The sequence below is a fragment of the Streptomyces sp. NPDC046557 genome, from assembly GCF_040645975.1.
Lineage (GTDB): Bacteria > Actinomycetota > Actinomycetes > Streptomycetales > Streptomycetaceae > Streptomyces.
In genome coordinates this window covers 1-55,089 of sequence record NZ_JBEYZH010000017.1, presented here as the reverse complement: position 1 = coordinate 55,089, position 55,089 = coordinate 1, and the positions used below count along the sequence as shown (strand labels likewise).

Sequence of the window (55,089 nt, the reverse complement as noted above, 5' to 3'; positions counted from 1 at the left end):
CCTCGATCCGAGCCAGAGGAGAACTGAACGACCGCCGGCTCGTCGTGCTCGCCGGCCGTCTCTGGATCAATCCCTGCGCTGACCAGGTGACCACTGTGCTCTCCGAGGTCGAGTGGTTGCCCACCGACCCGTCATTGATCCATCTCGCCTTGCGCAGGATGTCATTCGTACGGGTGCGGATGTACGGCCCTGAGGATCCATTCCAAGCGATGGACTCCTACACCGGCGACGTTTCCCGCATCGGCGAGACGGTGCTGGAACTCGGCACGGGGGAGTGGGATACCTTCTTCGAAGGAGGACTGGCCCATCCGGTCGGAGACCTACTGGTCATGGACCGAGTCACCCTGGAACCCGCGCGGCGCGGCTTCGGACTGGGCCCGGTCCTGGCGGGCGCGGCCATCCGTGGCCTGTCGCAGAACTGCGTCGCGGTCGCCTGCGAACCCGGCTCGGCCGACGGCCGCGACCTGACCGAAGTCCAGCACCGCGAGGCCGCAGCCAAGCTCGCGGGCACCTGGTCACGCATCGGCTTCGAGCCCTTCGCCGACGGCGTGCACGTTCTGGACCATCACCTGCAACGGCCCCACGACCTTCTGGCCGCGCGACAGCGCGACTTCAGCGCTCTGTGCCGGGCCTGGCGCGCCCACCACCGTTCGTAAGCAGGAGCCCGACCGGGAACGGTGTGAATGTTGGTCAGCGTGATTGCTGTTCTGGAGTCTGAGGGCGAGGAGGGCGAACCCGCGGTGCAGTCGCGGGCGTGGGCGCCCGGTGTGCCCGGCGTGTACCCGTGAGCGGTTCCGGCGCAGAAGGCGAGGAGAAACAACTCCTGATGGTGCCACGCTGCGGGCGGCGGTGCGTCACCTCTGTGTGGTGTCGTCATCCGCCTGCCCGGTGCCCTCGGCTGCAAGGCATGGGAACTCTCTGAGCCAAGGCGGCCGTCGGACGCAGCACCGACATCGCCGATGGCGGCTATCGGGGCACCGGCCCCGTCATCCCGCACCGCCGCGAACGCGGCCAGGCAGAACTCCCCACCTGGAAAGAGGAGCACAACACCTCCCACCACAAAGTCCGCGCACGGGTCGAGCACGCCTTCGCCCGGATGAAGAGCTGGAAGATCCTCCGCGACTGCCGCCTCAAAGGCCATGGTGTCCACCACGCCATGTTCCGCATCGCCCGACTGCACAACCTCACGCTCGCCGGATAAGGGGAGCGACCGGGCCGTCCCGCACGCCAAAGATCATTTATGGCGCCCTTGAACAACGGCACGACACCACGACTTCAACCTCAGTAATGTCTGCAAGCCCTTAGAGCTCGTAACACGATCATGAGTCGGGCTTGTTGAGGCGCCGCCAGCAGATGAGGCTGCAGGCGAGGGAGACGAAGGCGTCGTGGAGTTCGGTGCGGCGTTCCCATCGGACGGCGAGGCGTTTGAACTGGTGGAGCAGGGCGAAGGTCTGCTCGACGACGTAGCGGAGCTTGCCCATGTCCTTGATGTTCGGGGCGCCCTTGCGGGAGATGACCGGCAGGATCCGGCGTTTACGCAGCTCATACCGGTTTGGGTTGGAGTCGTAGCCCTTGTCGCCGAGCAGGGCTTCCGGACGCCTTCGGGGTCGGCCGGGGCGGCCCGCGACGGGCGGGATGCCGTCGACCAGAGCGAGGGTCTGGGTGACGTCGTTGACGTTGGCCGCGGTCGTGATGACCTTCAGCGGGGTGCCGCGTCCGTCGCAGATCAGATGGTGTTTGCTGCCTGTCTTCCGCCGGTCGACCGGCGACGGACCGGTGTCGGCGCCCCCTTTTTCGCGCGGATGTGGGAACCATCCACGCAGGCCCTTGACCAGTCGAGCCGGCCGGCCGCGTTCAGCTCGGCGAGCAGGACACGGTGCAACTGGTCGAAGACCCCGGCTTTCTGCCAGCGCTCCAGCCGTCGCCAGCACGTCTGTCCGGAGCCGAACCCGAGCTCCGCTGGCAGGAGTTGCCAGGCGATGTCGTTGTAGAGGACGTACAGGATGCCTTGCAGACACAGCCGGTCCGGCACCGGCCGCGGCCCCGGAGACCGCTCAGGCCAAGGCGGCAACAGCGGCTCGATCAGCGCCCACAAGTCGTCATCAACGGTCCACGGCCGAGTAGTCACACCGTCCCGAACGGTCGAATCGTCACACCGGTTACGCCCAACCAGGGCATCTCACCAAGATCGTGTTACGAGCTCTTAGTCGCGGACTTCCCTGACGTCGAGCCGCATTTTGCGCCATCCGCTCGGCCTGGCCGGAATCCTACTTTCCTCTTCCGTCGCTCAGGTCTTACTTACATCGCCCTCTTTATTCACGCACAGTGAGCGCGGCCGTCGGCCGGATGCGACGATGTGACACTCGTCACCGGGGAGCCTTGCAGTGATGGACAAACTGGCGCAGACATGGCGCAAACGGATGGCATGGATCGCCGGAATGGGATATTCCTGGCTGCGAACTGTCCGGCCCCGTCGCCCGGTTCGCTTCCGTGCGCGTTCCGAGAACAGTGATAGCAGCAGGTCATCCCGGCGTGGTCGATATTCCACATCAACCTCCGGGCGGGCGGAATTGCGCACCTACGCGCCCTACATTTTTGGAAACGTTGACAGGCGCCAGTTCCGGACTGTTGTATGGCTGTCGTCACGGGGGCGGGATGGCAAATGGGGGCCGGCCGGGGGTTCAGCACCGGCGCACGCATCGTATTGACCCGTTGCCATCTCCGAGTTTGGGGGAGACGCAATGAGCAAGATCAGATACACGCTTCCGATCGCTGCCGCAGCCATTGTCTTCACGGCTGGCAGCATCGCCGGTCCCGGCTTCATCCGGAGCGAGTCGGCGGCCGCGAGTACGTCAACCGTCGCAGAGGCCCCGGCGCCCACGGAAGATCCGGCGACCACGGAGGCTCCGTGGGAGATCCCGGGTACGCGGACAGTCGCGAAAACCCCCGCTCAGTTGCTACAGCTCCTGGGCGAGAGAATCAAGGCCAAGGACATCGACGGAATCATTGCTCTGCAGGAGCCCGAAGCGGCGATCGTCAATTACGACGGGTCGATCATCCGGGGCCACAAGGACATCCGGGCGTTCTATATCGACTGGTTCAAGTCCAATCCGACGCTCACGGTGAACCCTCGCCAGACTGTGCCGGCGGGAGGGCGGCGCGGGTGGGACGGCAAGGTACACAGCCGCACGGCGGCCATCATGGGCGATTACAGCTTGGAGCAGGACGCCGCGGACGGTACCCGCACCAGCTTCACCGGCAATTTCTGCGACACCGTGCAGGAACAGCCGGACGGTACGTGGCTGTACGTGCAGGACAACCCGTACCCGCCCCACGGTACGCCGGCGCCGGCGGCCGCCCACCACTGATCCGACCACCTCGGAGATCCGGCTCCTTTCTGCTCATCCGGCCGTCGTCGAACCGGCCGTGCAAAAGGGAGTTTCGATCCGGCGCGCGGAAAATCGGGAATTTCGAGGAATTCCTGCCGCCCAATGACATTCGCCATCGGGCCTGGATGGTCGACAGCGGTCACCCCAACGCGCGCGGACAGTGATGTGCCGAGACGTCGGAGGTTTGGAGCGAACGTGGACGTCAGCTTGCCCGCAGGCTTATCAGCCCCGGTTGCGCAGCAGCAGCCTCAGTGGGGAGACCCGGCGCAGGTCGAACAGGTCCGGAACGTACTGGCGACCCTCCCCCCGCTCGTGGAGACCCAATCGCTGGGCGGGCTCCGCGGCCTGCTCGCCGAAGTCGTCGCCGGGCGCGCGCAGGTGCTGCAGGCCGGTGACTGTGCGGAGGACCCCGCGGAATGCACCGCAGGCGACGTGGAGCGGAAGATGCGACTCCTCGACGTGCTCGCCGGCGTCATGGACGCGATCACCGACCGGCCGGTGGTGCGGGTGGGCCGGATCGCAGGCCAGTACGCCAAGCCCCGGTCGGCGCACACCGAGTGGGTCGGCGGCGTAGAGATCCCGGTGTACCGAGGGCACATGGTGAACGGTCCGGAGCCGGACCCGGAGGCACGACGGCCCGATCCCCGGCGCCTGCTGGCGGGCTACCGGGCGGCGAACCGGGTCATGGCCAACCTCTGTCCGACGTCGCAGGCGCGCATCGCCCCGGCTGTGTGGACCAGCCACGAGGCTCTGCTGCTCGACTACGAGATCCCGATGCTGCGTCGGGACCGGGCGGGCCGGATCGCGCTCAGTTCCACGCATTGGCCGTGGATCGGCGAGCGAACCCGCCGGCTCGACGGGGCCCATGTCGCGCTGTTGGCGGATGTGGTGAACCCGGTCGCATGCAAGGTCGGGCCGCGTATGACGGCCGCCGAACTGCTCGCGTTGTGCGAGCGCCTTGACCCCGAGAAGGAACCGGGCCGGCTGACCTTGATCGCCCGAATGGGGGCCGACGCGACCACGCATCTGCTGCCGCCGTTGGTCCGGGCCGTGCGCGCCGCCGGCCACCCGGTGATCTGGTTGGTCGACCCGATGCACGGCAACACCGTGACCACCGCCGAGGGACGCAAAATCCGAGTCGTGGAGACGATCATCAGGGAGGTCACGGCCTTCCAGGCCGCCGTCCGCGCAGCCGGCGGAACACCGGGCGGGATCCACCTGGAGACCACCCCTGACGCGGTGACCGAATGCGCCGACGTCCCCCACGACACCGACCGGATCGGTGAGAAGTACACGACGTTGTGCGACCCGCGACTCAATCCTCGCCAGGCGATAGCGGTGGTTTCGGCCTGGCAGCCGCAGAAGACGACGAACAGAGCGGAGGGAGAACCGTGCCCGGCATAGCCCCAATCCCCGCCTACCCCCTGCCGACGGCGGTGGAACTTCCCATTGGCAAGGCCCAGTGGAAACCCGACTCACGCCGGGCGGCACTGCTCGTGCACGATATGCAGCGCTACTTCCTCGCGCCGTTTGCGCCGGCGGTGCGCGACCCGCTGGTGCGCCATTGCGCGCTGCTTCGGGAGCGCTGTGCCGCGCTCGGGGTCCCGGTCTTCTACACCGCGCAACCCGGTGGAATGACGGACGAGGAACGCGGCCTGCTCAAGGACTTCTGGGGTCCGGGCATGAGGGTGGACCCCGCCGATCGTCAGATCGTCACGGAACTCGCGCCCCGGCCGACGGACCAGGTGCTCACCAAGTGGCGTTACAGCGCGTTCTTCCGCTCGGACCTGCTGGCGCGGATGCGCGCCCAAGGCCGAGATCAGCTGATCGTCTGCGGGGTGTACGCGCACGTCGGGGTACTCGCGACGGCCCTCGACGCGTTCACCAACGACATCCAGCCGTTCCTGGTCGCCGACGCAGTCGGCGATTTCTCCGCCGAGTACCACCGGCTGGCCCTCGACTACGCGGCCGCCCGCTGCTCCGTGGTCACCACCACCGAGGAGGTCTTCCGATGAACTCGACGCAGTTGCTCGAACATGTGTCGGGCCCCAATCCGGGTGCCTTCGCCCTCCTGCACCGCCCCGAGACCTTGGGCCCGGACCGCGTGGAGATCCTGCTGGGCCAGGTCGGCACCCCGGCCCGCCTCGCCGACATCCCCTCGGCCGACCAGAGCGGGCGGCCCGATGAAGCCCGGCACGAGACCTTGGTCCTGGTACCCCACCAGCAGATCGCCGAGCGAGGCTTCGCCGCCGCCGCGGACGGCTCACCGCTGCTCGCGATGTCGATAACCGACCAAAGCCAGATCACCATGTCCGAGGCGCTGGAATCCCTGCCCGACGAGCCCATCGCCCTCACCGGTGGGCGTTTCGACGCCGATGATGCGACATACGCCGACACGGTCCGCGCCGTGCTCGACAACGAGATAGGCGCCGGAGAGGGCTCGAACTTCGTCATCAAGCGCTCGTTCGTCACCACCATCACCGGGTATTCGACGCGCAGCGCACTGAGCCTGTTCCGCCGGTTGCTCACCCGGGAAAACGGCGCCTACTGGACTTTCCTCGTGCACACCGGCACCCGGACCTTCGTCGGCGCCACACCGGAGCGGCACGTCAGCCTGCGGGACGGCGTGGCGGCGATGACCCCGATCAGCGGCACCTACCGCTACCCACCCGCCGGGCCTGTCCTGTCGGAAGTCATGGAGTTCCTCACCGACGGCAAGGAGACCGACGAGCTCTACATGGTCCTGGACGAGGAACTGAAAATGATGGCAAGGGTCTGCCGCGGCGGCGGCCGGGTGAAGGGGCCGTTCCTGCGGGAGATGGCTCGGCTCGCGCACACGGAGTACGTCATCGAGGGGCGCAGCGACCTCGATCCCCGGGACATCCTGCGGGAAACGATGTTCGCCCCCACCGTGACCGGCAGCCCGCTCGAAAACGCCTGCCGGGTGATAGCACGCCACGAGCCGCGGGGCCGCGGGTACTACGGCGGCATCGCGGCTCTCATCGGCCGCGACGCCGGCGGCGCACGCAACCTGGACTCGGCCATCCTCATCCGTACCGCCGACATCCATACCTCGGATGTCGGCGACAGCGGGCACGTCGAGGTCGGGGTGGGCGCGACCCTGGTCCGGCACTCCGACCCCGACACCGAGGTCGCCGAGACCCGCACCAAGGCCGCGGGCCTGCTCTCGGCGCTGGGAGCCAAGGAGCGGCTCGACGAACACCCGCTGATCCAGCAGGCTCTGCGGAGGCGCAACGAGACGCTCGCACGCTTTTGGCTCAGCGACACCGAGTCGCGCGCCCGACCACATCCGGTGCTGGACGGCCGCCGGGCCCTGATCGTTGATGCGGAAGACACCTTCAGCTCGATGCTGGCGCACCAACTGCGCTCCATCGGGCTGACCGTGGAACTCGGCAGCTTCGACGCGTCCCACCGCTTCGACGACCACGATCTCGTCGTCATGGGCCCCGGACCCGGTGACCCGCGGGATATCGACGACCCCAGACTGACCCGCCTCACCTCGGCGATCGAGCAGTTGCTGTCCCGGCGCGTCCCCTTCCTGGCCGTGTGCCTGAGCCATCAGTTGCTGTGCCGGCACCTCGGGCTCGAACTGAAGCGCCGGGAGGTGCCGAACCAGGGCACCCAACGGGAGATCGACCTGTTCGGCTCACGGGAGCGGGTGGGCTTCTACAACTCCTACGTGGCACGCGCCCGAGCCCAGCGGTTGGAGTGCCCCGGCGTCGGCGAGGTGGAGGTCAGTCTCGACGCCGGCACGAGCGAGGTGCACGCCCTGCGCGGCCCGCACTTCGGCTCGGTGCAGTTCCACCTCGAATCCGTGCTCACCCAGGACAGCGAGCGTGTCCTGGCCGATCTGCTCGTACCGCTGATGGAGACCGCGGAGGTACTGAACGTATGAAAGCCACCCTCTCCTGGTGGGACCTGTCCGGGTCCGACCAGACCATCGACTCCTTACGCGTCTACCTGCGCGACGAGGGCGTGGATCCGTGGGCGGAGATTCACGGACTGCGGCTGAAGTTCTGGATCTCCGACCGGCAGACCAACCGCTGGGGCGCGGTGATGCTGTGGGACTTCGCCGCCGACCTGGCGGCGCCGATGCCGCCGAACCGGGCCACCGAGCTCATCGGGTACCCGCCGACCGACCGGATGGTGACCGACATCGAGGCCATCGTCGAGGGTGTCCACTCCGGCCGGCTGGTCGATCGCGGCTTGGCCTTCGAATCGATCGGGAAGCCGTCGTGAGCGGATCGCCCCCACCTGGGGTGGCCACGGAGTTCTCCACCCCGCCTGCCGAACCGATGGACCTGCTCCGGGCATGGTTCGACACCGCCGTCGCGAACGCCGTCCGCGAGCCGGGCGCACTGGCGTTGGCCACCGCCAACGCCCGCGGTCACGCCTCCAACCGGATCGTGCAGGTGCTCACGATTCGCGATACGGGTCTGGTGTTCGCCAGCCACGCCGACAGCCGCAAGGGCCGGGAGCTGGCCGAGACAGGGTGGGCATCAGGGGTGTTTCACTGGCGCGAGGCAGGCCGCCAGGTGAGCGTGAGCGGCCCGACTCGTCCGTTGCCCGACGAGGAGTCCGACGCCCTGTGGGCCGCCCGGCCGGTCGGCACGCACCCGATGTCGGTGGCGTCGCACCAGAGCGCGCCGCTGCTGGACGAGGACGCGTTGCGGGAACGGGCCCGGGAACTGGGTCGGGGCGGCGTGACCCTGCCACGCCCGGTCCGTTGGCTGGGCTATCTGCTGGAGCCGGCGTCGGTCGAGTTCTGGCAGGCCGACCAGTTTGACCGGTTGCACCGGCGGCTGCGCTACGAGCGCGACGGTCGCGGCTGGCGTACGGGCCGACTCCAACCCTGACTGTGCACCGGACCGTGGACTACAGAGGAAGAAGGGCAAGCCGATGTGTGGAATTACGGGCTGGGTCTCGTTCGACCGGGATCTGACTCAGCAGCGCGTGCGACTCGACGCGATGACGGAGACCATGGCCTGCCGAGGGCCGGACGCCGCAGGCGTCTGGCTCGACCGGCACGCGGCCCTCGGTCATCGGAGGCTGGCGGTCATCGACCTCGAAGGCGGCACCCAGCCGATGACGGTGCACACCGACGACGGCCCGGTGGCGATCACCTACAGCGGTGAGGTCTACAACTACACCGAGCTCAGGAGCGAGCTGCTCCGTCGGGGTCATCGCTTTGAGACCCGCAGCGACACCGAGGTGGTGCTCCACGGCTACGTGGAGTGGGGCGAAGCGGTCGCCGAACGGCTCAACGGCATGTTCGCGTTCGCCGTCTGGGATTCCCGGGTCGAGAGGCTCGTGATGATCCGCGACCGGATGGGCGTCAAGCCGCTCTACTTCTCCAATACCGATGACGGGGTGCTGTTCGGCTCGGAGGCGAAGGCGATTCTCGCCAACCCGCTGGCGGACCGCGCGGTCGACCTCGCCGGACTGCGGGAGTTGGCCAGCTTCACCCAGACGCCCGGGAGTGCGGTGTGGTGTGGGATGCGCGAGGTGGTCCCGGGCGGCGTGGTCACCGTCGACCGCTCCGGCCTGCGTGAGCGCCGTTACTGGACGCTGCCCACCCGTCCGCACACCGACGACCGGAAGACCACCGTCGCCACAGTGCGCGAACTGCTCGAGGACATCGTCAGCCGACAGATGGTCTCCGACGTCCCGCGCTGCACCCTGCTCTCCGGCGGCCTGGACTCCAGCGCGATCACCGCGCTGGCTGCCGCCAAGCTCGGTCGAGCCGGGGAGCACGGCGAGGCCGGCGAAAAGGTGCGCAGCTTCGCGGTGGACTTCGTCGGACGGGAGGACGACTTCGTCGCCGATGATCTGCGTGCCACGACGGATGCCCCGTACGCGCTCGAGGTGGCCGCACACGTCGGCTCGCAGCACGAGTCCATAGTGCTCGACCACGCCGCGATCGCCGACCCGGCGGTACGCCGAGCCGTCATCACAGCGCGGGACAGTCCCCTCAGCCTCGGTGACATGGATGCCTCGCTCTACCTGCTGTTCCAGGCCATCCGCCGGCAGTCCACGGTCGCCCTGTCCGGCGAGTCCGCCGACGAGGTCTTCGGCGGGTACCGTTGGTTCCACCAGCCGGAGGTCCAGGCCGCGGACACCTTCCCATGGATGGCCGTCTTCGTCAGCGGCGCGCGGGCCCAGGTGTCGGACCGGTTCAACGCCGACATCACCGCCGCTCTCGACCTGCCGACCTACATCCGCGACCGCTACTCCGAGGCGGTCGGCGAGGTCGAGCGGGCGGAGGGCGAGAGCGACCACGAGATGCGGATGCGGGTGATGTGCCACCTGCACCTGACGCGCTTCGTCCGGATGCTCCTGGAGCGCAAGGACCGGATCAGCATGGCCGTCGGGCTGGAGGTCCGGGTCCCCTTCTGCGACCACCGGCTCGTGGAGTACGTCTACAACACCCCGTGGTCGTTGAAGACCTTCGACGGCAGGGAGAAGAGCCTGCTTCGCGCCGCGACCGCCGACCTGCTGCCCAAGTCGGTGCTGAACCGGGTGAAGGCTCCCTACCCCGCCACCCTGGACCCGGCGTACACCAGTGCGCTGCTGCAGCAGTCCAAGGAACTGCTGACGACAGACGACCCGGTCTTCGACCTGGTCGACCGCAGCTGGCTGCAGGACATCACGCGGCAGGACTCGGCCACCATGCCGATCGATGTCCGCAACGGCATGGAGCGCGTGCTCGACCTGAGCACCTGGCTGGACGTCTACCGCCCCGAACTCCGGCTCTGACGGCCGAAGTCCCGATCGCACTCACCGCGTCAACATCCACGCCCGTACTGGATTGAGAGATACGAGATGGGAACGGAAAACGCCCAGCCTGAGGGGTTCGAAACCGACCTCGACCTGCGCGCCCGGCACCGTGCCGTCGTCGCGGACTACATGAGCCGCAAGGGCGAGAACCGGCTGACGCGCTACCAGCTCTTCGCCGAGGACGGCAGCGCCGGCCTGTGGACCAGCGACACCGGACAGCCGATCACCTCCCAGGGGCACGAGAAGCTCAAGGCGCACGGCGAGTGGTCGCTGCGCATGTTCCCCGACTGGGAGTGGAAGAACGTGGAGATCTTCGAGACACAGGACCCCAACAGGTTCTGGGTCGAGTGTGACGGAGAGGGCCAGATCCTCTACCCGGACTACCCGCCGGGCTACTACAAGAACCACTTCATCCACTCGTTTCTGCTCGAAGACGGAAAGATCAAGCAGAACCGCGAGTTCATGAATCCGTTCCAGCAGCTGCGCGCGCTCGGCATCGAGGTGCCGAAGGTCAACCGCGGCGGAATCCCCACCTAGGGGCCAGGGGACCTCCCTCCGCATTCCACGAACCGGATGCGACGGGCCCCGGAAGGTCCACCGGTGCCCGTCGCCCGCTCACATCGTCCGCACATACAGCTAGGAGCATCAGGTGGGATCTCAGCTCAACCCGTACATCGCCTTCGACGGGGACGCCCGGCAGGCGATGGAGTTCTACCACGAAGTCCTCGGCGGCAAGTTGGAGCTGGGTACCTTCGCCGACTTCGGCTCGACGGAGATGCCCGACGCCGACAAGATCATGCACGCCACGCTCACCACCTCGGACGCCTTCACCGTGATGGCGTGGGACGTTCCGGAGCGGGTTCCCTTCAACCCGGGCACCAACGTCGCCCTCTACCTCGGCGGGGACGACGCCGGTCTCCGCGGGTACTTCGAGAAGCTGTCCGCCGGCGGCACCGTGGCGATGCCCCTCAAGCAGCAGATCTGGGGCGACGAGGCCGGGACGCTCGTGGACAAGTTCGGGATCACCTGGATGTTCAACATCACCTGCCAGCAGTCCTGATCGTGAAGCAGTACGCACCGCTTTGTGTCGCGGGGGATGTGAGGTCTCAATGACAGTCGACGTGCAGGCAACTCGAGACGTGGTCGACATCATCACCGGAGGATGGAGGGCGCAGGCGCTGCACACCGCCGTCAAACTCGGGCTGCCCGACCACATCGAGGCCGGCCGGGCCACCGACGCCGAGCTCGCCAAGGCGACCGGGGCGAACGAGCAGGGCATCCACCGCCTGATGCGCCTTCTGGTGGCCATGGGCATATTCGAGGGCAGCGAGTCCGCCGGCTACCGCGGTACCCGCGTGAGCGCTGCCCTGCTGGAGGGACCTCAGTCGCTGCGCGACATGTGCCTGCTCTACGGCGAGGAGTTCTACGCGGCGTGGGGTCACGCCCACCACGCCATCAGCACGGAGAGCTCGGGATTCGAGGTCGCCTACGGCCGGTCCTTCTACGAATACCTGGGCCAGGACGCGGCCACCGCCAAGCGGTTCCAGCTCACCATGAACGCCGCGAGCATGTTCTTCCACCAGGTGCCCGAGGTCTTCGACTTCTCCGGCAAGACGGTCGTCGACGTGGGCGGCGGCGGCGGGCACCTGCTCGCCACCATCCTCGGCGCCACTCCGGACGCCAGGGGAACGCTCTTCGACCGTGAGCACATGATGCCGAAGGCGCGTGAGCACCTGTCCGCCACCGTCGGCCTGGACCGCGCCGAGCTGGTCGGCGGCGACATGTTCCAGGGCGTCCCGCAGGGCGGGGACGTCTACATCCTCTGCCGCGTGCTGGCCGGCTGGGACGACGAAGCCGTCGTCGGCGTCTTCGAGAACTGCCGCCGCGCCATGGCGGACTCCTCCTCGCGCCTGCTGATCCTCGACCGTTTCGTCGAGGACGAGAACTCCACCGTGCTCCCCGCCCTGTGGGACTTGCACCTCCTGGTGACGACGGGCGGCGAACACCGCACCCTCGAAAGGATCACGCGGCTGCTGAACCGGGCCGGGCTGGACATCGCCGGGACCGCGGAGCTGCCCATGGAGACGACCGCCCTGATCGCCGCGCCGCGCATCCCGTAGCGGCAGCAGGGGTACGCACGGAATCCGCCCCGCACGGGCATCAGCGCGAAGAGGAGGTCCCCGGTGGTCACCTTGGCAACGATCGGCGTCTACGGCTTCGACGGCGATTCCTTCCTGGAACGACTACGACAGGCGAACGTGCGCCTGCTGATCGACGTACGTCAGCGCCGCGGTGTCCGCGGACCGGACTACGCCTGGGCGAACTCGCGCCGGCTGCAGGCGGCCCTCGCCGGGGCCGGGATCGCCTACGAGCACCACCGGGACCTCGCCCCGACCCCGGAGTTGCGTCACCTCCAGTACGCCGAGGACGACCGCCAAGGGGTCGGCAAGCGCTCCCGCCGCGAGCTCGCCGCCGAGTACACCCGCCGCTACACCGCCGAGATCCTCGACCCGGCCGATCTCGAGCCGATCGTGTCGGCGCTGCCGAGCAGCGGCATCGCGGCGCTGTTCTGCGTCGAGCGCGACCCCGAGGCCTGCCACCGGTCGTTGGTCGCCCAGCGGCTGGCCGAGCAGCACCCCATCACGATCGAACATCTGAGGCCGCTGTAATGGACGACATTCCTCCGGGCGGCGCACCGCGTCCGCGGATCGCGGTGTTCGCCGGACCGACGGCGACGATCCTGAACACACCGGACCTGGTCACCTCGAACAAGGCACGCGCACGCCACGGCCTGCCGCCGCGCCCTTCCCACTTCGACGTCCTGCGTCCCCAGCGGCTCGCGGCTCCTGTGACGCTGTACGTCGAGGCGTTCAGTGCGCATCCGCTCGAACGAGACGCGGCCGGCCTGTACGCCCCGCCGGACGGCTGGCTCGACGAGGACGGCACGGTCCACGCTGAGCGGCCTTTCGACGACGCTACACCGGTGTACGTCGTCGAACTGGACCCCGCCGACGGTCTCTATCCGCTCCCTTACATGGGCAGACAGGCGGACGGATCCGCGTGGGAGGAGACCTCGACGGCACCGTTCGCACCACCGGGAGCCGCTCGGCAGACGTTCTACCCCGACGCCCGCCGACTCTACGAGGAGATCGAGCGGTTCGGCCTCGGCGACCACGGCACCCCCGTCGAGCTGTGGTCGATCGCCGACTTCGAGTTCTTCCGCGCAGCTCCGTCGGGCGGATACACCACAGGTCCCGACTCCGAGCGCCTCGGGCAGGACTTCTTCGTCTACTACCCCTACCACCTCCAGAGCGAGCCCGGCCTGGCGAACCTCGCCCAGGCGACCAACCAGGTCCAGGCCGTCCTCGCAAATGGAGAGTACGCCGGCGTCCAATGGCTCGAAGGGAGTCCGACCGTCGACGAGACCCTCTACTGGCTCGGACTTGTGGTCGACACGAAGGTGCCGCTCGTCGGACACGCGGCTCAGCGCCGCCACCAGTCCCTGAGCGCGGACGGCGACCGCAACGTGGTTGACGGCGTGAAGTTCATAGCCTCGGGCGTCGCCTTGGACGAACGGGGCGAGGACCGCGTCGGTGCCTGCGTGATCGTCGACGAACTCGTCTACTCGGCCCGGGACGTGACCAAGGTCGACGCCCGACCGGGCGGTTACGAAGTCACCGGCGGTCATGGGGGTGTGGTCGCCGACCTGGGTGGTTACGGCTCCCCACAGCTCACCTACCTCCCCGCCCGCAGGCACACCCATCGCTCGGAGCTGCGCCTTACGATCCTCCCCGAGCGGGTGGACGGTGTCACCGGGAGCCTGGACACGGGCGTGTCTTCGGTCGACGTCGAAACGAAGGACCCCGACGGACTCATACCCGCCGCCATGCCGCACGTCTCGATCACCAAATACAGCCGGTACGCGGCGACGGCTACCGGCATCGACAACCCGCCCGTCGCCGACGAGGAAGTCGAGATCCTCGCACGGATCGACGCCAACCTCGCCAACGCGCCACTGTCCGGGTTCGTATGCGAAGGCATGTCGCCGTTCGGGATGGCCGACCCGACGAGGAACGCGGCGCTGAGCGTCGCCATCTTCGCCGGTATGCCGGTGGTCCGCACGGGTCGCGGCAACACCGGAGGCATGGCGTACCGGACCGACCCGACCTTCATCTCGGGCAACAACCTCACGGCCACCAAGGCGCGCATGCTCCTCATGGCCGCGCTGCTCAAGTTCGGTGCCCTGCCCCCGGCTGCGGATCCCTTCAGTCCGACCTTCGACGAGCGTGCGGCCACGGAAAAGGCGGTCGCTCAGTACCAGGCCCTGTTCGACACCCATTGACCCGAGACACGGCGTGTCGGCGGCGAGGTCGAAGCGACCCTCGCCCGGGAGTCCGACGGACGAGCCCCGATGCCCCCTACGAGAACGGAAGCCATGGGTACGTACAAGTACGTGGTAGCCGACGTCTTCACGGACGTCCCGCTGGAAGGAAACCCGACCGCGGTCTTCCTGGATTCCACCGGCCTTTCCCCCGAGCGCATGCAGCGAATCGCGCAGGAGATGCACCTGTCGGAGACCGTCTTCGTCCTCCCCGCGGAAGAGGACGGTGACGTGCGGGTGCGCATCTTCACCCCGGTGAACGAGCTGCCGTTCGCCGGACATCCCACCCTGGGTACGGCCGTGGTGCTCGGCGAGTCGCACCCGGCGAAGGAGCTCCGGATGGAGACCACCATGGGCATCGTGGAGTTCGAACTCGAGCGTGACGACGACGGCCGGGCCGTCGCGGCCGGCATGTGGCAGCCCCTCCCGACGTGGGAGCCCTACGATCGTGCGGACGAACTGCTCGCCGGCCTCGACTTGGTGGCCACCGGCAGCACCCTGCCGATCGAGGTCTACAACAACGGGCCGCGGCACGTGTTCGTCGGTCTGGACAGCGTCGCCGCACTCTCCGACGTGGAGCCGGACCAGAGGATCCTCGCGAGGCTGCCCGACATGGCCGCCAACTGCTTCGCGGGCTCGGAGACTCAGTGGAGGTTGCGCATGTTCTCCCCCGCCTACGGCGTGGTGGAGGACGCGGCCACCGGCTCGGCCGCCGGTTCGCTCGCGGTACACTTGGCCCGGCACGCCCTGATCCCCTTCGGGGAGTGGATCGAGATCCGTCAGGGGGTCGAGATCGGCCGTCCTTCGACGATGCGTGCTCGGGCCATGGGGACGCCGGAACGGATCGAGTCGGTCCAGGTGGCGGGGTCTGCCGTGGCCGTCGCCCGGGGGACGCTGTACGCGTAGTCGCCGAGAACGTATGAGTGACCAACCCACAGGTGAGAGGCCGTCGCGCGTGTCCAGCAGAGCATCTTCCCTCGATCGTCACGTGGCGCGGCCGACCATTCGGACTGCGGCAAGCCGAGGCGACCGAGGTCTTCGGACGGACGATCGGCGCCGGCACCCAGGCGTGCTCTGTGTCGAGGGATGGATGGAGTGATGGCCGCCCAGGACGACGGGCTGTTCGCGTTGACGACGTCGGACGACACTCCGCCCGCCGAGCCCGTGCGCGCCACGGCGCCACTGGCGGTGCGGATGCGGCCGCGTACACTCGCCGAGGTCGTCGGCCAGGCGCACTTGCTGCGTCCCGGCGCGCCACTGCGACGGCTGGTGGAGGGCGGGGAGGCGGCGTCGGTGTTGCTCTACGGGCCGCCCGGCACCGGAAAGACCACGATCGCGCGCCTGCTCGCCACCGTCGCCACCCGGCACTTCGTCGCCCTCTCGGCGCTGTCCAGCGGAGTCAAAGAACTGCGCGACGTGATGAACGACGCGCGTCGTCGCCATGACCGCCAGAACCGGCAGACCGTGCTGTTCATCGACGAGGTGCACCGCTTCTCAAAGACCCAGCAGGACGCGCTGCTCGGGGCTGTCGAGGACAGGCTCGTCCTGCTCGTCGCCGCCACCACGGAGAACCCTTCGTTCTCCGTGGTGGCGCCGCTGCTCTCACGGATGTTGGTGCTGCAACTCCAGTCTCTGACCGAAGACGAGGTCCGCGAGCTGCTACGGCGCGCGGTGAAGGAAGAGCGCGGCCTCGACGGTGCCGTCTCGCTGTCTCCCGCGGCCGAGGACGCCCTGGTGCGCCTCGCGGCCGGCGACGCCCGTAGCGCGCTGACCGCGCTGGAGGCGAGTGCCGACGGGGTGACCGACACCGGCGCCACGGAGATCGACGTGCCGGCCGTGGAGCGGGCTGTCGCCGAGGCCACCGTGCGCTACGACCGGCAGGGCGACCAGCACCACGACGTCGTCAGCGCGTTCATCAAGTCGATCCGTGGTTCGGACCCCGACGCCGCGCTGCACTACCTGGCCCGCATGCTCGTGGCCGGGGAGGACCCGCGTTTTGTCGCGCGGCGGCTGGTGGTGCTCGCCAGTGAGGACGTCGGGCTGGCCGACCCCACGGCACTGCAGGCCGCCGTCGCCGCAGCGCAGACTGTCCAGCTGATCGGAATGCCCGAGACCCGCCTCGCCCTGGCGCAGGCCACCGTGCATCTGGCCATGGCGCCGAAGTCGAACACGGTGATCCTCGGGATCGACGAGGCCATGGCCGACGTCCGGGCGGGCGCCGTCGGCGAGGTCCCCGCACACCTGCGGTACGGCCGCTACACAGGCGCCAGGGAACTGGGCAACGCGATCGGCTACCGCTACCCCCACCGCACGTCCGAAGGAGTTCTGGAGCAGCAGTACCCGCCGGACGAACTCGTGGGGAAGGACTACTACCGCCCCACGCAGCACGGCGGGGAACGCATCCTGCACGAGCGCCTCGTGAAGCTTCGCCGTGCCGTCCGCGGCGAGTAGAGGCAGTGTCACCGGAGTGGCCCGCGGCCTGCGTCCCGAAGCGCCGACAACATCGGTACGAGGTCGGCGCGGTCGAGGATCTCGGTGGTGTAGCTGTAGCTGTAGCGGCAGGAGGACTCGGCGGTGAGCACACGCTGAGTTCGGTGTGGTGCCGGCGCAGCCGGAGACGCGAACGCCGCCACCACGAGCGGCGGAATTCCCCCACTTGCCCGCTGCCCGCTGCCCGTGCCGGTTTGACGGGCACGGGCACGGGCCGAGGTCACATCACGCGACGGCGGTGCCCTCGAGCTCGACCATCTGGCCGGGAATCGCCAGACGCGTCACTCCGAGCATCGTGGTGGTCGGCGCGACCTGGGCGGCGCCCAGCCGTCCAGCCAGCACGCCGTAGTGCCGGAAGAGCAGGTCGACATCGGTCGTGTAGACGTTGAGCCGGACGAGGTTTGCGAGAGACATGCCGGCCTCGGCGAGCACGGCCTCGATGTTGTCGATGCTCAGAGTCAGCTGCGCCGCCATGTCACCGTCATGCTCGGGCTTGCCTTCGCTGGTCATCGCGGTTTGCCCCGAGATGTACAGGGTGCGCGAGTGCCCGGAGACGACCTCACCCTGGTTGAAGCCCATCTCTACTGACCACGAAACCGGGTTGACCGCATTACGTTCCATTGCCGCACTAGCTCCATTCGGTTCACTGACAGTACGTACGTCCATCGGCTCGGCAGCCGCCAAGCTTTGACGTCGTGTGAAGGAGCCTGCCAACAAAACATGACACCTTCAGTCATGTATCTCGATAAAGTTCTTACATGCGCGCTGACCGGTTGGTCTCACTGGTGTTACTGCTGCGCCGGCGCGGTCGGCTGACCGCAGACACTCTGGCCCGCGAGCTGGGGGTATCCACCCGCACAGTGTTGCGCGATATAGAGGCACTGTCCGCAGCCGGCGTCCCGGTCTACGCCGAACGCGGCCGGCACGGAGGGTTCGCGTTGTTGCCCGATTTCCAGACAGCGCTCACCGGACTGAACCACGACGAGGCGCTCGCGCTGCTGGTCGCCGGATCACGGCGCGGCGCGCAGCTGTTCGGCCTCGGCTCGGCGCTCGCCTCGGCCATGCTCAAGGTGGTCGACGGACTGCCCGATGGCCTTCGGGACACGGCGGCCGACGCGGTGCAGCGATTACTCATCGACCCGGAGACCGACCTCCTGTCGCGCCGCGTGGCCGCCGAGGAGGTGTCCGACACCATAGTGGCCGAGGTCCGGCACGCGGTGTTCGCCGGACGCAAGCTGCGCATCCAGTACGCGGCTGTGGATCAGACCCCCAAGTGGCGCACGGTGGACCCGATCGGCTTGGTCACCGTACGCGAGCAGGGCTACCTTCTGGCCACGAGGGGTGGCGCGGACCGCACCTACCGGCTGGCCCGGGTGCTGGCCGCCGAGGCACTCGACGAACCCGCGCAGCGACCGGACACCGTGGATCTGGACCGGGCTTGGCAGGAACGCAACGCGCAGTTTCGGACCGGAGGCGACCAAGTAACCGTCCTGGTACGGGTGGACCCGGCGCGTCGGGAGCACCTGGTGGCCACCGTGCTGGCCGTCTGCGCAGAAGAAGCCGACGCGGACGGCAGCCTGCGCTTGAACGTGACCTTCCAAGATTCGCGACACGCCGAATGGGCGCTGTGGCAGCACGCCACGCACGCGGAAGTCCTGGCCCCGCAGTGGCTGCGCACATCCCTGCATGACCGTGCCACCGCGATCGCCACGCGCTATGGAGCGCGGGTGGGCCAGAGGATCACGTAAGGAGACAATCAGTCCAAGGTCGAACCACAGAGCACCGAGACGTCCGTTGAGCGAGCCTGATGCGCCGTCGACTGCCATGAACAGGAGGGGGAAGTCCGCGGCCACTTCGGCGGCGCGCATCGCCGCCGCGGTGCGCGGGGCTCGCGCACTTTCCCGGCCAGGCCGCCCGGGCCATCGCTTCCGTCGCCTCCGACTGCGCGCCGGCGGCCCGCGCCCGGGCCGTCACCTCGTTGCGAGCGGCGGCCGAGCAGCGGGTCCTACCCGCGGCGAAGGCCCTGCACGACCTCGACGGCGAGCTCCCGCCCCTGCTGCACTGCCTCGAACAAGACCTCGGGCGTGGCGCCGGCCAGCTCAGGGAGGCCGCCAGGATGGCCAGCTCGCTCGGTCCCCGAGGAGCGTCGCTTGCGCCCGCCCTGCGTGCGGTGCTCAGTGGCCAGGACGGCAACCCCACGCACGCGCTGGACACGGACACGGCCCTCGCCGAGGCTCTGTGGCGTGTCACGGGGGACGCGGACGGTGTGGTCGCCATGCTGGACTCGGTCTTCGCACGCGCCGAAGAGAGCCCCTGGTCCCGGTGGTCGGTGGTGCGGGCCGCCCGCACGACGGTCCTCCTGGGCCCCGCGGGACGGCCGCTCGCCGCCCGTCTGGAAGCCGCCCGCGACGATCCGGCACAGGCACCGGCCGCGCCGGTCCGTGTCACCTCGGTAGCCAGGTCATCGTCGAAGCCGGTCAGCATCTCCAGCTCGGCCACGGTCTCGTCGGCCGCCTCGATAGCTCGCAGCGTATGCGGCATCGAACGGGCCGCGTCCGCGATGACATAAGCATCGCGGGCATCGGTCTTGGCCTCGCCAGGGTAGAGAGCGGCGATCCGTCGCATCGTCAGGCCCGGCGCATAGGCGACGACACGGCAGCCCGCGTCACGAGCCACGGCCAGAGGCAGTGCACCTATGGAAGCGGGCTGGTCGACCACCACCAGGACAGTGCCGTGCTTGGCCTGGAGCTTGGCAAAGACCTCACGGAGCTTCGGCTCGGTGTCGGGCAGCCGCTTGTCGAAGACTTTCTTGCCCTCCGGGGTCAGCGCCGTCGCGTGGTGTTCGCCCTTGCCGACGTCCAGACCCAGATAGACGTCGATGCCACCTTCACCGATCACGTGCCTGCTCCCCATAAGCGCGTTCTTCCCGGCCTCACCTGCGGCATCAGCGTGCCGGCATCCACGTTACGAAGAGACTGCTTCTCCCATCCGGGATCAACGCTCGTGCCCCTAATCAGCGGTCTGCCAATGCCTTCGATCCCGGTGACACCACTTTTTCGATCCTGATCGACAAGGGGGCTCAGTCATGCCGGGCCCCGAAGGCCGGGAGCCCTGTTGCGGGGCCATGAAGAAGGTAACGGGGGCGCCGACACCGGTCCGTCGCCGGTCGACCGGCGGAAGACAGGCAGCAAACACCATCTGATCTGCGACGGACGCGGCGCCCCGGCTGAAGGTCATCACGACCGCTGAAAACGTCAATGACGTCACCCAGACCCTCGTCTTGGTCGACGGCATCCCGCCCGTCGCGGGCCCCCCGGGCCGGCCCCGCAGACGCCTGGACGCCCTGCTCGGCGACAAGGGCTACGACTCCAACCCCAACCGTGGCCAGCTGTACAAACGCCGGATCCTGCCCGTCATCTCCCGCAACGGATCCCCGAACATCAAGGGGCGTAGGCAAGCTCCGCTACCGAGACGACACCGTGCGCAACGCCACCGGGAACTGGACCGCCTTTGGTGAACGGCGCCGGATCAAATGGCCCACGCCGGCGAACCTGCGCTACCGGCGGGCCATCGAACGCCTGGAGCGCACCTTCCACACGTTCCTGGCCGGGCGCTGTGGCCCTGGTCTCGTGGCCGGGCATGAACATGTTCAGCGCCTCGTCGCGGACCTGTTTGGCGGTGAGCGGGGTGCCGTCCTCGGCGGCGCACTCCAGGAGCAGCGTCAGCCAGTCGTCGGGTTTGTCGGCCATGGTGCGGCGCTACTGTAAGACCCCGCTATCCGCCGCGGCAGAGTCCACCGAGGCCGACGGGTACACCGTCACCGTCAAGGGCAAGCCGATGGCAGGCACGGAGGGACCGCTGATCGTCACCATCTCCAGGGACGGCACGCCCGTCACCGACCTCCAGCCCTATCTGGACACCTACGCCCACCTGACCGCCTTTTACGAGGGCAACAGCGAGTTCGCCCACCTCCACCCCACGACGAAGGTCAACGGCGACCACGGCGGCCCTCCTTCCACGCTGAACTGCCCACTGCCGGGAACTGGCGGCTGTTTCTGCAGTTCCGGACCGGCGGGAAGCTCCACACCGCACCCTGACCCTGAACGTCGGCTGACACACGTCGGGGCGCCGCCTGGCAAGGCGGCGCCCCGACGCCTCTCCACCACAGGGCGCCGGCACGTAGCCGGGTGTCGGTGGGCTCCACGTCGCGCTCCGGGAGGAAGGCTTCAGGGATGATCCACGCCGTACTGCACGCACTGTCGATCGCCGGTTCCATGACCTGGGAGATCACCTGGGCCCTGATCCTGGGCTTCGCCCTGTCCGCCGTGGTCCAGGCGGTCGCACGCAAGTCCACCGTTGTCTCGCTGCTGGGCGACGACCGCCCCCGTACTCTCGCCATCGCCGCCGGCCTCGGGGCCGCCTCCTCGTCCTGCTCCTACGCCGCAGTGGCGCTGGCCCGCTCGCTGTTCCGAAAGGGCGCGAACTTCACCGCCGCGATGGCCTTCGAGATCGCCTCCACGAACCTGGTCGTCGAGCTCGGGGTGATCCTGGCCCTGCTGATGGGCTGGCAGTTCACCGCGGCGGAGTTCGTCGGCGGTCCCATCATGATCGTCGTGCTGGCGGTGCTGTTCCGGCCGTTCCTGCGCGACACGCTCTTGCGCCGGGCACGGGAGCAGGCCGAACGCGGGCTGGCCGGCTCGATGGAGGGTCACGCGGCGATGGACATGTCCGTGCAGCGGGAGGGGTCTTTCGCCCGACGCCTGCTGTCGCGTGAGGGCTTCACGTCCACGAGCCACGTCTTCGTCATGGAGTGGGCGGCGATCCTGCGCGACCTCGTGATCGGCCTGCTCATCGCCGGTGCCATCGCCGCCTGGGTGCCCGACTCGTTCTGGCGCACATTCTTCTTCGAGGGGCATCCCCTGGCGTCCAAGCTGTGGGGGCCCATCATCGGCCCCCTGGTCGCGATCGCCTCGTTCGTCTGCTCGATCGGCAACGTGCCCCTCGCGGTGGTGCTGTGGAAGGGCGGCATCAGCTTCGGCGGCGTCGTCGCGTTCATCTTCGCCGACCTGCTGATCCTGCCGATCCTGAACATCTACCGGAAGTACTACGGCGCGAAGATGGCCCTCTTCCTGCTCGGCACCTTCTACGTCGCTACCGTCATCGCCGGGTACATGGTGGAGTTCACCTTCGGAGGACTCGGTCTCATCCCCGACCAGGCCGACGCCAAAATCCCCATGGAAGGGATCACCTGGAACTACACCACCTGGCTCAACATCGCCTTCCTCGTCCTTGCTGGCACTCTCCTCATCCCGTTCTTCCGGACCGGCGGAATGGACATGCTCCGCACGATGGGCGGCGCACCCGGCGACAGCCACGACCATGCAGGACACCACGCCGAGCCGGACCAGGAGCCCGCGACAGGAGAGCGGGACGAGGGCCCTCACGACTGACCAACCACCGTCTCTACGCCCAGGGGTGTAGTCGGCCCTCCATCCACGGGCCGATCCATGCGCGGCCGCCGCACTGCTGGCCAAGCTGGGCGAGACCCGCACACGGGCCCGGAGCGGTGACGAAGACCTGGTGCTCTTCGCCAGCCTCGACGACAACAACTTCTGGAAGTGGGTGGCGGCACCGTCTCGCAGCTGTGGAAACCCTGACCCGCGCGTACGCTCCGCCGGGACCTCGGAGCTTGAAGCCGTCGGGTCGCCGTTCCCGCAAGACTGACCACCATGGGCACAGAGGCAAGGGCGAACTTCTCGGTTGCGCTGGACGAGCTCGCCGACCTGACCACCGCCGATCATGCACAGCGCCGTGTCTCAAGGAATACGCGCGATCCGCCCGACGATCTACGCCGCGAAGTACCTGTCCGATCCCACCAACCGCAGGAAGATCGCCCGTCAGCTGAACAACGGCGAGTCCCTCCACGCGCTGCGCCGCCGGCTCCACTACGCCCGCGAAGGCAGGGCCACCCGGCGTCAGCCTGAGCAGCAGAACGAGCAGGCGTGGTGCCTGACCGTCGTGACGAACGCGGTGGTCTGCCGGCACACGAGTACCTCGCCCTGGCTGTGGACGAACTGCGCGGCGCCGGCAGCGAGGTGGACGCTGAGGTGCCGTCGCATATCTCCCCGGCCCGCAGCCAGGTGGTCAACTACTACGGCTCCCTCACCGTCGACTACGAACGCGAACTCGCCGAGCGAGCGGGGACACCGGCCGCTGCGGACCGCGGCCGTGGACGAGCCCGGAGCCGGGCTGTAGTGGCCGGCTGGTGTCCGGGCTGATGCTTGCCTGGCGCCTTGTTGTCCGACTGTGTGGTGATCGGCTCGGGAACGTCGGAACCCGTGGTGGCCGGGGTGTGTTGCTGCTATCAGTGGGGGCCGTCAGTTTCTGGCGGTGGCTGGTTCCGGGAGGGGTGGGTCGTGTCGCGGGGTTGGAAGATCACGGTCGTGGTGGTGGCGGTGGCGGGCATCGTCTCGACACCGTTGTTCTGGCTTCTGAACAGCCCGGACACCGGGCAACTGGTGGGGGCCTCGGTGCAGGCGGCGGTGGCCATCGCCGCCCTGGTCTGGGCGCTGTTCCAGCAGCCGCCCACCGGGCAGGCACCGGGTCCGGTGGATGTGGCCGTCTCGACGGGGAAGGCCGAGGCCACCGGCGGAGGCAGTGCCGGCACCGGGGTGCGGCGCCCAGCGGGGGAGGGCAGCGGGTCGGCGACGGCGGAGCGGACCGGGGACGCGAGTGCGGACGGCGCTGGCAGCAGCGCCAGTACCGGCATCGACTACAGCTGAAGCACGCCACACAAAGGAGGAAGGACAGGGCTGTTCATGAAGGAAGTACGGGCCGTCACGCCGACGCCAGAGCCGGACCCGGAGCCCGAGCCGACGGTGGTGGTGACGGACACGGGGGGTGACCGCGCCACGGGGGAGGGCACGGCGGTGACCGGATACCGGGCCCCGGCCCCCCGGGTCCCGCTCCCGGGAGCGGGCGCCTCGACACGGGTTTCGGGAACCGGGGACGCCACCGCGTCCGGGGGCGGCATCGCCAACTCGGGCATCTTCACGTACATACAGCCGCGCCGGGAGCCGGTGACGTTCCCGCACCAGGTCGGCGTGCTGCCCACGAAGTTGGGCTACTTCCAGGACCGGGCCGCCGTGTCGGCACTGAGGGAAGCGGTGGCGGGCCGGGGCACCGCGGTGGTGTGCCAGGATGCGGCCGGGGCGGCCGCCCCGTTGATCACCCGGGCCCACCTCGCCGCCATGCGGGGGGAGGCGGGGGATGCGGCCGGAGCGGCCGCCGACTACGAGCAGGTACTGGAGCACATGCTCCGGGTGCTGGGCCCGGACCACCTCCACACACTGGCCGCTTGGGCCCACCTCGCCGGCATGCGGGGGCGGGCCGGGGATGTGGCGGGGATGGTGGCCGCGACCGAAGAGTTGCTGGAGCACATGCTTCGGGTGCTGGGCCCGGACCACGTCCACACCCTGACCGCTCGGGCCCACCTCGCCGCCATGCGCGGGAGGGCCGGGAACGGTAACGATCGTTCGTGATACACGGAGATCAACGTGACGTTCCCACAGGTCGCGGCGGTAACGCTTTCCGTGTACGCGACTATGTAACGCCCCCTCCCCGCAAGCAGGCGGTTCGGTGGCTCGAGCGCTGACGGCACTCGGCCGCGGCCTGGGCGGCCCGCGCCCTCCTCCCCGAGATTGGACTGGCCACCCTCGCATTGAGGGATGCCGATCGGAGTGGGGAACTGGGCCTGGCGAAGGCCAGATGCAGGGCTACGCGGGAAGGGCGAGCCCTGCCTGCGTGGGACGCTCCCGCCACCTGCTGACTGTCTGGGGCACCAACCGTGTCTCGCGGCTGATGCCCCAGACAGGTACACGTTGTTGTCAGGCCTACCAGGAGGGCAACCGAATACGCCCGAAACAGGCAACGGGCCAAGGAGTGACGCAGACGGCCCGTCAGCGCTTCCGTCGGGCAGCCGGATCCCGCGCCGCGACGTGGGCGGCGACTGCGTCCACTGCGGGGCGTTCCAGGGAGCGGACGGAGGCGTGCCGGGAGCGGGTGAGCAGCATGGGGGTGGAGGTGCCACGGCGTCGTGGGTAAGCGCGCTGTGGCGGAGGCGGTGCCGCCGTCAGCCGATGGCCTGGCCTCGGCCTACCGGGACGCGCCCGTTGCAAGCCGGTCAAGCTTGGCCAGTTTCCATAACACCTGCAAGTTCAGGGGCGGCGGGTCACGGCCCGACAGAGGTTCAGCATCCCTGCTTGCAGACGACGGTGGGGAAGGTCGCGGCGAGCTGATTATGCAAGGCTGTCTTTTACGTCGAGCGCTTGCGCCTGGGCCGGCGCGACGCCCCTGACGCAGACTCGGCCGCCGCCGGGGCGTTGGGGATTGCGGCACCTGTATCTGGCGCCGCGGTCCTCTGTCAGAGGAACCTGGCTGTTGCCCGCCGCCCGGGCGGCCTGACCGCTCAGCCTCGCGACGCTGCGTGTTTGGCGAGTTCGAGGAGGGCTTCCAGGTCGTGGGCGGCTTCGGCGGCGCACAGGCCGCTCGCCAGCAGGAGTCCCGCGAGTACTAGGACGGTCAGGGTGTGACTGTGTGGGGGTGGGGCGAGGAGGGCGGCGACCCGTCGGGGTATGGGGCCCGGTCCGGCGGGGGCGAGGCGGCCGAGGATGCCGAGGGCGCCGGCGGGGATCCATGCGCGGCCTGTGGTGCGTTTCGCGGCCAGGGCGGCCTTGCCGACGGTGTGGGCGACGCGCCTTCGGTCGCCGGTGTGGGTGGCGGCGCTTTCGTCGGCCCACCGCTCGACGGTGTACGCGACGGTGGCTGCAACGGGCCGCAGCAGCGGGTTGGCGGCGGCGGCCAGATGGGCGGAGGCGACGAACAGGTAGTGGTGGTGCGCGAGGTGGGCGCGTTCGTGGGCGAGCAGGACCTCGTGTTCGGCGGGGTTCAGGGCGGTGAGCATGCCGGTGGAGATCACGATGCGACCCGGGCGGCCGGGCAGGGCGTAGGCGTCGGCGGCGGGATCGTCCACGACGACGAGTTGGTCGTGGCCCGGCAGGCAGGCGGCCTCGGTGGCGGCGTGCATCAGGGCGCGGGTGCGGCGCCACGCCATGCGGGCGGCCATCGCACCGGCGGCAGCCAGCAGGACACCCGCGAGCAGGGCCACGGACAGCGAGGCCGGGTCGTGCTGCTGGGCCGCCTGCGCCGACCAGTGCCCGTGAGCCAGGCGGGCGAGCAGGGGGAAGCGTAGTAGGCCAGTGGTGGTGAGCATGGCCAGGACAGCGGTGCTCGCGGCGGCCAGCACCAGGGCGCCGGCGCTCAGCATCCAGGTGGCCAGCCGCGGTGGCAGGCGCTCGCCCAGCGGCCGGGCGGCCAGGGCTGCCAGGAGCGGGAAGAGGAGCGGCAGGTAGACGGCGTAGCGCATGGGGCGGCGCCTACTGTCCGGGGGCGAGCAGCTTGCGCAGCAGCTCTTCGTCGTCGTCGGAGAGGTCGTCGACGAACCGGCTGAGGACGGCTTCGCGGTCGGTGCGGGCGTCCAGGACCTGGCGCATCTGTCGGGCGGCCAGGCCGGATTCGTCGGCGATGGGGAGGTAGGCGAAGGCGCGGCCCCGGGTGCTGCGGGTCAGCAGGTTTTTGGCGTAGAGACGGGACAGGGCTGTGACCACTGTGCTGTACGAGAGGCCGCCGCCGAGGCGGTCCTTGACGTCGCCCGGTGTCAGGGCCTGGGGTGAGGCGTGGTGCAGTGCCGCGAGGACCTCGGCCTCCAGTTCGCCCTTGGCCCGGCCCTTGGGTGCGGCGGCTTCGGGTGCGTCCACGGTGCGGTTCCTCCTGCGCTATCTTCTACGATCACGTAGAACTTCTACGATCTCGTAGAAGTTACTCGCATGCCCCGAGTGTGCCACGCCCGCGCACCGGCACGCAGCGAGCCGGCGCACCCAGAGCCCCCAGGAGGACGTGCGTGAGCACAGCAACAACGGCCAACGAGGCCCCGCAGACGGGCCAACGCACGGTGGCAGCCCGGGCTGCGGGCCTGACCAAGGCCTACGGCTCCGGCGAGACCCGCGTGGTGGCGCTGGATGCGGTCGACGTGTCCGTGACGCGCGGCGAGTACGTCGCGATCATGGGCCCGTCCGGGTCGGGCAAGTCGACGCTGATGCACTGCATGGCGGGCCTGGACACCGTCTCCGCGGGGCAGACCTGGATCGGCGAAAGCGAACTCACCGCCCTCAAGGACAAGCACCTGACCCGGCTGCGCCGGGACAAGATCGGCTTCATCTTCCAGGCGTTCAACCTGCTGCCGACGCTCTCGGCACTGGAGAACATCACCCTGCCGATGGACATCGCCGGCACCAAGGCGGACCGGGCGTGGCTGGACCAGGTGATCGACACCGTTGGCCTGCGGGGACGTCTCTCCCACCGGCCCGGCGAGTTGTCCGGCGGCCAGCAGCAGCGGGTCGCCTGCGCACGCGCGCTGGCGAGCCGCCCGGAGATCATCTTCGCCGACGAGCCGACCGGCAACCTCGACTCCCGGGCCGGCGCCGAGGTCCTCGCCTTCCTGCGCCGGTCCGTCACCGATCTGGGGCAGACGATCGTGATGGTCACCCACGACCCGGTCGCGGCCTCTTATGCGGACCGCGTCGTCTTCCTCGCCGACGGCCACGTCGTGGACGAGTTGGCCGAGCCGACGGCTGGCTCGGTACTCGACCGGATGCGCAAGTTCGACGGCGCCGGACGCAGGAGCTGACGAACCGTGATCAAGGCAAGTCTGCGCAACTTCCTCGCCCACAAGGGCCGCATGGCCCTGTCCACGCTCGCCGTGATGCTCGGCGTCGCGTTCATCTCCGGCACCCTGGTCTTCTCCGACACCATCAACGCCGCATTCACCTCGATCTCCACCTCCACCGCAGCCGACGTCACGATAAAGCCGAAGCAGGCGTTCAACCCCGAGGTCGAGGACCGCGCCCTGTCCGGGGAGACTCCCACCCTGCCCGCCGACGTGGTGGCCAAAATCGCCCAGGTCCCAGGCGTGAAGGCCGCGCACGGCCAGGTGAGCCTGCAGACCCTGACCGTGGTGGACAAGGACAACAAACCCATCGGCGCCACCACCGGCGCCCCGACCATGGGCCAGAACTGGTACGACACCCCGCAGGTCCGCATCAGCGACGGCCGTGCCCCGTCGAAGGCCGGGGAGCTGGTCCTCGACCAGGCCAGCGCCCGACACAAAGGCGTGCACCTCGGTGACGCGCTGCACGTGATCAGTCCGTCCGGGTCCACACCGGCCACCGTGGTCGGCATCGCCACCTTCGCTACCGCCAACCCCGGTGTCACCCTGGTGTACACCGACACCGCGACCGCGCAGACGGTGATGCTCGGCAAGCCGGACGTCTTCACCACCGTCACAGTCGACACCGCGCCCGGCGCCACCCACACCACCGTCCAACAGCGGATCAAGGCCGCGCTCGGCGACAGCTACTCCGTCGCCACCAAGGAGGAGCAGGCCCAGTCCGCCACCCAGCAGATCACCGCCTTCCTCGGCGTGATCACCTACGCCCTGCTCGGCTTCGCCGGCATCGCCGTGCTGGTCGGGATCTTCCTGATCCTCAACACCTTCTCCATGCTGGTCGCCCAGCGCACCCGCGAACTCGGCCTCCTGCGGGCCCTCGGCGCGAGCCGCAGCCAGGTGACTCGCTCCGTCCTGACCGAGGCCCTGCTGCTCGGCGCGGCCGGCTCCACCCTCGGGCTGGGCGTCGGGATCGCTCTCGCCGCCGCACTGAAGTCCCTGATCGGCCACTTCGGTGTGGACCTGTCCGGCACCGCCCTGGTCATCAACTGGCCCGCCCCGGCCGCCGCCTACGCCGTCGGCGTCCTCGTCACTCTCATCGCCGCGTACCTGCCTGCCCGCCGAGCCGCCCGCATCTCCCCGATGGCCGCCCTGCGCGAAGCCGCCGCGCCGCCCGCCACATCGCTGACGATCCGCACCGTGGTCGGATCCCTTGTCCTGCTCGCCGGCACAGGAGCCCTCTACAGCGCCGCGACCCACCACGACACCGTGGTGACCGGCGCCGGACTGCTCGGCGCGGGCATCGTTGCCACCCTCGTCGCCCTGGTCATCCTCGGACCGGCGCTCTCCCGGGTCGTCGTGCACACCCTCGGCGCGCCCTACCCGGCGCTCTTCGGCGCCGTCGGACGGATGAGCCGGCTCAACGCCGTACGCAACCCCCGCCGCACCGGAGCCACCGCCGGCGCACTGATGATCAGCCTTTCCCTCGTCGGCGCGGTCGCGGTCCTGGCCGCCTCCCTGACCACCTCCGTCGACCGCGATGTCGACAACACCTTCGGCGCCGACTACATCGTCAGCGGCAACGGTCAGCAGCCCATCGGCCCCGAGATCACCGGCAAGGTCCGCGCCATCCCCGGCGTCCAGGCGGTCACCCGCCAGCGATACGCCGTCGCCCACCTGAACGGCTTCCAGGTCATCGCCTCCGGCGTGGACACCGCCACCGTCGACCAGGCCGTCAAACCCCAGTACGTCGCCGGCTCCACCGCCGACATCGCCGCCGGGAAGCTGATGGTCGACGAGACCACCGCCAACACCGACCACCTCAAGATCGGCTCCACGGTGGAGCTGCACTTCCTCAACGGCAACACCGCAACCCTCACCGTCGGGGCGATCACCAAACCCCCGGCCGGCGCGGGCAAGGACGCGGGCACCTTCCAGGTCTCTCTCGACACCCTGGGCCGCTACGCCCCCGAGGCGAAGGACTTCACCCTCTACCTCAACGCCGCCCCCGGCGCCGCCAAGCAGCTCGGGCAGGCCCTCGACAGCGCCCTGACCGGCTACCCCCAGGTGAGCGTCCAGAGCCAGGCCGACTACAAGAAGCAGATCACCGGCCAGGTCGACTCCGTCCTCTACCTCATCTACGGCCTGCTCGCCCTCGCCATCGTCATCGCGATCCTCGGCGTCATCAACACCCTCGCCCTCTCGGTGGTCGAGCGCACCCGTGAGATCGGCTTGCTCCGCGCCATCGGCACCTCCCGCCGCCAGATCGGCCGCCTCATCCGCCTGGAATCGGTCCTGATCGCCGTCCACGGAGCCCTGCTCGGCCTCGCCCTCGGCCTTGCCTGGGGCATCACCGGACAGAAGGTCCTCACCCTCTACGGGATCACCACGCTGACGATCCCCTGGACCACCATCCTCGCCGTCCTCGCAGGCGCTGCCCTCGCCGGCCTGGCGGCGGCGATCCTGCCGGCCTTCAAGGCGGCGCGGACCAAGGTCCTGGTGGCCATCGCCGCCGGGTGACAGACCGCGTCCGTCGGCGGGGACCGGCCCCGCCGGCGGACGCACCACCGGGCCCGTAGGTCGGGCTGGGAAGATGTCCGGCACCGAACCCGCCAGGAGGCACGCATGCCCGATTCGCCGACCGCCCCGCGGTGGCGCATGCGGCCGCTCTACGCGGCCGGGTTCACCACCGCCTTCGGCGCCCACGGCATCGCCGCCAACCTCGGCCACTTCACCTCCGACCGGGCCGAATCCCTCCTCGTCCTCGGCGGCCTCCTCGCGCTGTACGACGGCGCCGAAGTCCTCCTCAAACCGGTCTTCGGCACCCTCGCCGACCGCATCGGGCCCCGCCCGGTCCTGCTCGGCGGCCTGATCGGATTCGCGCTGGCCTCAGCCGCGTTCGTCCTCGCCGACGACACCGGCCTGCTCTGGGCAGCCCGCCTCGGACAGGGCGCCGCCGCCTCCGCCTTCTCACCCGCAGCCTCCACGCTCGTCGCCCGCCTCAACCCCGCCGCCGGGCACGGACGGGCCTTCGGCTCCTACGGCTTCTACAAGAGCCTCGGCTACACCGCCGGCCCTCTCCTCGGCGGCCTCACCGTCTGGGCGGGAGGCCTGTCACTCCTCTTCGGCGTGATGACCGCCCTCGCGGCAGCCGTAGCCATCTGGGCAGCCCTGACAGTGCCCAGCGTTGCGCCACTGCCCCGCGCCCGGCAGACCGTCCTCGACCTCGGCCGCCGGCTCAACCAAAGCAGCTTCCTGCGACCGACCACCGCCCTGGCCTGCGCCACCGCAGCCCTCTCGGTCGGCGTGGGATTCCTGCCGGTCTCCGGCACGGCCGCAGGGATGGGACCAGTCACCACCGGCGCCGCCGTCTCGGTGCTCGCGGCCTGCGCCGCCGTCACCCAGCCAGGAACGGGCCGCGCCCTGGACGCCGGACGGATCACCACCCGTGCCGGAATCGGCGCCGGCCTGCTCATCACCGCCGCGGGCCTGGCCAGCGCGACGCTCCCGGGCATCGCCCCCGTGCTGATCGCCGCAGCCCTGATCGGAGCCGGGACCGGGGCCATCACCCCGATCGGCTTCGCCGCCCTGGCCGCTTCCACCCCGCAAGAGCGACTCGGGCAAACCGTGGGAGCAGCCGAACTCGGCCGCGAACTCGGCGACGCCGCAGGCCCCCTGCTCGTCGGCGCCATCGCCACGATCGCCACGCTGACCCCCGGCTACGCCGCCCTCGCGCTGCTGCTGGCCGCCGCCGCCCTGATCCTGGCCCGCGCCGACACGGCCGGCTCGCCACCGGGCGGCGCGCCGGTCGGGTAAGCCGTGCTGCGCGTCCGGCGGCGGCGCCGTACCGCGCGCCGTAGCGTGGAACAGGAGGGAGTCCCATGCATACGATCACCGACTGGCTCGGCGGGCTGTCCGGGCCGGTGGTGTACGCGGTCGTCGGCGCTCTCGTCTTCGCCGAGGACGCCCTGTTCTTCGGGTTCGTGCTTCCCGGAGAGACCGCCGTCGTGCTCGGCGGCGTCCTCGCCAGTCAGGGCAAGGTGTCCGTGTGGTGGCTGGCGCTGGTCGTCGTGTTCGCCGCCATCACGGGAGACAGCGTCGGCTACGAGATCGGCCGTCACTTCGGACCACGCATCCTGGACACCCGCCCGCTACGACGCCACCAGGCCCGCGTCGGCAAAGCCCGCGAGCTGATCCGCAACCGCGGGGCAGCGGCCGTCTTCCTCGGCCGGTTCATCGCCTTCTTCCGCGCGATGATGCCCGCCCTCGCCGGCACCTCCCGCATGCCCTACCGCCGCTTCCTCCTCTTCAACGTCCTCGGGGGACTCACCTGGGGCATCGGGTTCACCGCCCTCGGCTACTTCGCCGGCACCGCCTACACCCGAGTCGAGAGCCTCATCGGACGCGCCATCGCCCTGCTACTCGCCGCACTGGTAGCCGTCGCCCTCATCGTGTGGCACATTCGCCGACGTCACCGCCCCGACGCCCCCGCGTCAGCCGGCGACAACCACAATGCCCAGGACAACGACCAGGATCGCCACGGGCCTTGACCCCTGATCTTGGGCACTCAACCAAACGACCACCCACCTGGGTATCTCAATGACCGTTGACAGTGTGGAGGCTCTGCGTTCAAGGGGCTGTCCGGGCGTCTTCGCGGATGAAGCCCGCCTGGCGGGACTGACTCGCGGCCGAGCTGGAGAAGGAACCGGCCGCGCACGGCTGGGTGGAGGACCAGCGGTGGACTGGCCCGGGTGGCCACCGTCATTGCGCGGCGCTTCCACGTCCGCTTCAGCCCTGCGCAGACCTGGCGCTTCCTGCATCAGATCAGCTGGAGCGTTCAGGCCCCTCAGCGGCGGGCCGCCGACGTGACGAGGAGGCGGTGGCCACCTGGCTGAAGGAGACCTGGCCGAGCGTGGAAAGACGGTGAGGGACCAGGACGCAGGTGCTCCGGCCGCCGAAAGCACGGACCTGGTCCCGGCGCGGTCACACGCCCCGCGTCACCGTCCGGGCCGCCGGCTCGGGACGCATCTCACTCGCCGGTGTGGTGTGCGCAAGGCCCGGCACGCTGGCTGATCCGCACTCGTTTGTGTGAGAGGCGTGGCGAACCGGTGCTCCGGTCGCCGCCCAGCCCCCGTTCCGGCTCGTGTCGCTGGCCGGGGTGTCGGTGGCTACTGCTCATTGCGTGCGAGTGGGCCGGTCGGCCGGATCGAGCGGTAGCCGGGGTGTACTCCTGGGCTGAGTTCCTGCTGCTCGGCGATGCGCCGGAGCAGGGAGGTCAGCTGTCGGTGCTCGTCGGGGGAGAGCCCCTGGCAGACCTGCTGCTCGTGCGCTGCACCCGCCTTGCGCAGCTCGGCCAGCAACCCGGAGCCCTGTTCTGTCAGGAACAGTGCGTACAGGCGACGGTCGCTGGGATTCCTGCGGCGCTCGATCAGCCCGCGCTCCTCCAGATCGTCGGCGAACGGCACGAAGCGGCTCGGCGGCATCCCCAGGACGTCGGCGAGTTCGCGCTGACTGCGGCCGGGCGTCCTGGCCAGCAGGCGCAGCAGTCCCGCCTGTGCGGGGGTCAGGCCGAGCCCGGCAATCCGTTGCGCGAACAGTCCGGCCGCGTGCGCCCCGAGCTGGGCCAGCAGGAAGGCGGCACCCTCCTGGCGCCCGGGCCTCCCATCCTCACGATTCATACTCATGGAGACATGATAACTGCTTGACAATCGTTCTAATCTGTAATCATTATTCGGCGCAGATGACCGACTGAGGAGAAGCCATGACCCCCACCTCCATCCCGCAGCGTTCTGAGAGCACAGGGCGTCGCCCGCAGTCCGGTCCGCCGCTGCTGGCCCCCGTCCTGGCCTTCGCCGCGCTGACCGTCGCCTACGTCGTCGTCAATCGGTCCACCCCGCACCCCGACGCCTCGGGCGCCGAAGTCCTGGCCTACGCCCAGCCCCACGGCGCCGCGATCAAGCTGGGCGCCTTCCTGATGTTCGCCTCCGCAGTGCCCCTGGCGCTCACGGCAGCGGTGCTCTACCGGCGACTGCGGGCCTTGGGCATCACCGCGCCCGGCTCGGCGATCACCCTGGTCGGCGGCGTGCTGGCCTCCACCGCGCTGACGCTCAGCGCGATGTTCACCTGGAGCGGCGGGCGCCTGCCGGCGGACGTCGGCCCCGGCCTTGCCCGCGCCCTGGCCGACCTTTCATTCCTGTCCGGCGGCCCCGCCTACGCGGTGATGTTCGCCCTGCTCGTCGCCGGAATCTCCGTGACGGGCTTGTTTGCCGGGCTGCTGCCACGCGCCGTGACCTGGACCGGACTGGTGCTCGCCGCCGCCGGGATGCTCTCCACGCTCAGCCTGCTGGCCTTCGGCTTCGGCTACCTCCTGCCGGTGGTCCGCTTCGGCGGCCTCGTATGGCTGGTGTTCGCCGCCGCCCTGCTGCCGCGCACCCGCACTTCACGCCACCAGTAAGAGCCTCCGCGCTGCCGCATCCTGCCCTGCCGCCCGCATTCAAGGAGCCCCGTCAATGTCCAGCAGTTACCCGGATCTGACCGGCAAGAGCGTCGTCATCACCGGCGGATCCCGCGGCATCGGCGCCCAGACCGCACGGGCCTTCGCCGCCCAAGGCGCCAAAGTCTGCGCGGTCGGCCGCGACCAGGACGCCCTGGCCACGGTCGTCGCCGGCATCACCAACAAGGGCGGCACCGCGATCGCCGTGGTCGCCGACGTCACCGACTCCGCCTCTCTGGACCGCCTGCGCCGGCGAGTCGAAGCTCAGTTCGGCCCGGTCGACGTTCTCGCTGCCTTCGCCGGAGGCCAGGGCTTCCCGGTCCCCTCCGTGGACCTGACCGAAGAGCGCTGGCGTCAGGTCATCGACTCCGATTTGACCTCAACGTTCCTGACCATCCAGGCGTTCCTGCCGGGCATGCTCGAACGCGGCCGCGGCTCGATCATCACCATGTCCTCGGCGGCCGGCCGCCAACCCAGCCAGGCCAACCTCGCCTACGGCGTCGCCAACGCCGGGCTGGTCATGCTCACCCGCCACCTGGCCACCGAGATCGGGCCGCGCGGAATCCGCGTCAACTGCATCGCGCCGTCGACCATCCGCACCGAAAAAGTACAGGCCCGCATGCCCGCCGATGTACAGGCGAAGGTCGCCGCCCTGCATCCGCTGGGCCGCATGGGAACCACCGACGACGTCGCCCAGACCGCACTGTTCCTCGCCTCCGCCGCCGCCTCCTGGCTGACCGGCCTCACCATCGACGTCACCGGCGGCCGGATCACCCACTAGTGCGGATCAGGCAACGTTCGCCCTGTTCACGATCTCGCGGAGGCGTTCGTCGGCGGCATGCTTGTTCCGCCAGACGATGTAGCGGCGGATCATGCTTCCCTGCTCTTTGTGGCTGGCGTGGTCGGTGCCATCGAGAGCGAAGTAGCGCAGGGCGGTGAACTGGGCCTCGATCCGGTTGAGCCAGGAGCTTTTGGTAGGGGTGTAGGCGATCTCGACGTTGTTCGCCGCCGCCCAGGTCGCGACCCGCTGGCAGCGCTTCGTCGTCAGGTGCGGTGAGTAGTTGTCGCCGGTACGGTAATCCGCGCGGCGTCCTCGGCCAGCCCGTGCACACCGAGCAGCCCCAGCACCGCGGCGCGGATCCGGGGCTCTGCAGCGATGAGCGGGATGCCGAGCCCGCAGCCTATGGACATGCCGCAATAACCCACCGGGCCGACGCCGACCTGGTCGAGGCGCTGGACCGCAGTCAGGGCCGCCTGCCAGTCCGCAACAGCCTGACCGGCCAGATAGCTGTGCATGCCGGCGACCAGCGCGCCCGGATTCTCACCGGCGGCCATGCCAGCCCGCATCCCGGCCGTGATCCGGCCGAACTCCTCGTCCTTGGGCCGGTCACCGTGGTTGGGCGCGTCGATCGCGACGACCGCGAAACCCTCGGCAGCGAAGCGGCGCCCACGGGACACGGCGCCGGGGGCCGTCTTGTGCAACCCGCCGCCGTGGCCCAGCAGAATCAGGGGGCGACTACCGCAGGCGTCTTCCGGCGTCCACAGCACGCCGGGGATCTCGTCAAGGGTGAAGAACTGTTCAGTGACGCCGTCCGACGACGTCTGGGAGGTGAAGCGCATCAGCGTTTCAAGCCTTTCGGGATGCCTTGTGCGGGCGCTCCCTAAGGGTTGTCCCGTAAGTGATCTTGCCGTGGGATGAATCTTGGCCGTGGTTGGTGTGATCACGGCGTCTGAGCCGTCCTGGATAGCCCCGCTCGCCGGACTGAGCCCGCGCGCCTTCGGCAAGTTGATGAGGCAGCTGCGCCGCGAGGGCGGCGACGCGCCGGGCCGTGGCCGGCCGTGGAAGCTGTACCTGGAGGACCGGGTGCTACTGGTGGCCGCGTACTGGCACACCAACTTGACTCTGCGCCAACTCGCGCCGCTTTTCGGAGTGTCGAAGTCCACCGCCGATCGCGTCATCGACCATCTCGGCCCCAGGCTCGCGCTTGCCCCGCGTAGGCGATTCGCCAAGGACGCGGTGCTGATCGTGGACGGCACACTGGTACCTGCCCGCGACCACCAGGTCGCCGAGCAGTCGAAGAACTATCGCTACTCGACGAACCACCAGGTGGTCTTCGACGCCGACACCCGACTGGTTGTGGTGGTCGGCCGCCCGCCGCCGGGGAACCGCAACGATTGCCGGGCCTGGGCCGAATCCGGTGCGCGGCAGGCGGTCGGCAGCAACGCTACAACGATCGCGGACGGCGGCTACCTGGGCACCGGCCTGATCATGCCGCACCGCCGGCGCAAGGGCGAGGAACTGCCCGACTGGAAGGAGGCCCACAACAAGAGTCACAAACGGGTTCGCGCCCGCGTCGAGCACGCATTCGCCCGGATGAAGACCTGGAAGATCCTGCGGGACTGCCGCCTGAGAGGCGATGGTGTGCGCCACGCGATGCACGGCGTTGCCCGCCTGCACAACCTTGCTCTCACGGGATGGCTCCCGCCGCATGCGGGACCTGAGAGGTCCACGGGAGACGGCTCCCCACCACGCAGTCTCGGAGGAGAATCAGGCGAGGCAGAACTCGTTGCCCTCGATGTCCTGCATCGTGATGCACGACTCGTTGACGCCATCGGCGCGCTGCGTCAGCACGTGTTTCGCGCCGAGCACCATCAGCCGTGCGCATTCGGCCTCGAGTGTGGCCAGGCGCTCGTCACCCACGAGCCCGGTACCGGCCCGCACACAGAGATGCACCCGGTTCTTGACGACCTTGTCTTCGGGAACCCGCTGGAAGAGCAGGCGCGGGGCCACACCCGAGGGATCAGTACACGCGAAGTAGATCTCGTCCTCGGGCGGCAGCGAGCGGTGGTACTCCCCCCACGTGGCAAAGCCCTCCGGGACCGTCGGTACGACGTACCCCAGCACCTCGCACCAGAAGGCGGCGAGCCGCGCAGGTTCCGCGCAGTCGAAGGTCACTTGGAACTGTTTGATCGTTGACATCGGCGCACGATAGCAGGGGCCCTGCTCATCTCCCCGGGTCGGTAGGTCCGCACGTTGTCGGGAGGAGGCACCTGCTACCCGTTGCTGTGTCGTGCGGTCGCAGGGGTGAACCGAGGTCAGGTGCTTCCCCAAAGGGAACCTGGGATGCGATCCCGGCGAGCCACTCTCGTGCTGCTAAAGATCAGTTACGGGACAACCCTTAGACCATGCAAAGGAGGGAGCCCCGACCTGTCACAGTGTTAATCGGTCTCACCTCCTCCAATTCGCAATGGTGCACGGCGGCGCCGAAGGTACCACAAAGATCATCACTCGTGCCTCGCCCGGGCGAACGTTGCCTGATGCGGCACTACCAGGACGTTTCACGCCCCGGGAGTTGGCCGGCGAGCCGCCGCTCCAGGCTGCCGTCGCGCGACACCCGCAGTAACCCACCTTCAGGACACCAACGGCGGCTTCAGCTGGGCCACCGTGCAGCTCCATCTGATCTCAGCGGAGAACACCGCCGGTGATCCCTCAGCCGCCATCGCCGCCGCCGATGCTCTCGCACCCCAAGCGCTCCCCACCACCGAGCGGCGCGCGCTCTACTTCACCGACCGCGCGAAGGCTTTCGCTCAATGGGGCCGACGAGACGAATGCATCCGCGCCCTCCTCCAGGCCGAGTACTGGGCCCCTCAGGAAACCCACGCCCGCCCAGCCGTGAAATCCCTCGTCTCCGGCCTGCTGCTCTCCGGGCGCACCACACCCGAACTCCGAGGCATCGCCGCCCGTACCGGAGTCCTACACAGCTAGTTGACCAGGCCGTCGATCCACCGACGACGATGGTCGGTGACCCGGCCCGCTACCATGAGCAGCGCATCCTCACCCCTGAAGCAGACGGCCTTACGCGGCCCGCTTCGACGCCGTAGGTTCGCGTCTGGCTGCAATGACGAGGATCTGTGAAAACGGCCAGGCCCGCTCTCGATGCCCCACTTGGTTGCGCGTGCATCGAAGGCCGGAGTCGCCCGTCCCCGTAGGGTCCGGCGGCACGTCGCCCCCGGTGAGGCGGTCCCGCTCCACCCGGAGGCGGTCGCGTTCGCTGGTCACTACTACTTCGACGTCAACGTCAGGAGATCCCCGAGGACCGGCTGGCGCGTCTACTCCTACGACGCGCTCGGCTCCTTCGTGGCCATCCCACTCGCCCAGGCGACCGTCGGCCCGCTCAGCGCCGCGATCGGCGTGCACACGACACTGCTCGGGGCCGCTGTGGTGATCCTCGGTTGCACCGTCGCCATGCTCGCGGTGCGCGACGTCCGCGCGCTGCGGATCAGGACCGCAAGTCCGGACACCGGTCTGGTATCCGCCCCGGTGTCCGCCGCGGCCTGAGGTGTCCCGGCCGAACCCCATCCCTGCCGGCGCCGAACCCGCCGGACCCGGCCCGGCCGGTTCTCCTGGCGCGACATGAACTTCCGACCCGACCGGTCCTCCCCTGCCGTCGTGACCTCCGCGTCCATCACATCGAACGGCAGCATGACCGCGCGCACCGGGTGGACGTCACGTCGCTGAGGTGCCCGGCCGCGCGGCGAGGCCAGAGCACCCACAGGCACGACGCCGGGCGTACCGCCACCACCAGCGTCCTCGCAGCAGTGCGCAGCATGTCACGCGAGCGGTGGGAGGCGAGGACGACGTCCGCAATGGCCAACCGGCGGCGACTGTGAAAATCGCTGTCCGATCACCGGAGCACGGTGATAGACATCCGGCGTGGAAAAGAATCTCGAGTTCCCTGACCTGCTGCGACTGATCGATGAACGGTCGACCGCCTTCCGCACCGCGGTCGCCGCCGCGCCCAGTCTCGACGCACAGGTGCCGACCTGCCCCGAGTGGACGCTGTTCGATCTGGTGAAGCACCTGGGTGGGGGAGACCGTTTCTGGGCCGCCATCGTCAGCGCGGGGCCTGCCGACGCTCCCCCGGCCGAGGCCACCGCTGCGCGCGCCGCTCTGGAAGTGCCGCGGGAGCGTGAGGCCCTGCTGGCCTGGCTGGCCGCGTCGACGCAGCTTCTGCTGAGCGCCCTGCGCGAGGCAGGACCGGACGCCGGCTGCTGGGCGTGGTGGAGTGCCCTGCAGACGCCGCGGACCTCCGGTGGAGTCGCCCGACACCGGGTCCAGGAGAGCGCGGTGCACACCTACGACGCCCAGCTCGCCGCGGGCGCCCCGCAGCCGCTGCCGGCCGAGGTCGCACTCGACGGTGTCGAGGAGTTCCTGTTCACCTGCGTCGCGACGCCCAGCGCCTGGCTGCACAAGCCCACGGCCTTCGACTTCCACACCGCCGAGGGTCGCTCCTGGCGCCTCACGGTCGACGGCGACGGCGCACGCTCCACCCGCATCCCCGCGCCCACTGCCGCGACCGGCGAGGACTCGGACGCAGCCGGCGCCTCCATCCATGGCACGGCCAGTGAGTTGGTCCTCTACTTGTACGACCGTATCCCCGTCGACTCCTTGCACGTTGACGGAGACGCAGGGCTGCTCGACCTGCTCCGCGCCTGGGAGCCGGAGGAGTAGGACGTGGCGGGGGCGGTTGGCCGCGCCTCGAGCCGGTAGGACACGACTCTTCTCCAGGTTCGTCAGTCGCAGCACCGGGCTCAAACCCGCGAGGCGGCCTCGGGGCGTCACCAAGCCGACCCTCTACCTGGTCACAGCTCGAACTCACGACCTCCGCACGATCAGAGACGAGTACATCGATAGCCGGGCAACCGCCGACCGGCTCGCTCTCCCTATCCAGCGAACCGGCGGTTCTGCGTCGAGGCCGACCCCTGGCCGCGCTCCTGGTCCCACGAACCCGCCAGATGATCATTTGTCAGGTAGGCCATAGGTAGCTGCTCTCCTCGCCAACCCGCTCAGCGGCGACCGCCGCTCTCGCCATCGGTGTACCCACCGCCTGTTCCAGCGTGGGGCGCAGGCGGCACATCGCTGGTCGTCGCGCTACGCAGGGCCTCGGTGTACTTGCCCCCGCTCCGGCTCGCCCGGCGGGCGGCACCCGTACGCCACGGCCTGCCGCTACCCCCCTCGGTCTCGGAGCCCTTCTGGGATGCCATGGCCGAGGCGGCATTCCAGCGACGCTTCCACCGTCCGCGCAGCTACCGCCACCCGCAGACCAGCAGCGTGGACCACACCCACCGGCTCCTGGCAGCCATCCTGCGCCGCCGCAGAGCGGTGACCATGATATTCCTGGCCCAACTACTGGGCGTCAACCGCACCAACCTGTCCATCCAGTACCAGGACGGAAAAAGGCTCCTGGACCTACACCGGATCCTCGTCACACCGCTACCCGGATCGCCTGCCCGCACATTGGAGCAGCTACACGCCCGAACAACCCCCAAGGACCCCGTCGCTGACAGTTATTGAAATACGGGCCCCCGCGGTGCCTGTGTACTGGCGTTGGACCCCGACTGTGTGGGTGCCCTTCTTCACGTCGCCGGTCTCGTCCACGACCAGTACCGCGGCGTCGTCGTGAAGGTGCTCAACGACGTACTCACGCACGTCATCGCGCACGGCATCGGCATCCCATGAGGCGCGGCACAGCAGATGCTGCATCCCGTGGGGGCTGGCCTCCCGGCCCACTCCGCGATCGTCCAGCAGTTCTTGCGTGGCAGGTCCGACAGCAGGCCCAGCACCAACCGCCCGGGCCGTAGGCGAGGTTCATAGCGGGCGAACCGGCCCGCGATCCGCCCCATGGCCACCTCAAACGCCTCCCGCCAACGTGCGGGATCTATGCTGTGGCCAGTGGCCACCGTCTCGTCGTCAGTCCACACACCCACGATGATCAACGTCGGCCGCGCCCGTTCCCGTACCGGCCCCCACCAGCGAGATCACGATCCACACAGCTGGACCACTACAGTCCGCTCAAGGCCCCGCGGGCCTTCGAGAGCGCTCTGCATCGTCCCGCGATCCCTCCTTCAAGGGGCGCGGTAATCCGTGGACGGACCCGCGGAAGATCACGTACTGTGTGGCTCCACGCCCTGAGATGGACGGAAGGAGGCGAGTGCCGTGCAGTTCACAACATTCCAGCGCTCCCTCTTCCGCTATCCCGGCGTGGTTCGCCAGTTCTGACCGGGAGCGCTCCAAGCAGCCTGTATCCCGGAGGAATCCATGACCAATCCGGTCATCCGCGCGCTCTCCGCGAGCGATGCTCATCTCTTCGACGCACTCCCCGACCCCCTGGATGCCCGTGAAGGCCATCGGCGTACCCAGTTCCGCCCCGACTGGAAGCGCGTCGCCCTGCGCGACGGCGAGGTCGTCGCACGCGGCGCGTGGTGGGGCGGCCCCGACGACTCGGAGCCCGTCAACATCAACTGGTTCGACGTGGCCGAGGGCGAGGAGGAGGCCGGGGCCGAACTCCTGCGCACCGCTCCCTGGCAGGTCGAACTCGAGATCAACCTGCCCGGCGGCTGGCGGGAAAAGACCGACCTGCGCGCCGGCGCCGAGGCGCGCTTCGCCGCCGCACGAGCCGCAGGGTACGAACTCCTGGTGGAACGCTTCCTGTACCGCTGGACCCCGGAGCGAGGTCTGCCCGAGCGGCCCGGACGCCTGCGCTTCAGCGCCGAACCCGACGACACCGTGTTCTTCGACGCGTTGCGCCGCATCCACTCCGTCACCCTGGACGCCCACGCGCTCAGGGCCATCGAGGAGGGCGGCCTCGACCAGGCCGCCCAGGAGGAACTCGACTAACCGGCCATTGGCGGCTGCGCCTGGAGGAACGGGAGCTGCTGGTGGACACCTGCTGGCGCATCAGCTCGACACCTCGGCAGGTCGAAGCCGGGTACAGGTGGCGACGGTTGCACGCGGGCGTCGTCAGAAGTGCAGGACGCCGATGTCGCGGACGGTCTGGGAGAGGGCCCGGACGAGGTCGTTCTCTCCGTCCCTGCGCCACACCAGGGCGTAGGGAATCGTCCCCATGTCGGGGACGGGGATGAAGCGGACGTGGGACATGGACCAGTAGCGGGTGACGTGGGAGGGGAAGGGGTGGACGATCTCGCCTGTGCTGACGAGGTGGATCAGTTCGTCGGCGTTGGTGACCTGTTCGACGCGTTCGATCGGCTTTCCCCGGGCCGTGTGGAACGACAGGTAGGCGTCTTCCCAGTAGTCGGGCATGTCAGGTGGCATGGCATGGGCGAAGTCGGCCAGGGCCTCGAACGGGACGGAGTGCCGTTCGGCGAGTTCGTGGCCTGCGGCGACGGCCAGGACGCGGGGGTCGCGAAAGAGGATGGGGCCGACGGTGAGATCGGGCTCGTCGACCGGCAGCCAGGTGAGGAAGACGTCCATGTCGCCCTCGCGCAGCCTGGCGAACGGGTCGAGGTAAGGCGCCCGGCGCAGCTGCAGTTCCCACTGGGGATGACGGGAGCGGAAGGTCTCCCAGTAGGGGTACATGTCGGGCACGTTGAACGGCAGCATGCCGACGCGCAGGCGTGCGGTCTTGCCGCGGCTGGCCATCCGGGCGCGTTCGAGGCTGTCGCGCAGGTTCGCGTAGACCGGCCGCAGGTCGCTGCGGAGCTGCTGGCCGAGCGGGGTCAGGCGGATCTGGCGGCGGTTGGAACGGTCGAACAACAAGCCGCCCAGTCTTCGCTCCTGGCGTCCGATCACCTGGCTGACGCGAGCCTGCGTGAGGTGTAACCGGGCGGCCGCCCTGCCGAAGTGCAGTTCCTCGGCCAACGTCAGAAAGATCTCGATGTCGCGTATTTCCACCTGTGCCGACCCCCGTCATAAGTCTCGGTTATCGGATCTTACTGATCTTCGACGTTGATGGGCGCGGTGGGGAGTTGGAAGATTGACAGCGGCCGGAACCGCCGCGCGGTGGTCCGTGGGCGGTGCGGCGCCCGTACCGGTGACACCGCACCGCCCGGCGGCCCGCCTGCGGCCGCCGACAGCGTGCCGGACGGGAGACCAGCCGTTGTCCCAGGGCGCCAGCACACCCGCACACCCAGGAAGGACACCCTCATGAAGCCCCTCGTCGCCGGCGTCACCGGTTCGCAGGAGGAGGTGCGCGCCGTCGTCACCCTCGTTGCCCAGGTCGAGCACGCCCAGCGAAACGGCCTGCCGGACGCGTGCCCGGCCCTGTCACCGCGGTCGAGGACGCGGCGGCCGAAGCCTCGCCAGGAGAACCCGTGACCGACCGGTCGTGGGACTGCTGAGGGGATGCGGCATGTCGTCCCGTACCACGGCCGAGGTCGTCCACCGTTTCAACCGGGTCTTCCTCGACCATGACACCTCGCCACTCGCCGAGCTGATCGCCGACGACTGCGTGATGGAGGCGAGGGGGCCGGCCCCCGACGGAGCCCGCTACGAAGGGCGCGCCGAGTGCCTGGAGTTCTGCCGGGCCCTCGCCGAGGACCGCGCGGGCCGGTTCGAGCCGGAAGCCGTCGTCGTCACCGGTGAACGGGCCACGGTCCGCTGGCGGTACTACTTCGGCAACGAACCCACCGACTCCGTCCGCGGCGTGAACCTCATCCTCGTGCGGGACGGCCGGATCGTCGAGTCCCTCGGCTACGGCAAGACCACGGGCGACGCCACGCCGGCCGGGGCCGAAATCCACGGAAAGCAAAGGAAATCCTGAAATGCGTGTGTTGTTGGTGGCGTACGGTTCGCGAGGGGACGTCGAGCCGATGCTCGGGCTCGGGGCGGAACTGCGGGCGCTCGGCGCGGAAGTGCAGGTGTGCGCGCCGCCGGACTTCGCGGAGTTGCTGGACAGTGCCGGCATCCCCCTGGTGCCGCTCGGCCGGTCGCTGCGCGCGATGGCGACCGGGGCGGTGACCGGGACGGGGAAGCCGCTGCCGGCGGAGAGCCTGTCCGAGCGTGCGGCCCGGATGGTCGCCGAGACGTACGAATCCGCCGCCGCGGTGGCCGAGGGATGCGACGTCGTGGTGGCGACCGGCTTGATCCCGGCCGCGGCCGCCGCGCGGTCGGTGGCCGAGAAGCTGGGCGTCCCCTACGTATTCGTCGCCTACTTCCCGACCTACCTGCCGTCGCCGCACCACCCGCCGCTCGCGTGGCCGGGCCGGCCGCTCCCGCCGGAGGTGACCGACAACCGGGTGCTGTGGGACCTGAACACCGAGCACATGCACGCGCTGTTCGGCGAGGCGATCAACACCCACCGGGCCGCGATCGGCCTGCCCCCGGTGGAGAACGTCCGCGACCACGTCTTCACCGATCGCCCGTGGCTGGCGGCCGACCCGACCCTGAGCCCGTGGCCGCAGCCGGCCGACCTCGACGTGGTGCAGACCGGCGCATGGATCCGGCCGGACGACCGCCCGCTCCCGGCCGACCTGGGGGCGTTCCTGGACGCCGGCGCACCCCCGGTGTACGTGGGCTTCGGCAGCATGCCCGTCCACGACGCGCAGAGCGTCGCCCGGACGGCCGTCGAGGCGGTCCGCGCGCAGGGCCGGCGCGTCCTCCTCTCCCGCGGCTGGGCCGACCTGGCCCTGACCGACGACCGCGACGACTGCTTCGCCGTCGGCGAGGTCAACCAGCAGGCACTGTTCACCCGGGTCGCCGCCGTCGTGCACCACGGTGGCGCGGGCACCACGACGACGGCCGCCCGGGCCGGCGTGCCGCAGGTGGTGGTACCGCAGATGGCGGACCAGCCGTACTGGGCGGGCCGGGTGGCCGAGCTGGGCATCGGCGTGGCACACGACGGTCCGACCCTGACCTACGAGTCCCTGTCGGCCGCACTCAAGACGGCCCTGACCCCCGGGACCCGCGCACGAGCGGCTGCCGTGGCCGACACGGTCCGCACCGGCGGGGCGACGGCGGCCGCGGAGCTGCTGCGCGACACGGTCGGCCGGGAAAGGCAGCACGTGTCCGCCCCGCACCCCGCACTCGGGGAGAGGGTATGAAGACGAAGGACCACCGGGTGCCCGGCGAGCGGAACCTGATCGCCGGGATGCTGGTGGACGCAGTGGGCACCGGCATGTACGTGCCGTTCAGCCTGGTCTTCTTCCAGCGGATCACCGGACTGCCACTGCCGACGATCGGCATCGTCCTGACCGTCGCCGGACTGCTGGCGATGGGCGCCATGCCGGTCGGCGGCTGGGCCGTCGACCGGTTCGGTGCCCGGCGGGTGCGGCTGGCGCTCTACCTGGTCCGCGGCCTCGGCTTCCTGGCCTTCCCGCTCGGCACCACCCTGCCGGTCTTCGCCCTGGTCGCCACCCTCACCGCGGCCGGCGCCCAGGCGTTCCCCGCGACCCAGCAGGCCCTGATCGGCGAGCTCGCCCAGGGGGAGCACCGGGACCGGCTGATGGCACTCGCCCGGAGCGTGAACAACGCCGGCCTCGGCGCCGGCGGCCTGCTCGCGGCCGGACTGGTCCAACTCGGCGGGGACCGCGGCTTCCTGGCGGTCGCCTGGCTGAACGCGGCCACCTTCTTCGTCGCGGCACTGTTCGCGCTGCGGATCAGGACCCCCCACCCGGTCCGCCCCGCAACCGGCCGACAGCCGGCCGGCTACCGCACCGTGCTGCGCGATCGCCCGTACGCAGGGCTCACCCTGGCCAACTTCCTGATCGCCCTGGGCTATTCGGCGCTCAGCGTGCTGCTGCCGGTGTACGCCGTGAGCCAGTTCGACCTGCCCGCCTCGGTGGCCGGTCCGCTGTTCGCGGTCAACACCGCGCTCTGTGCCTTCGCCGGCGTGCCGGTCGGCAGGCTCGGCCGGCGCTTCGCCCGGCGTACGCGGGTGGCCGCGGTCGGCGCCCTGGTCTTCGCCACCGCGTTCCTCGGCTACGCCCTGCTGGGCGGCATGCCCCGCCAGGGCGTGATGGCCGGCCTGGTCGGGCTTCTGGTCCTGTACACGATCGGTGAACTGGTGCACAGCCCGAGCGCGGGCGCGCTCTCGGTGAGCGCCGCTCCCGCCGAGGCGCGCGGCCGTTACCTGGCCACCTACCAGCTGTCCTGGGCGCTGTCCCAGACGCTGGCGCCGTCACTGTTCACCGGGCTGCTGGCGGTCGACGGCCGGCTGCCCTGGCTGGTGCTGGCGGCGAGCTCGACGGCGGGGGCCGTCATGCTGCTCGCCCTGGAGCAGCGGCTACCGGCCGAGGCGGTGTACACCACGACGGTCGGCGCCGTGCCGCCCGCACGCGGCGAGACCGCCGAGCCGAGGAAGCTCAGCCGGGGCCGCGCCGGCTAGCCGGCCAGTACTCGGCAGCGTTCTGCCGTCCGGCCCGGTCGGACTCGGGTCAGCCGGATGATCGGAAAGCAGGAACGGCGCATCGGCGATCATCGGCGCCCACCTGATCGGGCCCGACGCGACCGCGCTGACGCTCGCTGAGTGGTGAGAGCTCACCGCCCACGAGGCGGCCCGCAGCGTGCACGCCCATCCGCCCCTGGGCGAGGCGGTCGAGGAAGCCGCGCACGGCCCGGCCGGCACATGATCAATCCCTGAGGCGAAACCCTGCGCACACCGCGCAGCTTCGAAGCACGTCACCATCCCATCGAGCGAGACCTGACGTCTCGCTCCAAAGAAAGGAACGTCATGAAGGTTCTGCTCACCGGTGCCACCGGTTACATCGGCTCCGCCGTCACCGAGCACCTCACCGCGGCCGGCCACCAGGTCGTCGCGCTTACCCGTAACGCCGAGCCGCAGGCCGGCCGGGCCTGGCACGCCCAGCTGGTCGGCGACACCGCCGACCCGGCCTCGCTGGCCGGTGCGGTGACCTCCGAGATCGAGGCCGTGATCCACCTGGCTCCCCCGAGCGGCGACGCCGACGTCGACACCGCCGTCATCGAGGCGCTCGCCACCCCGCTGCGCGGCACCGGCCGCCCCTTCGTCTACACCAGCGGCGTCTGGGTGCTCGGCGCCACCGGCGACGCGCCCCTCGACGAGGACGCGCCGACCAACGCCATCGCCATCGTCGGCTACCGCCCGCGGATCGAGCAGCGGGTGCTGGCCGAGGTCGCCGAGGACGTGCGCGCGGTCGTCGTGCGGCCCGGCATCGTGTACGGCCGCGGTGGCGGCATACCCGGCCTGATGACCGACTGGGCACGCGAGCACGGCAGCGGCCGGTACGTCGGCTCGGCCGCGACCCGCTGGCCGATGGTGCACGTGGACGACCTCGCCGAACTCTTCGTACTGGCGGCGACCAAGGCCGACGCGGGCAGCGTGCTGCACGGCGTGGCGTACGAAGCGGTGCCGGTCGCGGCACTCGCCGCAGCCGCCGACATCGCCGCGGGCGGCACCGGCCGGGCCGAGCCCTGGCCAATGGAGCAGGCCGCCGAGGCCGTGGGCGGCCCGTTCGCCGAGGCCCTGGGCTTGAACCAGGTGGTCTCCGGCCGACGCGCCCTCGCCGAACTCGGCTGGCGGCCCAGCCGCCCGTACGTGCTGACCGAGTTGACCGGAGGCGACCGTGGCTGACCTCACCGGCGCCTGGTGGGACCGCGTGGTCACCGCCAGCGGCAACGAGGTGCTGGCCCGCTCGGTCGAACGGTACCTGCGCTTCGAGCAGGCCCGGCCGATGAGGAGCGGCTCCTGACCGGGTGGTGGGCCGGACGGGAGAGTGAACCGGCGCCAGTGATACGGAGCTGGCGCCGGACCGTGCGCGGGCCGCGCCCTCCGAGCCCCCGCCGCACCCGGGGCAGAGACCCGAGCGCGGCGGGTGCGGTCGTCTGCGGTGACGACCAGGGCAGGGGTCCGGGGCGGCGGCCAGGGTTGTGGTGTAAGTGACTCACGCAGCTGTGCGCAGGCGCGTTGCACCGCGCCTGGAGCGGGTGTGTCAAATTAGCGGCTGATCTTGGTTGTTGAGGTTGTCAGTGGTCGGCCGGGGTGAGTCGGCCTTCGAACTCGATCTGGAAGGCGTTCAGGGGTGCCTTCCAGCGCATGGTCCACTTCTTGGACCCGCTTGGTCAGCTGCTGCAACAGCCCACCCGCACCGGTCAGCTGCAGGCCCTCCCACCGGGCCCGCTCGACCAGCATCCTGATCAACTGGTCGTCCGACACCGTTTCCGCAGCCAACTCGACGACCGGCCCCTCGACGGCCTCGGTCACAAAGATGGTCTCGCTCATCTGGCGTCTCCTTGATCATCGGATCCGCCGTTGATTGAACACTCCCGGTTAGGAGGACAGCCCCGGCGTCAGGATGGTCGACGAGGTGGAGCTGGAGAGGATCCGCCTGGATTCGCACGCCAAACTCGGCGTTCCCGAGGTCAAGCCCACGCCGAAGGGCAACATCGAGGTGTGGCAGTTGTCGGACGACCCCAAAGCGACTGTGACTTATCGGCCGTTCAGCAAGTCCGGCGCGGAGCGACCATTGACTACAACGACGTGAACGGCCTGGACATGAAACGATTCCACGTCCCGCAGCATGAGGACTGAGCCATGGTGAACCAGGACGCATACCGCCGCGAGCTGGAATATCTGAGCCAGTACGCACACGACGACTGGCTCGGTTTCTCGGTAGTCAGCGGAGCCGTGGGGAGCTTGCTCGGACGAGGCGCCACGTTCGAGGAACAGCTGGGATTGCTCCTGCGGATCGTCGCCGATCTGTACGACGCAGGGGCGCGACCGGGCGACCTGACGCAGTCGGAACAGGACCCCTTCCTGCCATGGAATTCGGACAAGGCTGGGGTTTTGGCGCGAATCGCAGCAGAGGTCGACGCGCATTCCCGGTTGCCCGACTCCGGTGACATTTGCTGGTTCACGGTGCCTTGATGCCTGTCACGGTCGTGACAGACGTTCACGGAACCAGGCGACAAGGCAAGGGGTTCCGGTTCGCCAAGCCGGAGACCTGCGGCCGAGCCGAACGAGGCTACGGTCCAGGTCACCGACCGCTACGGTCCTGCCCAGGCTGTGGCTGTGGCCTGGGACCGGACCCACCCTCGCCTTACCACTCGCTCGGCCTGGATCGACCAGGACGAGAACTCCCTCACCGAGGGACCTTGGTCCGTCTGAAGGTCCATCGTCTGCCCGGCGGCGGCGCTCCGCTGCCTCCGTGGCTGTGGTTTTCCCAGGACCGGAATGGGCGGCACCGATGTGGATCTGAGCTGGCAGGCGTTCCTGTGCAGATTCGATCGGGGCACACGTTTCGGATGACGAAGCAGACGCCGGTTTGGCCCGTCCGAACACCTGCGGCCGTGACGGTCGTGCACGGGCGGCGCGGCCGGAATGTTCCAAGGCCGGGCCTGGGAGCCGCCGTTCCATTCAGTGTGACCCTGTGCCAGGCCGCCTACTCCAGATCATCTGATCGCTGGTTGATGTGTGTCGTTAACTCCTCTCGGAAGGTCCCGAGGGGAACTGGCCACGAGATTCACCTCGTCGCAGGTAGTCGCTGCTGGCCTCTGGCGTGGCGCAGGCCGTCATACCGGCCTGGTCTCCGTCTTCGCGGATCTTCCTGGTGATGGCGTGTGGCCTCGTGGGCGGGTCTGCGGTGGGCTCCCGGTCACCTCAGTGACGGGGCCGCCGGTGGACAACCGGTGGACAGACGCCTTCGGACCGTGCATCACAGGGTGGCACAGGGCAACCTGCGGCACGTGCTCTGATCAGGAAAAACGTCACCGCACAGCACGACGAGGCACTACATGACATGATCGCTCACGGTCTCGTAATGCGTATCACCGCCTGCCGCAGGGCCTTCGGTCCCGATGCGGCGGAACCGACGGTGAGGGCGTGCGGATACATCAGCCCTGCCCTGCGTCACCGGAGCGGGCTCCCAGGCCCTCGCCGGCCTCGGGCCGGACACCGTCATGGAGGTGGACGGTACGCGTGGAAGGGTGGTGGTGACGTGATCGGCGAGGACCCGGAGGAACGGATGAACGGCACAGAACGGTCGGTAGTGATCAGCGGTGGCGGCACGGGAATCGGCCGGGCCGTGACCGCCCGGTTCGCCCGGCAGGGTGACCGGGTGACCATCCTCGGCCGGCGCGCCGAGGTGCTGCGGGCAGCGGCGGACATGATCCACGGTGCGCACCCGGTGCGCACCGTCGCCGTCGACCTGTCCGACCCCGCGGATATCGAAGCCAGGCTGTCCGAACTGCCCGAGCAGGTCGACGTGTTGGTGAACAACGCGGGCGGACGTGGCACACCCGCGGCGGCCGGGGGAGGCCTGAAGGAGGTCGCCGAGCGGTGGCGGCGGGACTTCGACAACAACGTCCTGCCGGTGGTCCTGCTCACCGAGGCGCTGCTGCCCCGGCTCGCCTCGCCGGGCGGCCGAGTGGTCACGGTCGGGTCCATCGCCGCCCTGCGCGGCAACGGGGCCTACGGGGCGATGAAGGCGGCCCTGCAGGCCTGGAACCACACGCTGGCCGGGCAGTTGGGGCCCAGGGGAGCCACCGCCAACGTGGTCGTGCCCGGTTACGTGGCCGGGACCGACTTCTTCGGCGGCCCCGCGACCGAGGAGGAACTCTCACGCAGACGGGCGCAGACCCTGGTCGGCAGGGTCGGCGAGCCCGAGGACGTGGCTGCCGCGGTCGCCTTCCTGGCCGCACCGGAGGCGGGCTACATCACCGGAGAGTTCCTCAACGGCGGAACGCTGCTCGGGCGTTGAGACCGTGCCCTCGAAGTGGAGTGGTCAGTCATGGAACAGGCACGGGCCGTCGAGCCCGTCGCGGAAAGCCCGGCCTGGGCGGGCGAGGTGCTCGACCTGCGTGCCGAGCACCAGGTACCCAGATGTCTGCCATGAGCGTTACTTCCGTGGATCGGTTGTGATCGTCGTCTCCATCCTTGCCGACCGTCCGAGAGCCACTCCGTCCCCGGCCGGGTCAGCAACGTCAGGGCTGGTATCTCGCCGTTCGCAACCGGTGTACTACGGCGGAGCACATCTCCCTGGAAGAAGAGCACATCCATCGGAACGGCCAAGGCTCGTGCTCGTACGCCACCCGCCAGGGGCCATCGGTGTCGGCGACCGTACGAACTGCACGAGACATCCCGCTTTTTGATCCTGCTTGTAGTCAGACTCTGGGCGACGGTCGCAGTGGCGGTCGGTCGAAGGCCGGAGGATCACAGCTGTGTCCAGCCGCGGGGTTCGGCATCGCCGGCGAGTGGGGTCCAGACTTTGGCGTGGGGGCCGTGGGCCTCGATGTCTTCGAGGATGGCGGCGCCGAGGGAAACGTGAGCGGCGAGCTGACGGACCAGGTCGTGGGTGGCGGCCATGTGCCGCAGGTCTGTGATCCGGTGGGTGAGGGTGGGGCGGGGGGCTCCGGTGAGGATGAACAGGATGCGTGGGAAGCGGGGGTAGGTGCGTTGCCAGGCGAGCATGGCCGCTTGGTCGGCGATGGCGCGCCTGCCGATCGGTTGGGGGGGTGTAGTCGTGGAAGCGGGCGTAGGTGATGAGTTTTCGGGCGAGGCGTTCGCTGCTCATGGTGGCTCGGTCGATTTCCACGAAGGCCCGGTATTGCAGACGCCGGGGTCGGGTGGCGGTGTAGTGGAGGACGGCGTCGGCAATGAGCCGGTCCTCGCCTCCTGTGTCGGGGAAGCGGTGGGTGACTTCTGGCACCCAGTCCAGTGGGTGGTACTCGTCGCCGCGGGTGCGGGCTTCGGTGAGGAAGGCGAGGTGGGCGCGGACTCCGGTCAGGGTGTGGGCGGCGCGCAGTGAGGCGGCGGCCGGTGACTGGATCGGGGCGGGAGCTCGTCCGCGCAGCTCGGGCCAGTCACTGACCGTCTGCTGACCGGCGAGGGTGAGGAAGTGGGCCTGTAGGCCGCTCTTGCCCAGGGCCGTCTGGTCCGTGAGTCCTTGCTCGCGCAGCGGAACCAGCACCTTGTGGATCTTTCGGGGCGGGGTGTCGGGGGTGAGCATCTGGTGGATTTGTGTGGTGGTCAGCAGCCGGTGCTGGGCGATCAACGCGAGGGCCTGGTGGGCATGGGTGTCCTCGGTGGGGGGCTCGAGCATCGAAGCGGTGGTCATGCGTACTGCTCTCCTTCGGGAGCGGCAGCGTGGGCGGACGTCGTTTCTTGGGTGTGGGCGGTCAGAAATCGGCGGACATGGTCCTCGACCCCCGCCACAGCGACCCCGGCCGCCGCGCCCGGCTACCGCTGCTCGACCAGCACCCAGACGATCGACGACGCCGGATACTCCGGCCCTGCCCCCGACAACTGGGACGTGACCATCCAGACGTGCGCGGCCCGCTCCGGACCCACCGTCTACGCCTACGCCGACATCCGCTGGGACGGACCGAGGTTCTACGCCAACAAGAATGCGACGATCTTAGACGGGGCCAAGGTCCGACTGCAGATCATGGCTTCCCGGAAGGGCACCGACCCCGTGGTGACAGAGCACGACTTCCAGCTCAAGGACCGGCTGGAGACAGCCACCTCCGGTGGTGACCGGGACGGCCACTACCGAACCCCGACGATCAGCCATCGAGCAGGAAGCGGAGCGTACGCGAACGCGGTCCTTTATCTGAACTGGCACAAGGACGAGCGCGGCTACGAAGGCCACGACTACAAGGGGTCACCAACCGTCTGACAGCCCGCGCCCACACCTCAAGGCGTTGAGCCCCAGCCCTTGGCCGAAGAGTGCGACGGCTGAGCGGAAGGTGGTCAGCGTGGACTGCGGGGCCGGCCGTGCGGGGGCGCCAGCACCGGCCCGCAGCTGGCAGGGAAAGATGTCCAGCACACTCCCGTCCTCGCCTCGGCCCTCTTGCCGCTGGCCCGGGCCCGAATGAGGTGAAGAAGACCACAGCCCTCGCCGCTGGCCCGCAGACACAGCCGAAATCGCATCTGCAGCCGGTCACGCCACACCAACTGCCAGGCTGCGAAGAGAGCTGCCCTGCGCGGTCGTATTCGATTCCTGTTCACCTGCCCGTCCCCGAGGAGACGGGTGCCGCCAGCAGGCTGCTGCGGCACTGGTCGAACTATCGAGGAGCCAGGATGAAGAGAAGATCGTACGCGGCCGTTAGCTTGGCCCTCGCGCTCAGCGTGATACCGGCCGCCGCCGGGACGGCGAACGCGGGCGACTCCGGACACGGGGCCCAAACGCCGTTCTCGCTCGCCGTGTACGGCGACGCCCCGTATGGCACCTCCCCCACCGACACCTCCGAGTTCGACGCGACACCGGTGTTCGTGGCCAACGTCAACGCGGACCCGGACGTCAGCGGCGTGATCCACGTCGGTGACATCCACTCCGGCAAGCAGTACTGCACCGCCGCGTACGACCAGTCCGTCGCCGCCCTGTGGAAGACCTTCACCGACCCGCTGGTCTACACCCCCGGCGACAACGAGTGGGCTGACTGCCATAAGGCCAAGGAGGGCGGCGGCACGTACAACCCGCTCACCGGGCAGATCGACCCCGTACTCGACCCAGCCACCGGGCAGCCTGTGGACTACGCCTCCGGCAACCCGGCCGCGAACCTGGACCTGGTCCGCAAGACGTTCTTCCCCCAGCCGGGCCACACTCTCGGCAGCGGGACGCTGCGCGTCCTGTCGCAGGCACAGATACCCAACCGGGCACACCCCGAGGACGCCAAGTACGTGGAGAACGTACTGTGGATCAAGAACGGCACCCTGTTCGTAACGGTCAACGTGCCCGGCGGCTCCAACAACGACGCCGACCCCTGGTACGGCGCGCCGACCGCCACCCGGGAGCAGCGCGATGAGGCCGCCCACCGCACCGCCGCCGACCTGCGCTGGCTGAACACCGCCTTCGCGCTCGCCAACGTCGGCGGCATGTCCAACGTCGTGATCACGACCCAGGCCGACATGTGGGCCCTGGACGGCAAGACCGCAGAGCACGTAGCGAACTACGAGCCGGTCGTGTCCAGTCTGGCCAAGCACACGAAGAGCTTCGGCAAGCCGGTGCTTCTACTGGTCGGCGATTCCCACGTCTACCGCTCCGACAATCCGCTCACCCAGGCCGCGCCCTGCACGGGCGACGAGGACGTCTGCGCGTACGACGCCTGGAACAGCCACCCGTCGTACGACGTCCCCAACTTCCACCGCATCGTCGTACACGGCAGCACCACCCCGCTGGAATGGCTGAAGCTGACCGTCACCCCGGGCGCCCACAACCCGACGACCGCCACCTCCTTCGGCCCGTTCACCTGGACCCGCATCACCGGGAGCTGACGCCCACCCGCGCCGCGGCGGCCCGACGCCACCCCTGCCGCGTCGGGCGTCGTGCCGCTCACCGACAACGAAGACTGGGACGACGACGTCCGAGTCGTTGTCGGCGGTAACACCTCATGGGATTCAGAAAGCCGCCGAGTTCACCGCATCTTGCCTACTCTCTGGCCACCGAGGTGTCCGGCGGGAACGCGAAACCGGACGGGACAGGTCCAGCCGGAGCGAGGCAATGGTCACCGTTCCGTGGAAGACGTAGGCACGCTTGTCGAAACGGGTGGCGACGGCCCGCAAGCATTTGAGCGCATTGAATGTCCGCTCCATTTCGTTACGGCGTGTACGGACCGACTTGTCAAAGCCGGGTCGACCGCCTGCGCTACCCCGGCGTTGGCGGCTGACCCGCTGGTCCAGGGCCACCCGGTCCGCCTCAAGCGCCTGCGCCTGGGCGTCACGGTGGGCGACGTGCCCCGGTTCGGGGAGGGGAGAACCGTGGCCGCGGGTTGAGATGCCGCGGCGTGGGGTGCGGTGTCGGTACCTGATGAGTCGCCGGTGCGTGCGTCCGGGTGGGTGGTGAGTGAAGTGGTGAGTCGCCGGTGGGTGGGGGCCGGTGAATTGTGAGCGGATCGGCAAGTCGCCGAGTTGGGGCGCCGGAACTGAGAGCATGTCGGGTCGGTGCCGCGCTGGACTTACTGATCGTTTCAAAATGAGGTTCGCAGGCGGCGGAGGCATATGAGGCTGCAGGCCAGTTCGAGCAGTCCCTGGTGGAGATCGGCGCGTCG

The 55,089-nt window shown here is 69.4% G+C and carries 53 protein-coding genes and 14 pseudogenes (1 of these 67 only partly in view); 50 read left to right on the top strand and 17 right to left on the bottom strand.

The window, feature by feature from the left end:
• Together ABZ934_RS24485 and ABZ934_RS24480 are read left to right on the top strand one after the other, a co-directional pair.
• Positions 1-656, top strand: the 3' portion of a protein-coding gene (locus tag ABZ934_RS24485; protein WP_361316944.1) for a hypothetical protein. The gene continues 40 nt to the left of window position 1, outside the view; the window shows 656 of its 696 coding nt (coding positions 41-696); the start codon falls outside the window, past its left edge; it ends in the stop codon at positions 654-656.
• A 266-nt stretch (positions 657-922) separates the two neighbouring features.
• A pseudogene (locus ABZ934_RS24480) lies at positions 923-1,201 on the top strand (transposase); the annotation flags it as partial.
• A 118-nt stretch (positions 1,202-1,319) separates the two neighbouring features.
• Here the strand turns inward: ABZ934_RS24480 and ABZ934_RS24475 are convergent.
• Positions 1,320-2,128, bottom strand: a protein-coding gene (locus ABZ934_RS24475) for an IS5 family transposase (RefSeq protein WP_361316941.1) whose coding sequence is annotated in 2 segments (ribosomal slippage) — positions 1,320-1,808 and positions 1,811-2,128 — 807 coding nt in all. Because the reading frame shifts where the segments join, the coding sequence is not laid out codon by codon here.
• Between the two features lie 613 nt (positions 2,129-2,741).
• Between ABZ934_RS24475 and ABZ934_RS24470 the strand changes: the two genes are divergently transcribed.
• The 14 genes from ABZ934_RS24470 (at position 2,742) to ABZ934_RS24405 (ending at position 17,019) form a co-directional block, all read left to right on the top strand.
• Positions 2,742-3,368 carry a hypothetical protein gene (locus ABZ934_RS24470; protein WP_361316938.1) on the top strand — a complete coding sequence of 209 codons (627 nt, stop codon included), beginning with the start codon at positions 2,742-2,744 and terminating at the stop codon, positions 3,366-3,368.
• A 216-nt stretch (positions 3,369-3,584) separates the two neighbouring features.
• Positions 3,585-4,793 carry a 3-deoxy-7-phosphoheptulonate synthase gene (locus ABZ934_RS24465; protein WP_361316936.1) on the top strand — a complete coding sequence of 403 codons (1,209 nt, stop codon included), beginning with the start codon at positions 3,585-3,587 and terminating at the stop codon, positions 4,791-4,793.
• The gene (locus ABZ934_RS24460) at positions 4,781-5,404 is read left to right on the top strand and encodes an isochorismatase family protein (protein WP_361316934.1); all 624 of its coding nucleotides are present in this window, start codon (positions 4,781-4,783) and stop codon (positions 5,402-5,404) included. The genes ABZ934_RS24465 and ABZ934_RS24460 overlap by 13 nt, the downstream gene beginning before the upstream one ends.
• Positions 5,401-7,305, top strand: coding sequence for an anthranilate synthase family protein (locus ABZ934_RS24455; RefSeq protein ID WP_361316931.1), 1,905 nt, complete (start codon positions 5,401-5,403; stop codon positions 7,303-7,305). The genes ABZ934_RS24460 and ABZ934_RS24455 overlap by 4 nt, the downstream gene beginning before the upstream one ends.
• A complete protein-coding gene (locus tag ABZ934_RS24450) occupies positions 7,302-7,649 on the top strand; it encodes a hypothetical protein (protein WP_361316928.1) in 348 nt (115 codons plus the stop codon). The genes ABZ934_RS24455 and ABZ934_RS24450 overlap by 4 nt, the downstream gene beginning before the upstream one ends.
• Positions 7,646-8,266, top strand: a complete 621-nt coding sequence (gene phzG, locus ABZ934_RS24445; RefSeq protein ID WP_361316925.1) for a phenazine biosynthesis FMN-dependent oxidase PhzG — start codon at positions 7,646-7,648, stop codon at positions 8,264-8,266. Before ABZ934_RS24450 ends, phzG begins: the two co-directional genes overlap by 4 nt.
• A 43-nt stretch (positions 8,267-8,309) precedes the next feature.
• The gene (gene asnB, locus ABZ934_RS24440; protein WP_361316922.1) at positions 8,310-10,166 is read left to right on the top strand and encodes an asparagine synthase (glutamine-hydrolyzing); all 1,857 of its coding nucleotides are present in this window, start codon (positions 8,310-8,312) and stop codon (positions 10,164-10,166) included.
• A 66-nt stretch (positions 10,167-10,232) separates the two neighbouring features.
• Positions 10,233-10,724 carry a PhzA/PhzB family protein gene (locus ABZ934_RS24435; protein WP_361316919.1) on the top strand — a complete coding sequence of 164 codons (492 nt, stop codon included), beginning with the start codon at positions 10,233-10,235 and terminating at the stop codon, positions 10,722-10,724.
• Positions 10,725-10,836: 112 nt separating this feature from the next.
• Positions 10,837-11,247: a VOC family protein gene (locus tag ABZ934_RS24430; RefSeq protein WP_361316916.1), complete on the top strand. Its 411-nt coding sequence runs from the start codon at positions 10,837-10,839 to the stop codon at positions 11,245-11,247.
• 61 nt (positions 11,248-11,308) lie between these two features.
• On the top strand, positions 11,309-12,307 hold the full coding sequence (locus ABZ934_RS24425; protein WP_361316914.1) for a methyltransferase: 999 nt from the start codon (positions 11,309-11,311) through the stop codon (positions 12,305-12,307).
• Between the two features lie 63 nt (positions 12,308-12,370).
• Positions 12,371-12,856, top strand: a complete 486-nt coding sequence (locus ABZ934_RS24420) for a DUF488 domain-containing protein (RefSeq protein ID WP_361316911.1) — start codon at positions 12,371-12,373, stop codon at positions 12,854-12,856.
• Entirely contained in the window at positions 12,856-14,529 is a 1,674-nt protein-coding gene (locus ABZ934_RS24415) for an asparaginase domain-containing protein (protein ID WP_361316908.1), read from the top strand. The genes ABZ934_RS24420 and ABZ934_RS24415 overlap by 1 nt, the downstream gene beginning before the upstream one ends.
• 93 nt (positions 14,530-14,622) lie before the next feature.
• Positions 14,623-15,474: a PhzF family phenazine biosynthesis isomerase gene (locus ABZ934_RS24410; RefSeq protein WP_361316906.1), complete on the top strand. Its 852-nt coding sequence runs from the start codon at positions 14,623-14,625 to the stop codon at positions 15,472-15,474.
• Positions 15,475-15,666: 192 nt separating this feature from the next.
• Positions 15,667-17,019: a replication-associated recombination protein A gene (locus ABZ934_RS24405; RefSeq protein WP_361316903.1), complete on the top strand. Its 1,353-nt coding sequence runs from the start codon at positions 15,667-15,669 to the stop codon at positions 17,017-17,019.
• An 8-nt stretch (positions 17,020-17,027) separates the two neighbouring features.
• Here ABZ934_RS24405 and ABZ934_RS24400 read toward each other — a convergent pair whose 3' ends face one another.
• Together ABZ934_RS24400 and ABZ934_RS24395 are read right to left on the bottom strand one after the other, a co-directional pair.
• A complete protein-coding gene (locus ABZ934_RS24400) occupies positions 17,028-17,150 on the bottom strand; it encodes a hypothetical protein (protein ID WP_361316902.1) in 123 nt (40 codons plus the stop codon).
• Positions 17,151-17,283: 133 nt separating this feature from the next.
• Positions 17,284-17,679 carry a RidA family protein gene (locus tag ABZ934_RS24395; RefSeq protein ID WP_361316900.1) on the bottom strand — a complete coding sequence of 132 codons (396 nt, stop codon included), beginning with the start codon at positions 17,677-17,679 and terminating at the stop codon, positions 17,284-17,286.
• 137 nt (positions 17,680-17,816) lie between these two features.
• Between ABZ934_RS24395 and ABZ934_RS24390 the strand changes: the two genes are divergently transcribed.
• Entirely contained in the window at positions 17,817-18,806 is a 990-nt protein-coding gene (locus ABZ934_RS24390; protein WP_361316899.1) for a WYL domain-containing protein, read from the top strand.
• A 688-nt stretch (positions 18,807-19,494) separates the two neighbouring features.
• Here ABZ934_RS24390 and ABZ934_RS24385 read toward each other — a convergent pair.
• Positions 19,495-19,971: pseudogene (locus ABZ934_RS24385) on the bottom strand (IS110 family transposase); the annotation flags it as partial.
• 240 nt (positions 19,972-20,211) lie between these two features.
• Here ABZ934_RS24385 and ABZ934_RS24380 point away from each other — a divergent pair.
• Both ABZ934_RS24380 and ABZ934_RS24375 read left to right on the top strand, forming a co-directional pair.
• Positions 20,212-20,320, top strand: a pseudogene (locus ABZ934_RS24380) (IS5/IS1182 family transposase); the annotation flags it as partial.
• Positions 20,321-20,338: 18 nt separating this feature from the next.
• Entirely contained in the window at positions 20,339-20,575 is a 237-nt protein-coding gene (locus ABZ934_RS24375) for a hypothetical protein (protein WP_361317083.1), read from the top strand.
• On the opposite strand, the gene ABZ934_RS24370 is transcribed toward ABZ934_RS24375, so the two are convergent.
• Positions 20,499-20,807 (bottom strand): hypothetical protein, encoded by a 309-nt coding sequence (locus ABZ934_RS24370; protein WP_361317103.1) that lies wholly within the window; start codon positions 20,805-20,807, stop codon positions 20,499-20,501. The two genes, ABZ934_RS24375 and ABZ934_RS24370, sit on opposite strands and share 77 nt — an antisense overlap.
• Before the next feature lie 486 nt (positions 20,808-21,293).
• On the opposite strand from ABZ934_RS24370, the gene ABZ934_RS24365 reads away from it, so the two are divergent.
• The 5 genes and pseudogenes from ABZ934_RS24365 to ABZ934_RS24345 all read left to right on the top strand — a co-directional run bounded on the left by ABZ934_RS24365 (position 21,294) and on the right by ABZ934_RS24345 (position 24,599).
• The gene (locus ABZ934_RS24365; protein WP_361317080.1) at positions 21,294-22,508 is read left to right on the top strand and encodes a permease; all 1,215 of its coding nucleotides are present in this window, start codon (positions 21,294-21,296) and stop codon (positions 22,506-22,508) included.
• A 349-nt stretch (positions 22,509-22,857) separates the two neighbouring features.
• Positions 22,858-23,049 (top strand): annotated as a pseudogene (locus ABZ934_RS24360) (Tn3 family transposase); the annotation flags it as partial.
• Positions 23,050-23,063: 14 nt separating this feature from the next.
• Positions 23,064-23,336, top strand: coding sequence for a hypothetical protein (locus ABZ934_RS24355; RefSeq protein WP_361317100.1), 273 nt, complete (start codon positions 23,064-23,066; stop codon positions 23,334-23,336).
• Between the two features lie 138 nt (positions 23,337-23,474).
• Complete coding sequence (locus tag ABZ934_RS24350) at positions 23,475-23,840, top strand: hypothetical protein (protein WP_361316897.1); 366 nt, start codon at positions 23,475-23,477, stop codon at positions 23,838-23,840.
• A 36-nt stretch (positions 23,841-23,876) separates the two neighbouring features.
• Complete coding sequence (locus ABZ934_RS24345) at positions 23,877-24,599, top strand: hypothetical protein (RefSeq protein ID WP_361316895.1); 723 nt, start codon at positions 23,877-23,879, stop codon at positions 24,597-24,599.
• Positions 24,600-25,525: 926 nt separating this feature from the next.
• On the opposite strand, the gene ABZ934_RS24340 is transcribed toward ABZ934_RS24345, so the two are convergent.
• On the bottom strand, positions 25,526-26,482 hold the full coding sequence (locus tag ABZ934_RS24340) for a M56 family metallopeptidase (RefSeq protein ID WP_361316892.1): 957 nt from the start codon (positions 26,480-26,482) through the stop codon (positions 25,526-25,528).
• 10 nt (positions 26,483-26,492) lie between these two features.
• Positions 26,493-26,873 carry a BlaI/MecI/CopY family transcriptional regulator gene (locus ABZ934_RS24335; protein ID WP_361316889.1) on the bottom strand — a complete coding sequence of 127 codons (381 nt, stop codon included), beginning with the start codon at positions 26,871-26,873 and terminating at the stop codon, positions 26,493-26,495.
• 194 nt (positions 26,874-27,067) lie between these two features.
• Between ABZ934_RS24335 and ABZ934_RS24330 the strand changes: the two genes are divergently transcribed.
• The 5 genes from ABZ934_RS24330 (at position 27,068) to ABZ934_RS24310 (ending at position 32,733) form a co-directional block, all read left to right on the top strand.
• Entirely contained in the window at positions 27,068-27,802 is a 735-nt protein-coding gene (locus tag ABZ934_RS24330; RefSeq protein WP_361317078.1) for an ABC transporter ATP-binding protein, read from the top strand.
• Positions 27,803-27,808: 6 nt separating this feature from the next.
• Entirely contained in the window at positions 27,809-30,358 is a 2,550-nt protein-coding gene (locus tag ABZ934_RS24325; RefSeq protein WP_361316886.1) for an FtsX-like permease family protein, read from the top strand.
• 138 nt (positions 30,359-30,496) lie between these two features.
• Positions 30,497-31,654, top strand: coding sequence for an MFS transporter (locus ABZ934_RS24320; protein WP_361317076.1), 1,158 nt, complete (start codon positions 30,497-30,499; stop codon positions 31,652-31,654).
• A gap of 65 nt (positions 31,655-31,719) precedes the next feature.
• Positions 31,720-32,388, top strand: coding sequence for a DedA family protein (locus tag ABZ934_RS24315; RefSeq protein ID WP_361316883.1), 669 nt, complete (start codon positions 31,720-31,722; stop codon positions 32,386-32,388).
• 201 nt (positions 32,389-32,589) lie between these two features.
• Positions 32,590-32,733, top strand: a complete 144-nt coding sequence (locus ABZ934_RS24310) for a winged helix-turn-helix domain-containing protein (RefSeq protein ID WP_361316880.1) — start codon at positions 32,590-32,592, stop codon at positions 32,731-32,733.
• Positions 32,734-33,006: 273 nt separating this feature from the next.
• Here the strand turns inward: ABZ934_RS24310 and ABZ934_RS24305 are convergent, their stop codons facing one another.
• Positions 33,007-33,522 carry a MarR family transcriptional regulator gene (locus ABZ934_RS24305; protein WP_361316877.1) on the bottom strand — a complete coding sequence of 172 codons (516 nt, stop codon included), beginning with the start codon at positions 33,520-33,522 and terminating at the stop codon, positions 33,007-33,009.
• A gap of 77 nt (positions 33,523-33,599) precedes the next feature.
• Here ABZ934_RS24305 and ABZ934_RS24300 point away from each other — a divergent pair, with 77 nt between their 5' ends.
• Positions 33,600-34,292 carry a DUF4386 domain-containing protein gene (locus tag ABZ934_RS24300; protein WP_361316874.1) on the top strand — a complete coding sequence of 231 codons (693 nt, stop codon included), beginning with the start codon at positions 33,600-33,602 and terminating at the stop codon, positions 34,290-34,292.
• Positions 34,293-34,347: 55 nt separating this feature from the next.
• Complete coding sequence (locus tag ABZ934_RS24295) at positions 34,348-35,112, top strand: SDR family NAD(P)-dependent oxidoreductase (protein WP_361316871.1); 765 nt, start codon at positions 34,348-34,350, stop codon at positions 35,110-35,112.
• Positions 35,113-35,118: 6 nt separating this feature from the next.
• Here the strand turns inward: ABZ934_RS24295 and ABZ934_RS24290 are convergent.
• Both ABZ934_RS24290 and ABZ934_RS24285 read right to left on the bottom strand, forming a co-directional pair.
• Positions 35,119-35,397, bottom strand: a pseudogene (locus ABZ934_RS24290) (transposase); the annotation flags it as partial.
• A complete protein-coding gene (locus tag ABZ934_RS24285) occupies positions 35,376-35,951 on the bottom strand; it encodes an alpha/beta hydrolase (protein ID WP_361316868.1) in 576 nt (191 codons plus the stop codon). The pseudogene ABZ934_RS24290 and the gene ABZ934_RS24285, both read right to left, overlap by 22 nt.
• An 88-nt stretch (positions 35,952-36,039) precedes the next feature.
• Here ABZ934_RS24285 and ABZ934_RS24280 point away from each other — a divergent pair.
• Positions 36,040-36,807, top strand: a pseudogene (locus tag ABZ934_RS24280) (transposase); the annotation flags it as partial.
• 72 nt (positions 36,808-36,879) lie between these two features.
• Here ABZ934_RS24280 and ABZ934_RS24275 read toward each other — a convergent pair.
• Positions 36,880-37,311, bottom strand: coding sequence for a VOC family protein (locus ABZ934_RS24275; RefSeq protein WP_361317074.1), 432 nt, complete (start codon positions 37,309-37,311; stop codon positions 36,880-36,882).
• Between the two features lie 465 nt (positions 37,312-37,776).
• Between ABZ934_RS24275 and ABZ934_RS24270 the strand changes: the two genes are divergently transcribed.
• From ABZ934_RS24270 to ABZ934_RS24255, 4 genes and pseudogenes are all read left to right on the top strand, one after another.
• Positions 37,777-38,097 carry a hypothetical protein gene (locus ABZ934_RS24270; RefSeq protein WP_361316865.1) on the top strand — a complete coding sequence of 107 codons (321 nt, stop codon included), beginning with the start codon at positions 37,777-37,779 and terminating at the stop codon, positions 38,095-38,097.
• 180 nt (positions 38,098-38,277) lie between these two features.
• Positions 38,278-38,670, top strand: coding sequence for a hypothetical protein (locus tag ABZ934_RS24265; RefSeq protein WP_361317098.1), 393 nt, complete (start codon positions 38,278-38,280; stop codon positions 38,668-38,670).
• A 375-nt stretch (positions 38,671-39,045) separates the two neighbouring features.
• Positions 39,046-39,843, top strand: coding sequence for a maleylpyruvate isomerase family mycothiol-dependent enzyme (locus ABZ934_RS24260; protein ID WP_361316862.1), 798 nt, complete (start codon positions 39,046-39,048; stop codon positions 39,841-39,843).
• A gap of 545 nt (positions 39,844-40,388) precedes the next feature.
• Positions 40,389-40,795 (top strand): annotated as a pseudogene (locus ABZ934_RS24255) (ISAzo13 family transposase); the annotation flags it as partial.
• Here the strand turns inward: ABZ934_RS24255 and ABZ934_RS24250 are convergent.
• Positions 40,696-41,015, bottom strand: a pseudogene (locus tag ABZ934_RS24250) (transposase); the annotation flags it as partial. The pseudogenes ABZ934_RS24255 and ABZ934_RS24250 sit on opposite strands and share 100 nt — an antisense overlap.
• 415 nt (positions 41,016-41,430) lie before the next feature.
• Between ABZ934_RS24250 and ABZ934_RS24245 the strand changes: the two are divergent.
• Positions 41,431-42,006, top strand: a pseudogene (locus ABZ934_RS24245) (GNAT family N-acetyltransferase); the annotation flags it as partial.
• Between the two features lie 126 nt (positions 42,007-42,132).
• Here ABZ934_RS24245 and ABZ934_RS24240 read toward each other — a convergent pair.
• On the bottom strand, positions 42,133-43,023 hold the full coding sequence (locus ABZ934_RS24240; protein ID WP_361316860.1) for a LysR family transcriptional regulator: 891 nt from the start codon (positions 43,021-43,023) through the stop codon (positions 42,133-42,135).
• 252 nt (positions 43,024-43,275) lie between these two features.
• Between ABZ934_RS24240 and ABZ934_RS24235 the strand changes: the two genes are divergently transcribed.
• From ABZ934_RS24235 to ABZ934_RS24205, 7 genes and pseudogenes are all read left to right on the top strand, one after another.
• The gene (locus ABZ934_RS24235; protein ID WP_361316857.1) at positions 43,276-43,446 is read left to right on the top strand and encodes a hypothetical protein; all 171 of its coding nucleotides are present in this window, start codon (positions 43,276-43,278) and stop codon (positions 43,444-43,446) included.
• Between the two features lie 34 nt (positions 43,447-43,480).
• A complete protein-coding gene (locus ABZ934_RS24230) occupies positions 43,481-43,891 on the top strand; it encodes a nuclear transport factor 2 family protein (RefSeq protein WP_361316854.1) in 411 nt (136 codons plus the stop codon).
• Position 43,892: 1 nt separating this feature from the next.
• Positions 43,893-45,170: a glycosyltransferase gene (locus ABZ934_RS24225; RefSeq protein ID WP_361316851.1), complete on the top strand. Its 1,278-nt coding sequence runs from the start codon at positions 43,893-43,895 to the stop codon at positions 45,168-45,170.
• Positions 45,167-46,453 (top strand): MFS transporter, encoded by a 1,287-nt coding sequence (locus ABZ934_RS24220; protein WP_361316848.1) that lies wholly within the window; start codon positions 45,167-45,169, stop codon positions 46,451-46,453. Before ABZ934_RS24225 ends, ABZ934_RS24220 begins: the two co-directional genes overlap by 4 nt.
• Before the next feature lie 61 nt (positions 46,454-46,514).
• Positions 46,515-46,697: pseudogene (locus tag ABZ934_RS24215) on the top strand (dihydrolipoyl dehydrogenase); the annotation flags it as partial.
• A 101-nt stretch (positions 46,698-46,798) separates the two neighbouring features.
• Entirely contained in the window at positions 46,799-47,677 is an 879-nt protein-coding gene (locus ABZ934_RS24210; RefSeq protein ID WP_361316845.1) for an NAD-dependent epimerase/dehydratase family protein, read from the top strand.
• Positions 47,670-47,795 carry a hypothetical protein gene (locus tag ABZ934_RS24205; protein ID WP_361316842.1) on the top strand — a complete coding sequence of 42 codons (126 nt, stop codon included), beginning with the start codon at positions 47,670-47,672 and terminating at the stop codon, positions 47,793-47,795. The genes ABZ934_RS24210 and ABZ934_RS24205 overlap by 8 nt, the downstream gene beginning before the upstream one ends.
• Before the next feature lie 332 nt (positions 47,796-48,127).
• Here the strand turns inward: ABZ934_RS24205 and ABZ934_RS24200 are convergent.
• Positions 48,128-48,325, bottom strand: a pseudogene (locus tag ABZ934_RS24200) (IS256 family transposase); the annotation flags it as partial.
• Between the two features lie 73 nt (positions 48,326-48,398).
• On the opposite strand from ABZ934_RS24200, the gene ABZ934_RS24195 reads away from it, so the two are divergent.
• From ABZ934_RS24195 to ABZ934_RS24180, 4 genes and pseudogenes are all read left to right on the top strand, one after another.
• Positions 48,399-48,587 (top strand): hypothetical protein, encoded by a 189-nt coding sequence (locus tag ABZ934_RS24195; RefSeq protein WP_361316840.1) that lies wholly within the window; start codon positions 48,399-48,401, stop codon positions 48,585-48,587.
• Between the two features lie 50 nt (positions 48,588-48,637).
• Positions 48,638-48,970 (top strand): hypothetical protein, encoded by a 333-nt coding sequence (locus ABZ934_RS24190; RefSeq protein WP_361316837.1) that lies wholly within the window; start codon positions 48,638-48,640, stop codon positions 48,968-48,970.
• A 38-nt stretch (positions 48,971-49,008) separates the two neighbouring features.
• Positions 49,009-49,362 (top strand): annotated as a pseudogene (locus ABZ934_RS24185) (transposase); the annotation flags it as partial.
• Between the two features lie 704 nt (positions 49,363-50,066).
• Complete coding sequence (locus ABZ934_RS24180) at positions 50,067-50,801, top strand: SDR family oxidoreductase (RefSeq protein WP_361316834.1); 735 nt, start codon at positions 50,067-50,069, stop codon at positions 50,799-50,801.
• 452 nt (positions 50,802-51,253) lie between these two features.
• Here ABZ934_RS24180 and ABZ934_RS24175 read toward each other — a convergent pair whose 3' ends face one another.
• On the bottom strand, positions 51,254-51,511 hold the full coding sequence (locus ABZ934_RS24175) for a hypothetical protein (protein ID WP_361317095.1): 258 nt from the start codon (positions 51,509-51,511) through the stop codon (positions 51,254-51,256).
• 103 nt (positions 51,512-51,614) lie between these two features.
• Positions 51,615-52,049: pseudogene (locus ABZ934_RS24170) on the bottom strand (hypothetical protein); the annotation flags it as partial.
• A 303-nt stretch (positions 52,050-52,352) separates the two neighbouring features.
• Here ABZ934_RS24170 and ABZ934_RS24165 point away from each other — a divergent pair.
• Positions 52,353-52,718 (top strand): hypothetical protein, encoded by a 366-nt coding sequence (locus tag ABZ934_RS24165; RefSeq protein WP_361316831.1) that lies wholly within the window; start codon positions 52,353-52,355, stop codon positions 52,716-52,718.
• A 404-nt stretch (positions 52,719-53,122) separates the two neighbouring features.
• On the top strand, positions 53,123-54,316 hold the full coding sequence (locus ABZ934_RS24160) for a hypothetical protein (protein ID WP_361316828.1): 1,194 nt from the start codon (positions 53,123-53,125) through the stop codon (positions 54,314-54,316).
• 198 nt (positions 54,317-54,514) lie between these two features.
• Here the strand turns inward: ABZ934_RS24160 and ABZ934_RS24155 are convergent.
• Positions 54,515-54,718: pseudogene (locus ABZ934_RS24155) on the bottom strand (IS5/IS1182 family transposase); the annotation flags it as partial.
• Between the last annotated feature and the right edge of the window lie 371 nt (positions 54,719-55,089).

Bases quoted from the DNA above. Each gene is read 5' to 3' on its own strand.
- ABZ934_RS24190 (WP_361316837.1), top strand. From the start codon at position 48,638: ATGGTGAACCAGGACGCATACCGCCGCGAGCTGGAATATCTGAGCCAG.
- ABZ934_RS24405 (WP_361316903.1), top strand. From the start codon at position 15,667: ATGGCCGCCCAGGACGACGGGCTGTTCGCGTTGACGACGTCGGACGAC.
- ABZ934_RS24285 (WP_361316868.1), bottom strand. From the start codon at position 35,951: ATGCGCTTCACCTCCCAGACGTCGTCGGACGGCGTCACTGAACAGTTC.
- ABZ934_RS24275 (WP_361317074.1), bottom strand. From the start codon at position 37,311: ATGTCAACGATCAAACAGTTCCAAGTGACCTTCGACTGCGCGGAACCT.
- ABZ934_RS24435 (WP_361316919.1), top strand. From the start codon at position 10,233: ATGGGAACGGAAAACGCCCAGCCTGAGGGGTTCGAAACCGACCTCGAC.
- ABZ934_RS24340 (WP_361316892.1), bottom strand. From the start codon at position 26,482: ATGCGCTACGCCGTCTACCTGCCGCTCCTCTTCCCGCTCCTGGCAGCC.
- ABZ934_RS24315 (WP_361316883.1), top strand. From the start codon at position 31,720: ATGCATACGATCACCGACTGGCTCGGCGGGCTGTCCGGGCCGGTGGTG.
- ABZ934_RS24395 (WP_361316900.1), bottom strand. From the start codon at position 17,679: ATGGAACGTAATGCGGTCAACCCGGTTTCGTGGTCAGTAGAGATGGGC.
- ABZ934_RS24230 (WP_361316854.1), top strand. From the start codon at position 43,481: ATGTCGTCCCGTACCACGGCCGAGGTCGTCCACCGTTTCAACCGGGTC.
- ABZ934_RS24370 (WP_361317103.1), bottom strand. From the start codon at position 20,807: ATGGCCGACAAACCCGACGACTGGCTGACGCTGCTCCTGGAGTGCGCC.
- ABZ934_RS24470 (WP_361316938.1), top strand. From the start codon at position 2,742: ATGAGCAAGATCAGATACACGCTTCCGATCGCTGCCGCAGCCATTGTC.
- ABZ934_RS24225 (WP_361316851.1), top strand. From the start codon at position 43,893: ATGCGTGTGTTGTTGGTGGCGTACGGTTCGCGAGGGGACGTCGAGCCG.
- ABZ934_RS24175 (WP_361317095.1), bottom strand. From the start codon at position 51,511: ATGCTCGCCTGGCAACGCACCTACCCCCGCTTCCCACGCATCCTGTTC.
- ABZ934_RS24295 (WP_361316871.1), top strand. From the start codon at position 34,348: ATGTCCAGCAGTTACCCGGATCTGACCGGCAAGAGCGTCGTCATCACC.
- ABZ934_RS24415 (WP_361316908.1), top strand. From the start codon at position 12,856: ATGGACGACATTCCTCCGGGCGGCGCACCGCGTCCGCGGATCGCGGTG.
- ABZ934_RS24345 (WP_361316895.1), top strand. From the start codon at position 23,877: ATGAAGGAAGTACGGGCCGTCACGCCGACGCCAGAGCCGGACCCGGAG.
- ABZ934_RS24450 (WP_361316928.1), top strand. From the start codon at position 7,302: ATGAAAGCCACCCTCTCCTGGTGGGACCTGTCCGGGTCCGACCAGACC.
- ABZ934_RS24390 (WP_361316899.1), top strand. From the start codon at position 17,817: ATGCGCGCTGACCGGTTGGTCTCACTGGTGTTACTGCTGCGCCGGCGC.
- ABZ934_RS24410 (WP_361316906.1), top strand. From the start codon at position 14,623: ATGGGTACGTACAAGTACGTGGTAGCCGACGTCTTCACGGACGTCCCG.
- ABZ934_RS24235 (WP_361316857.1), top strand. From the start codon at position 43,276: ATGAAGCCCCTCGTCGCCGGCGTCACCGGTTCGCAGGAGGAGGTGCGC.
- ABZ934_RS24320 (WP_361317076.1), top strand. From the start codon at position 30,497: ATGCGGCCGCTCTACGCGGCCGGGTTCACCACCGCCTTCGGCGCCCAC.
- ABZ934_RS24195 (WP_361316840.1), top strand. From the start codon at position 48,399: ATGGTCGACGAGGTGGAGCTGGAGAGGATCCGCCTGGATTCGCACGCC.
- ABZ934_RS24160 (WP_361316828.1), top strand. From the start codon at position 53,123: ATGAAGAGAAGATCGTACGCGGCCGTTAGCTTGGCCCTCGCGCTCAGC.
- ABZ934_RS24210 (WP_361316845.1), top strand. From the start codon at position 46,799: ATGAAGGTTCTGCTCACCGGTGCCACCGGTTACATCGGCTCCGCCGTC.
- ABZ934_RS24300 (WP_361316874.1), top strand. From the start codon at position 33,600: ATGACCCCCACCTCCATCCCGCAGCGTTCTGAGAGCACAGGGCGTCGC.
- asnB (WP_361316922.1), top strand. From the start codon at position 8,310: ATGTGTGGAATTACGGGCTGGGTCTCGTTCGACCGGGATCTGACTCAG.
- ABZ934_RS24220 (WP_361316848.1), top strand. From the start codon at position 45,167: ATGAAGACGAAGGACCACCGGGTGCCCGGCGAGCGGAACCTGATCGCC.
- ABZ934_RS24180 (WP_361316834.1), top strand. From the start codon at position 50,067: ATGAACGGCACAGAACGGTCGGTAGTGATCAGCGGTGGCGGCACGGGA.
- ABZ934_RS24305 (WP_361316877.1), bottom strand. From the start codon at position 33,522: ATGAGTATGAATCGTGAGGATGGGAGGCCCGGGCGCCAGGAGGGTGCC.
- ABZ934_RS24455 (WP_361316931.1), top strand. From the start codon at position 5,401: ATGAACTCGACGCAGTTGCTCGAACATGTGTCGGGCCCCAATCCGGGT.